Source organism: Bradyrhizobium sp. Ai1a-2 (genome assembly GCF_000426245.1).
In the GTDB taxonomy this organism is placed as follows: Bacteria; Pseudomonadota; Alphaproteobacteria; order Rhizobiales; family Xanthobacteraceae; genus Bradyrhizobium.
Genome location: NZ_AUEZ01000015.1, coordinates 1 through 57,671, shown reverse-complemented (window position 1 = coordinate 57,671; position 57,671 = coordinate 1). Strand labels below are relative to the sequence as shown.

Genomic DNA, 57,671 nt, shown 5'->3' with positions numbered 1-57,671 from the left:
TTGCGCGCCAGCACCGGCGACATATGCCGGCCGACGAACCCACTCGCTCCGGTCACCAACACCACGGGCTGGTCATTGCTCACGACCGCGACTCCGATACTGCTGTACCGATCAATCTCTGAATGAGGGCCGCATATCCTGTCAAGGCACGCTCAGGACTATAGCTCCTCGCCACCGCGACGGCGCGCTCCGGAAGCGTCGGATCGGGAGTTCGCGATGCAGCGCGGATCGCCTCAGCCAATTGCGCCGGCATGCCCGGCATCACAACCCGTCCGAGATCGTGCTCGGCGACCGTCAGCGCGGCTTCGGCATCCGGCTCGGATATGAGGATGACCGGCCGGCCGACCGCAAGCAGATTGTAGAACCGGCTCGGCACCGAGACGCCGGCGACATCCTTGCGATAAGGAATGAGCCAGATGTCGGCGGCCGACAGGAAATCCTGCAGTTCTCCGTCAGCAACGCGGTCCACCAGCGTGATATTGGCTAGCTTCGCTTCGGACTGCATCGACCTCAGTTCGTCGAAGCCCATCCCCCAGCCCGAAAGCAGGAAATGAATGCTGGGATCATCCTTCAGCTGGCGAGCCGCCTCGAACACGATCACGGGATCATGCGTAAATCCGAGGTTGCCGGAAAGGCCGACGATGAAGCGGCCGCCAAGCGCGCGGCGGAAGGGATTGTCGGCCGCAACTGGGCGAACCGCAGGGTTGATGGTGGTCCAGTTCGGAATGAATTCGATCTTGTCCCGCGTCATGCCGCGATAGCTCAGCAGCAACTTCTCGCTGTCGCGGCCAATGATGACGACGGTGGTCAACGCGCGGAACATCAGCCCGTTCATGGCGCGCATCGCTTTGGTGACGATCGAGCCCGACTTCAGCAGGCCGCTCAGGACGAGCACCTCCGGAAACAGATCGTGCATGATCAGGATCGACCGGGCGCGCTTCAATCTGGCCGCGGCGGCGACGGCGTAAGGCAACACAAAAGGGGCCGTCACGGTCAGAGCGACGTCGCCGGGCCCAAGTCGTTTGAGAAGGGCGAAGAAGATGCGCGCGGTGAACAGCAGCTCCGCGGCGGCGCGCTTGAGGAGCGCGGCCTTGCCCGGCATCCAGTTCTTGACCTCCTCGACCGCCGGCCGATCGGCTGCAGATTTCGACGCGGAGCCCGGCCACCCCGACACCACCAGCACGTCCGCCTCCTTCGCGAGGCGGTTTGCTATCGCAGCCATGATCGCAGCAGTCGTGCTTTGGTCCGGCGGATAGTGCTGACTGACGACGACGACTTTTCCGGGCTTTTGCATCGATGGTCTCGCGGATCAGGACCGGATCACGCGGCGTTCGATCCGAATTCAGGCACGGCATCCTTGAGCACGGCGCGGATGGTGGCGCGATCGTCCTTGGCGATCGCCTCTTCCAGCGCGGCGAGCCATTTGCGCAGGGTCACCATCGGCGGCTCGTTCGGCTTGGCCGCCATGATGCCTGCGATTCCGATCTCGACCGTCGGCTCCTCGCTCGCAAACAGGATCTCGTTCAGCCGCTCGCCCGGCCGCATCCCGCTGAAGACAATATCGACATCGATACCGGGCTGCAGGCCGGACAGGCGTATCATCCGCTCGGCAAGCTCGACGATCTTGACCGGCTGGCCCATTTCGAGGACGTAGACCGAGACGTCGGGCCGCGCCGGCGTCAACGCGTGCGTGGCCGCAGTCAGCACGAGATCGCAGGCTTCGCGGATGGTCATGAAATAACGCACCATGTCGGGGTGCGTGACGGTGACCGGACCGCCCGCCTCGATCTGGGCCTTGAATTTCGGCACCACCGACCCGTTCGACGCCAGCACATTGCCGAACCGGACCGAGATCAGGCGCATATGGGGCTTGTCGCCGAACTGCACGGCGAGATCGTGATCGAGCGCCTGACAATACATTTCGGCAAAGCGCTTGGTCAGGCCCAGCATCGAGACAGGCTCGATTGCCTTGTCGGTGGAGATCATCACCATCGCCTTGGCGCCGGCTTCGCGTGCGGCGTCCGCAACGTTCACCGATCCGAAGATGTTGGTCTTGACGCCCTCGCTCCAGTCGCGCTCGAGGATCGGCACGTGTTTCAGCGCCGCCGCATGGAACACGATATCAGGCTTGAATTCGCGCATCAGCCGCAGGACGCGCTCGCGATCGCGGATGTCGGCGATGCGGCCCTCCACCGCCGCCTGGACGCCGCGTGCCGCGAGCGCCTCGGTGACCGCATAGAGCGCCGGCTCGGAATGCTCGAGCACCAGCAGGCGGGCGGCGCCGAACGTCACGACGCGGTCGCAGATTTCGGCGCCGATCGAGCCGCCACCGCCGGTGACGATGACGCTCTTGCCCTTCACCAGCCCTTCCAGCCGCACATAGTCGATGGTCGCGCTCGGGCGCAGCAGGAGGTCTTCGACCGCAACATTGGTCAGCCGCGGCGCATCGCCGCCCTCGAGAGATGGCAGGCGGCTGACCATCACGCCCAGCCGCCTTGCCCGCATCAGCACCGATTCCGGATGCGCGTCGGGCTCGAACGCCGACGGCGTCATCACCACCCGCTTGATCGGCTTCTCGCGGTTCTGGAACTCGCGGATCACGGTTTCGACATCGTCGACGCCGCCGAGCACCGGGATGTTGCGGATCTGCTGGCCGAGGTCGGAATTCGACGGCGAAAGCACGCCGATCGGCCAGATCCGCTTGATTGCGCCGTTCTCGATCCCGCGCAGCACGATCTCGGCATCTGCCGCACGCCCGACCAGGAGCGTCGGCGCCGCGTCCTCGGTGCGGGCATGGTGGCGCGTGCGCGAGTAGCGGAAATAGCGGTAGCCGAAGCGAAGTGCGCCCAGCGAGAACACCTGCAGGAAGAAATAGAGGATGATCGTGATGCGGCCGAAAAACACGGTTCCATGAAAGCTCGGCGCGATGAAGATGAAGACGTAGTCGAGAACGACCAGCGCCAGCGTCAGGACCGCCGAGGCGCGCAGGATGTTGAGGGCGTCTGGCAGCGAGATGAAACGCCATTTCGAGGTGGTGAGATTGAAAACATAACAGACGATCACGCTGAAGGCGACGAACCAGGGCAGGATGCGCAGCAACAGCGGCAGGCGATCGGTGAGCAGATCGCCTTCGAAGCGGAGGTAGAACGCCGCCAGGAGCGCGAATGCGGTCGCAATCGCGTCATGCATCACAATCAGGAAGTTGCGTGCCGTGAGTTGAGAGAAGCGCGTCATGTGATGGACGGGCCAAGGACCAAGAAGTCTGCAACAGCGTTCGGGGCTGCTGATAGCCCATATGCAGCGTGCATGCCAGAGATCATGGCGTGGCCGGGCTCAAGGGTCTTGCGGCCGAGCCGTCCGATTTCGCCTTCAATACCATGCCGCCCGCGACGCCGACGCCGAGCACGTACATCCAGCCCTCGTGGAAATCGAAGATGTGCGAATTGAACAACGAGGTAAAGACATTTTGCACGACCACCAGGAGCCCGATCCAGTTGACCAGCCCCTCGCCCCGAAACAGTCGTAGATGCCAGAACCACATGGCATAGAGGATGACGACGCCAACTATGCCCCATTGCACTGCGACGTTCAATGTCTGGTTGTGTGGATTGCCGACTACGTCGCTGGTCGCCTTGTAAGCCTCATGGGTCGCGACCTGCGCGAACAGCCCGCGGGTGGCGCCGGTGCCGTGGCCGATCAGGGGCGCATCGGCGATGAAGCCCAGCGATTTGCGCCAGTATTCGAGCCGGAGCCCGATCGAGGTCGCTCGGTTCTGCTCCTTGTATTCCCGATAGTCACTGCTGAAGGTCTCCGCGGTCAAGCGCAGTTGCGGCGAGGCCTGCCAGGCGACCGCCGCCAATATTGCTACCGCTCCGACAATGATCAGGATGCTGCGCCATCTCAGATGCAGGAGCGCGAACACCGCAAACATCACTGGCACGGTGACCAGCGCTGTCCGCGAGACGACCACGAAGGCCATGTTGATGAAAAAGCTCAACGCAATCGCAACCAGCAGGCCGGCCAGCGCAAATTTCTTCGCGCGCAGCAGGGTGACGATGGGATAGGCCAGTGCCACCGCGCAGAGCGTGAACTCCTGGCTCTGGTCGATGTAGTTCTTCACGAAGATGCCGCGCTCGGCGTCAATAGGCGGCTTTAGCGACAGGCTGGGCTGCAGGAACACCAGCCATGACATCACCACCAGGAGCGTGCAGGAGACCAGGAAGGCGGTAAACACCCACATGCCGCGCGTCGAGCGCTCGAAATGATAAAGCAGGAACGGCAGCACGAGGAGCTTGGCCGTCGGGCTCACGGCATAGGTGCGCGCGCCCCAGGGCGCGTCCGACCACAGCATGCCGACGACCGCGAGCAGGAACAGCGCGATCGGCAGCGCCACGATCGGCCGCTGCAGCGATTGCAGGAAAGACTTCAGATCGAGCGTCGGCGCGACCACGACCACAAACACCGCGCCGAAGATGCCGACCAGCGAGGTCGACCATGGCAGGGACAGCGCGATCAGCACGGCGACGATGTCGGCCGCTTTGGTCCAGGCGGCAGGGTTGCGCCAGGCCGGCAGCGCCGCGCTTGCGGGGGAAAAGCCCGCCGTTGTGCTCACGCCTTTCCTCCGCGGGCGCGGGCGACCAGCGAGGTCGTGCTGAAGCCGGGCAGGATGTCGACCAGCAGCACCTCGCCGCCATGGGCTTCGACGATCTCATGGCCGACTACCTGCTCGCGGGTATAGTCGCCGCCCTTGACCAGCACGCTCGGCTTGATCGCCGTGATCAGCTTGATCGGCGTGTCCTCCTCGAAAATGGCGACGAGATCGACCGCCTCCAGCGCCGCCAACACTTCCGCCCGCGCGCGCTCGTCCTGCACCGGGCGGTCTGGCCCCTTCAGGCGCCTGACCGAAGCGTCACTGTTGAGGCCAACGATCAGCCGGTCGCAGGCGCCGCGCGCCGCCGTCAACACCTTGACGTGGCCGGGATGCAGGATGTCGAAGCAGCCATTGGTGAAGCCGACGCGCAGGCCCTGCCGACGCCATTCGCCGAGCTGGGCGCCGAGATCTCCGCCGGCCGCGACGATCTTCTCTTCCGCCGCAAGCGAGGCATGCGGCAGGATCTTTCGTCTGAGTTCGGCTGGCGTCACCGTCGCGGTGCCGGTTTTGCCCACGGCGACTGCGGCCGCCGCGCTTGCCACCCGCAACGCCGTCTCCCAATCGGCGTTGGCTGCGAGGGACAGCGCGAGCGCAGCTGCAACGGTGTCGCCGGCGCCGGAGACGTCGCGGACCTTCACCGGCAACGCCGGCACATGGACGGTTTCGCCGTCGCGCACCACCAGCGTCATGCCGTGCTCGCCCTGCGTCACCAGCATCGCCTCGCAATCGGCGAGCCGCATCGCATCCTCGGCAGCTTCCGCGATCGCATCGGGCGTCTCGGCGCGGCTGCGCGTCGCCTCGGCGAATTCCTTGCGGTTGGGGGTGAGCAGCGTCGCGCCGCGATAGATCGCGAGATTGAGGCTCTTGGGATCGACGATCACGCGCTTGCCAAGCTTGCGCGCGGCGTCGATGGTGTTGCGGATCACGCGCGCCGTAAGTACGCCCTTGGCATAGTCCGACAGAAGCACAATGTCGGTGCGGGCAAGCTCAGGGAGGATCGTGTCGATAAGCTGCTGCTCGACCTCGCCTGCCGCCGGTTGCGCCTGCTCCCAGTCCGCGCGCAGCATGTGAGTGGAAAAATGCTCGGAGACGAAGCGCACCTTCCGCGTCGTCGGGCGCGCGTTGTCGCACACCAGCCGGCTTTCGATGCCGCTCTCGGCCACCAGCGCCGCCTTCAGCGTCGCGCCCGCCTCGTCCGCGCCGACGAGGCCGACAAAAATGCAGCGGCCACCGAGCGAAGCGATGTTGCGCGCGACATTGCCGGCGCCGCCGACATTGGTCTCGCTGCGCTGGACCGCAATCACCGGCGCCGGCGCCTCCGGCGAAATCCGCGACACCTCGCCATAGACGAATTCGTCGAGCATCAGGTCGCCGATGCAGAGCACGGTTCGCCGGGAAAGCGCCTGCGACAGAGTTTCGAAATCGAACATCTCTTTCCTTGGCCCGGTCAGCGGTAGCGGTCGGGACGATCGAGGAAGCCGTTCACGTAAGCATCGACGGCGTCCTCAAGCCGCGTGAAACCGCCGTTATAACCCGCACGCTGCAGGCGATCGACATCGGCTTCCGTGAAATATTGATAGCTGCCCCGGATCTGCTCGGGCATGTCGATATATTCGATGTTCGGCGGCCGCCCGAGTGCGGCATAGGCCGACAGCATCAGGTCCCGGAAACTGCGTGCGGTGCCGGTTCCGACATTGAACAGCCCGCTGACCGATGGCGTGGCGAGCAGCCACATCATCACCCGCACGGTGTCGTCGACATAGATGAAGTCGCGCCGCTGGTCGCCGTCTGCAATGCCATCGCGATGCGACTTGAACAATTGCACCGGTCGGCCCGCCTTGATGTCACCGAAGCGCCGCGCCAGCACGCTCATCATCGTGCCCTTGTGATATTCGTTCGGGCCGAACACGTTGAAGAATTTCAAACCCGCCCATTGCGGCGGCAATTTTTCGCCGCGCACAGCGCGCTCAGCCACGGCGAGATCGAACAGATGCTTGCTCCAACCGTAGAGATTCATAGGCTGCAGCTTCTTCAGCGCCTCGACTGTCTGCTCGTCGCGAAAGCCGGCTTCGCCGTCGCCATAGGTCGCAGCCGAGGACGCATAGATCAGCGGCGTCGGATTGGCCGTGCACCAGTCGAGCAATCGCAGGGACAGGCGGAAATTGGTGTCGATCACGAGATCGCCGTCGGTCGCCGTCGTCTCGGAGATCGCGCCGAGATGGATCACCGCGTCGAGCCTCCGGCCCGACAGCCATGCCGAAAGCTCCGAAGGCGGCACGAAATCGGCAAGCTGGCGTTTCGCCAGATTGCGCCACTTGCCGTCATGGCCGAGCACGTCGCAAACAACAACGTCCGCGCGGCCGGCGTCATTCAACGCGGCCACGACATTCGACCCGATAAAACCGGCTCCGCCGGTCACCAGCAACATGCCGATCCCTGCCCTGATTTGTGCGGCGCCAGCTTTGCCCCAGTCCGGCGGCGCAGGCAACTTGCCTAGTGGAAGAATTCCATCCCGCTTTACCTCTGGAGGGAGAGCGGCTACCGACGAGGCCGAAACGGCGCCGGTTCCTGCATAAAAGATATGAATATTGATTCAATACAAGGCATTGAGGTCGAGGACGCTGGCGATACCCGCCCGATCCTGATCATCCCCTATATGTGGATCGGCGATTTCGTGCGTGGCCATACCGTCGTGCGTGTCCTGAAACAGCGCTGGCCAAATCGCCCAGTGGACATGCTCACGACCTCGCTCTGCGCGCCGCTGGTCGACTACATGCCTGATGTCCGCGGCAAGATCGTCTGGGATTTGCCGCGCGGCCGCCTAGCGGTGGCAAAACAGTTCGGCTTGGCAAGGGAACTTCGCGCCCGCGGCTACCGAACCGCCCTCGTCATGCTCCGCACATGGAAATCGGCGATCGCGCCCACGCTGGCTGGCATCCCGGAGCGGGTCGGCTTTTTCGGTGAGGCAAGGTTCGGCCTCATCAACCAGGTGCGCTGGGGCGAGAAGAAGCTCTCGCGCATGGTCGACCAGATGTCGGCGCTGGCGCTGCCCGTTGGCGCGCACTTCCCGTCAGAGTGGCCGGTCCCGCAACTGCGGGTTCCCGCCGAGGAAACCGAGCGCTGGCGACAAGCCAACAGTTTGGGCCGCGGCCCCGCGATCGCGCTGGCGCCCGGCTCGGTCGGTTCGGGAAAACGCTGGACCTATTACGGCGAGGCCGCACGGCTGCTCGCCGCGCGCGGCTTCGATGTCTGGGTGGTCGGTGGCCCCGGCGAGAAGGCGCTGGCCGCGGAGATCGTCGCCGTCGGCGGCGCTGGCGTCCGCGACCTGACCGGCACCGATTTGCGCAACGGCATCCTGGCGATGGCCGCAGCGAGCGTCGCGATCTCGAATGATTCCGGCCTGATGCATGTCGCAGCCGCGCTCGGTACACCGACCATGGGCATTTTCGGCCCCACCAGCCCCTACCACTGGGCGCCGCTCAACGGCCTGGCCGCCACCGTCGTGACCAAGACACAGGTGCCGTGTCAGCCCTGCCATCGCCCGGTCTGCACCATGAACGACCACCGCTGCATGCGCGACATTCCGGCCTCCGACGTGGCCGATATCGCCGAGCGCGTGCTGGCTCAGGCGAGCGCGCGATAGACCGCGGCGATCCCGCTCGCCTCGGCGTCGAGACTGAATTTCTCCACCATGCGTGCCCGCGCCCGCTCCCCCATCGAAGCCGCTGCCGCCGGATCGCGCATCAAGGGCTCGAGCGCCGCACAGAGCGCATCGACATCCCCAGGCGGCACCAGCACGCCGGTGACGCCGTCCTCGACCACGAATTCGGCCGCGCCTGCGCGCGCCGCCACCAGCGCCGCGCCGGACGACATCGCCTCGATCAGAGTCAATCCAAAGCCCTCGTTGCGCGAGGTGAAGGCGTAGATGGTCAGCCGCTGGTACCAGCGTTCGACCTCCTCGATCGGGACTTCACCTGATATCCTGATCCGCGATGTCAGCCCCGCCGCTTCGATCCGCCGCTTCAGCTCATTCGCAAACCCTTGCTGCTCCGGCACCACGGCGCCGACCAGCACAGCGGAAAAATCCGGATAGCGCGGCAACAGCCGGCACATCGCCTCGACAAAGACGTCGCTGCCCTTCTGCGCGCGCACGCGGCCGAAACAGCCGATCGCGTAGCGCCCGGGCAGGCCGCTCTCCGCGAACGCCGCAGCGCGGTCGCCCGGCGCCGCATAGCGCGCGATGTCGACACCGTGCATCACCACCGTCGCCTCGCACTTGAGGAAGGACGCGGACAATGCGCTCGTGGCGATCACCGCATCCATCTGCCTGATCAGCCAGCGCGTCAGCCACGTGTGATGCCGTTGCGCGGCCGACGTGAACACCAGCTTCAACGGCCAGCCGAGCGCGCGCAACAGCACGCCCGCGATCATCTCGTCATTGCGCCGCGCGTGCCAGATCAGCGGCGCAGGGCGGCGCCATAGTTTCAAGAGGTCAACGAAGCCCATGCGGGCGATGCCCTCGGGCGCATGCGAGCCTAGCCAGGCGGCTCGGAACATCTTCGCAAGCCTTGGCGCGACCATTCGGTTGGTCGCGGTCACGCCCGAATAGCGCCTGTGCAGATTCGGCACGATCAGTTGCAGATCAGCGGCCGGATTGTTCTCGATCGGCACAGTGGCTCCCTTTGGGCTCCCATTGGGCTCCCCTTTGCGGCAGTTCCTATACGCAACATTAAGCATAGGGGCCAGTTCTGAGGCCACGAAACCCCCTCTTCATCGCGACCCCGCTAACATCCCGGGAAAATAACCGGGGAGAGTGAATTCATGACCGTGCTCGTCACCGGCGGCGCCGGCTATATCGGAAGTCACATGGTGCGCACGCTGGTCGATGCCGGCGAAAGCGTCGTGGTGGTCGACAACCTCTCCACCGGTTTCTCCGCCCTCTTGCCCGAAGGCGTGCCGCTGTTCATCGGCGATGCCGGCGACGAAAATCTCGTCGAGGGCGTGATCGCCCAGCATGGCGTCGAAAGCATCATCCATTTCGCCGGCTCGGTGGTGGTTCCGGAATCGATGCGCGATCCGCTCGGCTACTACCGCAACAACACGATGACCACGCAGAGCCTGTTGAACGCAGCGGTCAGGTCCGGCGTCAGCCGCTTCATCTTCTCGTCCACCGCCGCCGTCTACGGCAATCCCGAAGAGGTGCCGGTGTCGGAGACCGCGCCGACCCGACCGCTGTCGCCCTACGGCATGTCGAAGCTGATGACCGAGATCATGCTGCACGATGTCGCGACCGCCCATGGCATGAGCTATGTCGTGCTGCGCTATTTCAACGTCGCCGGCGCCGACCCGCTGGGTCGCATCGGGCTTTCCACCATCGGCGCGACGCACCTGCTCAAGGTCGCGGTCGAGGCCGCCACCGGCCAGCGCGCCAAGGTCGACGTATTCGGCAGCGACTATCCGACGCCGGACGGTAGCTGCATCCGGGATTTCATCCATGTCACCGATCTCGCCGAGGCGCATCACGCCGCGCTGTCTTATTTGCGTGCCGGCGGGGGTTCGGTCACGCTGAATTGCGGCTATGGCCGCGGCTATTCGGTGCTGGAGACGATCGAGGCGGTGCGCCGCGTTTCCATGCGCAATTTCGCCGTTTCCCATGCGCCGCGCCGCCCCGGCGACATCATGACCATGGTTGCCGACACCACCCGCATCCGCGCGCTGCTGGACTGGACGCCAAGATACGACGATCTGGAAACCATCGCGGCGCATGCGCTGGCCTGGGAGCAGAAGCTGTTCCTGGAGCGTGGCGGGCCGCTCCAGCAGGCGGAATCGGCCTGAAAATCAAGCCGTTATTTGGCCTGAATATGGCTTGAAAAACATCTCTATCGCAGGCAAGGAGTCGTTCGCCTGACGCTGACGCGCGCCCGCTTCCGAACAACGCGGCGTCAAGGGAACGCGGATGACCGAGCCTCCAAGAAAGATAACCGACGACCCCTACGGGGCGGCGATCCTGATTCGCCGTCTGATCGCCGAGCAAGGGCTCGCCTATTGGCGGCACTATCTGCAAGCATTCGCCCTGATGGCGATAGCGGCCGGCGCCACCGCCGGCGCCGCCTATATCCTGGGCCAGGTGATCAACCAAGCCTACATCAACAAGGATATTGCCGCCATTGCTCGTCTCTCCGGCGTCACGGTCCTTCTGCTGTTCATCAAGGGCGTGGCGACCTACGGCCACACCGTGATCCTGTCGAAGATCAGCAATGCCATCCTCGCCAACAACCAGCGGCAGCTGTTCGCCAAGCTGATGAGCGAAAGCATCGGCTTCTTCTCCGAGCGGCATTCGTCGGAATTCCTGGCGCGCCTGACCGCCGGCGCCAAATCCATCACCGACGTCCTGAACATGCTGATCAACGCCATCGGGCGCGACCTCATGATGCTGATCGCCATGGTCTGCGTGATGGTGTTCCAGGATCCGGTCCTGTCGTTCATCGGCCTCGTGGTGGTGCCGCCGGCGATGCTGATCCTGCGCAAGCTGGTGAAGCGCATCAAGGGGCTGGCCTACAACCAGTTCACCGGCACCGCCGACATCCTGGAGACCATGCAGGAATCGCTGCAGGGCATCCGCACCGTGAAGGCGTTCACGCTGGAAGAGACGATGAAGCGGCGCATCGACGAGAACATCTCGGCCGTCGAGCGCAACGCCAACAAGATGGCGCGCGTCGCCAACCGCTCGAACCCCCTGATGGAGATGCTCGGCGGCTTCGCGGTGGCCGGCTGCCTGCTCTATGGCGGCTACAGCGTGGTCACGCTCAACGCGACTCCCGGCGCGTTCTTCTCCTTCATGACCGCCTTCCTGATGGCGACTGAGCCCGCAAAACGCCTGTCGCGGCTCAACATCGACCTCAACAGCCAGTTGGTCGGTGCGCGGATGCTACTCGAAGTCGTCGACAGCCCCGCGAGCGAACGTTCCGACGACGACAAGCCGGCCTTGAGGCTGACGGACGCGGAGATCGAACTGCGCGATGTTGGCTTTGCCTATCGCGCCGGCGAGCCGGTGCTGAGCCACATGAGCTTCGTCGCCGAGCCCGGCAAGGTCACCGCGCTGGTCGGCCCGTCCGGCGGCGGCAAGTCGACGGTGCTGGCGCTGCTGCTTCGCTTCTACGAGGCGACCGAGGGCGACATCCTGATCGACGGCCAATCGATCACCTCGGTATCGCGGCGCTCGCTGCGCCAGCAGACCGCCTATGTTGGCCAGGACGTCTATCTGTTCCGCGACACCATCCGCAACAATATCGCTTTCGGCAAACCGGGCGCCACCGAAGACGAAATCGTGGAGGCGGCCAAGGCAGCCTGTGCGCATGACTTCATCGCAAGCTTCCCGCTCGGCTACGACACGCCGGTCGGGGAACTCGGCACGCAGCTTTCCGGTGGGCAGCGCCAGCGCATCGCGGTGGCGCGCGCGCTGATCAAGAACGCGCCGATCATCCTGCTTGACGAAGCCACGGCCGCGCTCGATTCCGAATCCGAAAAGCAGGTGCAGGAGGCGATCGAGCATCTCTGCCGGAACCGCACCACTATCGTGATCGCGCACCGGCTGCACACCATCATGCATGCGGATGCGATCCTGGTGGTCGAGGGCGGCCAGATCGTCGAGCGCGGACGTCACGACGATCTGCTCCGCCGCGGCGGCCGCTACGCCTCCTTCTTCCGCCTGCAGCACCACGACACCCGCCCGCTCGCGCTGGTACCCATCAGTGTCACCGGCTAAGCCAATCCACATCGAGAACGAGAGCGCTTCATGACCGCCACAGACTACGTCATCCCGACACCACCGCAGGCTTCCCTTCCCGTCGTCGGCGAGACGAAATCCTTCCCCGTCCGCCGCATCTGGTGCGTCGGGCGCAACTATCTCGAACACATCCGGGAGATGGGCAACGACGAACGTGCACCGCCCTTCTTCTTCGCCAAGCATGCCGACATGCTGGTGCCTGACGGTGCCACCATCCCCTACCCGCCGCTGACCAAGGACCTGCACCACGAGGTCGAACTGGTGGTCGCGATGAAGAGCGGCGGCCTCAACATTCCCGCCGACAAGGCGCTCGATCATGTCTATGGCTACGCCGTCGGCATCGATCTCACCCGCCGCGACCTGCAGATCGCCTCGCGCAAGAAGGAGCGTCCCTGGGAGATCGGAAAGTCCTTCGACTATTCCGCGCCCTGCTCCGCGCTGCAGCCGGCCTCCAAGATCGGCCATCCGTCAAAGGGCAAGATCTGGCTCACCGTCAACGGCAACGAGACCCAGAAGGGCGATCTCACCGAACTGATCTGGAACGTGCCCGAGATCATCTGGCAGCTCTCCCAGCAGGTGAAGCTCGCCGCCGGCGATCTCATCATGACGGGAACGCCTGCCGGCGTCTCCCAGCTTCAGCCCGGCGACAAAATCGAATGCGGCGTTGACGGCGTCGGCACGCTGAAGGTCTCGATCGGCCAGCCGGAGTAGTACTCCGGCCCAACCACATGCCCTCCGCCGTCATTCCGGGCCGCGCGTAGCGCGAGCCCGGAATCCATCAGGCGGCGGATGACGGCGGAGAAATGGATTCCGGGCTCGACGCTTCGCATCGCCCCGGAATGACGGCCCCGATTCGTGGGGCGGATTAGCGTCAGCGTAATCCGCCGCTCTTCGCTGATCCGCCCTACGAATTCAGGTGCCGTTCGGAAACCTGCGATGCGGCCGGGCCGAGATGCGTCTTCTCGTATTCCAGCCACAACTCAAGCAGAGACATGAACATCACCACGGCGCCAGCGACGATGCTGAAATGCATCGCGCGGGTGTGCTCGAAGCCAAGCAGCCATGGTGACACGATCAGCCAGCCGCCGACGAGCAGGTTGACCCATTCTTCCCAAACCGAAAATGCAATGATCGCGGCCAGCGACAGGATCGCGATCGCCGCGCCGCTTATCAGCAGATCGATCGCCGCCGTGGGGTTGACGCGGACAAACATCCACGGCGCGGCCAGCAGGAAGATCGCTGCTGCCAGATTGTAGAGATCGAGCGCCGATTCATTCCGCCATTTCAGCATGCCGTTTCTCCCTTGTTTGCTTATGCCCGCCGGCCATGCGCGCCGGCCGCGTTGATGTCCTTGCCGGTGTAGTCGGTCATCAGCGCAGTCGCGACCAGCGTGATGACGGCGCAGAGCGCGATGTAGACCGCGATCGCGGTCGACGACTGGAACGTGCCGAACAGCCAGGTCGCGATCAGCGGCGCCGGACCGCCGGCGATCACGGATGCGAGCTGGTAGCCGAGCGATGAGCCGCTGTAGCGCAGGCGTCCCGTGAAGCTCTCAGCGATCAGCGCGGCCTGCGGTCCGTACAACATGTCATGCGGGATCAGCGACAGCACGATCGCGAGGAAGATGACCGTCGCCGATCCTGTATTGAGCATCGCGAAATAGATGAAGCCGAAGATGCCGGTCACGACGGCACCGATCATATACATTGTCTTGCGGCCGATCTGGTCGGAGAGATGCCCGAACAGCGGGATCGAGACGAATGACAGCACCGAAGCCGTGAGCACAGCGGTGAGCAGGAAGTCGCGCGAGACGTGCAGCGTGGCAATGCCGTAGGAAAAGACGAAGGCGGTGAAGATGTAGAATGGCGCCTGCTCGGCCATGCGCGCAAAGGCGGACAGGAGGATCTCCTTGGGATACTCCTTGATGACCGTCAGCATCGGCGTGCGGTCGATCTTTTGCTCCGTCTGCAGCTTGGAGAACACCGGCGTTTCCAGGATGCCGAGCCGGATATAGAGGCCAACGCCGACCAGGATGAGGCTGAGCGCGAACGGAATGCGCCAGCCCCAGGCGAGGAACTGGTCGCCGGCCATCTGGCTGAACGCCAGCACCGCAAGATTGGCGAGAAACAGGCCGCAAGGCACGCCGAATTGCGGCCATGACGCGATGAATCCACGAGAGTGGTTGTCGCGCGCCCATTCCATCGACATCAGAACCGAGCCACCCCATTCGCCGCCGACACCGACGCCCTGGATGAATCGCAGCACCGTGAGGATCACGGCGCCCCAGATGCCGATGCGCTCGTAGGTCGGCACCACGGCCACCGCCGCGGTCGCCAGTCCCATCACGAGCAGCGTCGCGATCAGGGTCGATTTGCGGCCGATGCGGTCGCCATAATGCCCGAAGATCGCAGCACCGATCGGCCGCGCGATGAAGCCGACAGCATAAATCGCAAAAGCCTCCAGCGTGCCGACCCAAGGGTCGGAGTGCGGGAAGAACAGCTTTGCGAAAACCAGACCGGTGACGGTGCTGTAAAGGAAGAAGTCATACCATTCGATCGCGGTCCCAATCGTGGAAGCGATGACGGCGCGACGAAGCTGGCGCTGATGCTCGGATGGAGTCAGTCGGGTGGCGTCGAGGCCGAGCGTTGCCATGGGAGCATCTCCCTCGGACAAGCCCCCCTGTGAATTCGAACCGGTTGGGTCGTTTTATCGTAAAACGATATAACGCGCCGAAGGTTCCAACCGATTGGGAACATCGAGGCTAGAACTTTAGTCGACGGGAGCGCGGATCGCAGGGCGGATTGGCGTAGCGTTATCCGCCACTCCGCATCGTCTACGCGCGATAAGTGCGCCGCTTCGTTCCTGCGCGGGGCGCAGCGACGCCAGCACTGGCAAGAAGTTCACGGAAATTTAATGTGGCCGCAGGACCTAGAGCCTTTTTCGTCACGCATACCCATATTAACAGGAAACTAACACCAAGAAAAAAACGACGGGATGGAAGCAATGAAGCGAGGAATTGTCGTTTTTGCCTGTCTCTGCGCCCTCTCCGGCGCTGCCTACTTTGGCGTGAGCAAGTGGGGAATTCGGCACGAGAGCTTGAGTCTCTATGATGAGACCCGACACCGGCTGGTGCCGGTCGATCTTGCCGTGCGTGCGGACTACGAGATGAAGGCCAATGCCGGCTTCTGGAAGCTCCCGGTCGCGATCATCAGCAACGGCAACACGGTCAAGAACACCGAGTATTCGTTCCTGGAAAATGTGCTGGCTGCGGATGGATATCTGGTCGCCAGCATCCAGCAGGATATTCCATCCGACCCTCCGCTGGTGACGAGGGTGGGACTACCCTATGTGGGCAGGCTCGGCGTCTACAAGAAGGGCGAAGCCAACATCGGCTTTGTGCTCGCGAAGCTAAAGGCGCTTGAGCCCAATGCCGTCTACGATCATCTGACCCTCGTCGGTCATTCGAACGGCGGCGATATCGCCATGTACTACGCCAAGCAACATCCCGAACTGGTGGCAAAGGTGATCACGCTGGACAATTTGCGTGTTCCCTTCGTGCTTGACCACAGACTCAAGATCCTGTCGTTCCGCTCGCAAGATCCCAACTTCACGACCGATCCCGGCGTGTTGCCGGCGCCCGAACAGGCCAACAAACAAGTGATCGACATCATCAATACGCAATTCCGGCATACTGACATGTGCGACCGTGGACCTTACTCCGTGAAGCACAGGATCCAGGCTACGCTCAACGAGTTTCTCACCAAGGGCAGCAGCAGCGAACTGGCGCCTGCACCGACCGATAGTCCGCTCGTTGCCAACGCCGGTGCGGCGCTTCCCTAGTGCATGATCCGGAAAAGGGCCGCAGAGCAGATCAGCTGAGCGTAATCCGCCGCACGCATTTCATCACCGCAGCGCCGACGCGACGATCAGGCCGAGGATCAGCACGGTCAGCGAATATTTCAGCGTATAGTACACGTTGCGGTTCCATTCCTTGACCTTGCGGCTGGCGAGATGGATCTCGTAGAGCTTGCCGAACACCTTGTTGAGCACGCCGACATGCTCGCCGTCGACGTTCTGCGTGGCGGAGGCCTTGACGATGTGATGGCTCACCCAGCGATTGATCGTGGTCATGAAGCCATACTTCATCGGGCGCTCGACGTCGCAGAACAGGATGATGCGGTTGACGTCGGTCGCGTTCTCGGCGTGGTGGATGAAGGTCTCGTCGAACATGAAGGCCTGGCCATCGCGCCAGACGCATTCCACGCCATCGACCATGATCCTGCACTTGTTCGAGTTGGGGGTCACCAGTCCGAGGTGATAGCGCAGCGAGCCGGCAAAGGGATCGCGGTGCGCGCCGAGCTTGCCGCCGGGCGGCAGCATCGCAAACATCGCGCCGTGTACGGATGGAATCGAATTCAGCAGATCAACGGTCTTCGGGCATAGTGTGCGCGCCGACGGCAGGAAGTCGTCGTACCACTTCAGGTAAAAGCGCTTCCAACCGCTCTTGAAGAAGGAATAGAAGCCCCAGTCGTTGTTCTTCGCGGCCGCGCGGATAAAGCCCTCGTCGAACAGCCGCACCGCCTCTTCGCGGATCGTCTCCCAGTTCTCGCTCAGCTTCGCGAGTTCGGGAAATTTCTCGACCGGGATCACCGGCGTATTCGGCACGGCCGAGCCGGCATACATCAGTACATTGTAGGGCGCGAGATAGGTCGAATGATCGCCGAGCTGCCGGGCAAAGCGCAACCGCTCGCGGCCACGGAAATGCACATAGATCGTTGATGCCGCCAGGATGTAGAGGATCACCAGCTGCGGTGCGAATAGCGCCTTCAACATATCGGTCCCTGCCGTGGCCCCCAACCACGCCCTGCTGTCATATAGCGCAAGCGGGTCCCGCAGCCAATCCTGGAGGAGGCCTCCGGATCACGCCGGCTGTACACGGAGATAAATTTTCCGTGCAATTTCAAAAGAAAATCGGGCCGTCGAGCTCCTGCTCCCCGGCTGTGAATCCTATACGGAGATCTCGGTCGGCCCAGCACCGGACAAGAAGGCGTCGAGCGCAAATTGAGCGAGAGGCGCGAGAGATTGCCTGATCTGACCAAGCTCGCCGAGCGTAAATCTCTTCAGCTCGCCCTCAGTAACGGTTAGTTGCTCAGCAGGGACTGACCGGACGATAAATATCTCAGCGCGAAAGTTGCCGCCCGTGATCGCGTGGTCCGAACCGGACCAGCGAGCGAGATACTCGAAGCGCTCTGGCGGCAGGTAGCAGCCGAGCTCCTCGTGGATCTCGCGCGCAACGCAATCCTTGAAACTCTCGTTGCCCTCGCGACGACCGCCGAAGAGGCTGATCTTGCCCGGGTCGACGATACCGGGCTTGTTGTCGCGCAATTGCATGAGAAAGCGACCATCCGTATCAATGACGATGGCCGCGGCGCCTTCTCGCAAGCTCATGTTTCTCCTCGATGGCGCATCATCCTTTTTGCACTGGCAATTATTGCGGCAGTCGGTACGCCGAAGAGCTAATTAATTGCCGCGCAGGGTTGGCCGAGCGAAGCGGCGGGACGAACCGTCCCTGCCTAGGAGCCCGGGGAATTGGGTGGGCGACCAATGAACTTGCGCACGGTGTCATTTGAAATCGCGGGCTACAGCATAGGTTCGCATCTTTCGACGCAGCAAGATTGTAGGATGGATAGAGCGAAGCGAAACCCATCCTTCACACCGCTTGCTTCATCGCGATGGGTTTCGCTTGGCTCTACCCATCCTGCGAGAAAGGACCGCGCCGTCAGGCGCGCATCGCCTGCAGGCCCTTGAAGGTCAGACGCTTGGGGTCCTTGATGCCGGCGAGGTAGAAGCGGCGGATGAAGGCAACGGCGGCGTCGCGGTCGCAATCGGTCAGCGCCACGAGGGCGTCGACGGCAATTCGCTGGGCGTCCATGGGCTTCCTCTTGCTATCAGCAGCCACAGGCCGTGCAACATAGGGCGTCTTGGTTAATCCGGCGTTAACCGTCACGGCAGAATGGCAGATTCGGCATCGGGCCCGAATACGCAAAACAACCCATGGTACGCGTCGCGAGAACAGCGAGGATCGTCACGAATACTGCATCACGCCGTCATCCACTTTGCCGTAGCGCAGGGAGACGATGTCGAGCGCGTAGTTCTGGTAGAGCCGCCACGGCCGCTTCGAGCCTTGCTTGGGCAATTTGGCGATCGAGCGCTGGACATAGCCGGACGAGAAATCCAGCGCCGGCAGCGCCTCGATCGAGGGATCGAGGTTATGCGGCACGCATTGCCTGAAACCGTGCCGGTCCATGTAATTGATCAGACGGCAGGCATATTCGCAGGTGAGATCGCATTTCAGCGTCCAGGACGCGTTAGTATAGCCGAGCGTCGCAGCGAGGTTCGGCACATCCGAATACATCATGCCCTTGTAGCTTAGCGTTTTCGCGAAATCGACCTTGCGGCCGTCGACGCTGACCTCGACGCCGCCGAGCACCTGCAGGATGAGGCCAGTCGCGGTGATGATGATGTCGGCTGGAAGCTCGCTGCCGTCCTTTAAGCGAATGCCGGTCCTGGTGAAAGTGTCGATCTGGCTGGTCACGACGGAGGCGCGCTTCTCGCGGATCGACTTGAAGAGGTCGCCGTCGGGCACGAGGCAGAGCCGCTGCTCCCATGGATTGTAGCGCGGCGTGAAATGCGTGCCGATGTCGTAATCCGGACCCAACGCCATCTTGACGCCGCCGAGGATGAGCTGCTTGGCGCGCTCCGGCTTGCGACGGCAGAGCTGGAAGAAATACATGCCGAGCAGCACATTGCGCCAGCGGATCAGATGATAGGCGAGCTTGGCCGAGAGATTGCGCCGGAGCTTGTTGGCGAGCGCATCCTCCGCCGGACGCGCCACCACGTATGTCGGCGAGCGCTGCAGCATCGTCACCTGCGCGGCTGTCTTGGCGAGCTCCGGCACCAGCGTCACCGCGGTCGCACCCGAGCCGATCACGACGACGCGCTTACCGGCATAGTCGAGATGCTCGGGCCATTTCTGCGGATGCACGATCTGGCCTTCGAAGTCGGCGGCACCAGCGAATTCCGGCGTGTAGCCTTCCTCGTATTTGTAATAGCCGGAACACATGAGAAGGAAATTGCAGGTAAAGCGCACGACCTCGGCCGCGCCTTCACCTATCTTGCGCTCCACCTCGACGGTCCAGCGCACCTCTTCGGACGACCACGAGACGCGCTTGACGCGATGATTGAAGCGGATCTTGCGGTCGATCCCGTTCTGCGCCGCGGTCTCGCGGACATAGTTCAGGATACGCGGCCCGTCCGCGATCGCTTTCGGCTCGGTCCATGGGCGGAACGAGTAGCCGAGCGTGTACATGTCACTGTCGGAGCGGATGCCTGGATAGCGGAAGAGATCCCAGGTGCCGCCGATGCAGTCGCGGCCCTCGAGGATGACGTAGTTTTTGGTCGGGCACTTCTGCTGCAGATGATAGCCCGCCCCGACGCCGGACAGCCCGGCACCGACAATCAGGACATCGAAATGCTCCATTGCCTCGGTCATGACGTTCTCCCTGCCAAAGTATTGAGCAGGCGGGAACCAATTTGCAACTCGCTTTGGTTGGCCGCGGCAAGAAAAAGGCCCCGGACTGTGCCGGGGCCTTGCAATATCTCGTTCAGGAGAACCGGGATCAGTAGCGGTAATGATCCGACTTGTACGGCCCTTCCGGCTTGACGCCGATATAGTCGGCCTGATCCTTGCGCAGTTCGGTCAGCTTCACGCCGATCTTGGCGAGGTGCAGGCGGGCGACCTTCTCGTCCAGCGTCTTCGGCAGCACGTAGACCTTCTTCTCGTACCTGCCGTCCTTGTTGTTGGCGAACAGCTCGATCTGCGCCAGCGTCTGGTTGGTGAAGGAGGCCGACATCACGAAGGATGGATGGCCCATGGCGTTGCCGAGGTTCACCAGGCGACCTTCCGACAACAGGATGATGCGGTGCTTGTCGGGGAATTCGATCTCGTCGACCTGCGGCTTGATGTTGGTCCATTTCAGATTGCGCAGCGTCGCGATCTGGATCTCGTTGTCGAAGTGGCCGATGTTGCAGACGATGGCACGATCCTTCATCGCGCGCATGTGCTCGATGGTGATGATGTCCTTGTTGCCGGTCGCAGTGACGAAGATGTCGGCGCGCGGCGCGGCATCTTCCATGGTCACGACCTCATAGCCTTCCATCGCCGCCTGCAGCGCGCAGATCGGATCGACCTCGGAGACCATCACGCGGCAGCCGGCCTGGCGCAGCGAAGCCGCCGAGCCCTTGCCGACGTCGCCGAAGCCCGCAACCATCGCGACCTTGCCCGACAGCATCACGTCAGTGCCGCGGCGGATGCCGTCGACCAAGGACTCACGGCAGCCATAGAGGTTGTCGAACTTCGACTTGGTCACGCTGTCATTGACGTTGATGGCGGGGAACAGCAGCGTACCCTTGTTCGCCATCTCGTAGAGACGGTGCACGCCCGTCGTCGTCTCCTCCGAGACGCCCTTGATGTTCTTCGCGATCTCGGCGAACCAGCCTTTCGGCTTCTCCTTCAGCAACCGCTTGATCAGCGCGTAGAAGATCTCTTCTTCCTCCGAGCCGGGCTTATCGAGGAAAGCCGTGTCGCCCTGCTCGGCGCGGTAGCCGGCATGCACCAGCATGGTGGCGTCGCCGCCGTCGTCGAGGATCATGTTGGGCGTGCCGCCGCCGTGCCAGTCGAACAGCTTGGCGGTGTAGTCCCAGTACTCGGTGAGCGTCTCGCCCTTGACCGCGAACACCGGAATGCCTGCTGCAGCGATCGCCGCCGCGGCGTGGTCCTGGGTCGAATAGATGTTGCAGGAGACCCAGCGGATGTCGGCACCGAGCGCGGCGAGCGTCTCGATCAGGACTGCGGTCTGGATCGTCATGTGCAGGGAGCCGGCGATACGGGCGCCCTTCAGGGGCTGCTTGGGGCCGAACTCCTCGCGCGTCGCCATCAACCCGGGCATCTCGGTTTCTGCGAGCGAGATTTCCTTGCGGCCGAAGTCGGCGAGCGAAATGTCCTTGACGATGTAGTCGGTGAAGGCAGGCTTCTTGGCGGCGGCGGTCATGCGATTGATTCCTCAAAAGCGTATTCCGAAAAGCGGTCTCAGCTTTCCGGAATACGCGACACGGTTACGGACAACTACGGAGAAAGTCAGACTGCGCGCTTCAGCGGCTCGACGAGATCGGTCTTCTCCCAGGAGAAGCCGCCTTCATTGTCGGGCGTGCGACCGAAATGGCCGTAAGCCGAGGTTCGCGCGTAGATCGGACGGTTGAGGTCGAGATGGCTGCGGATGCCGCGCGGGGTCAGGTCCATCGCCTGTGCCACCGCCTTCTCGAGCTTGTCCTCCGGCACCTTACCGGTGCCATGGGTATCGATGTAGATCGACAGTGGCCGCGCCACGCCGATCGCGTAAGCGAGCTGCAGCGTGCACCGGTCGGCAAGACCGGCAGCGACGATGTTCTTGGCCACATAGCGCGCGGCATAGGCGGCGGAGCGGTCGACCTTGGTCGGATCCTTGCCAGAGAAGGCGCCGCCGCCATGCGGGGCCGCGCCGCCATAGGTATCGACGATGATCTTGCGTCCGGTGAGACCGGAGTCTCCGTCGGGGCCGCCAATGAAGAATTTGCCGGTCGGGTTGATGTGCCAGATGGTCTTGCCGTTGATCCAGTCCTTCGGCAACGCCTCGCGCACATAGGGCTCGACGATGTCGCGTATCTGATTGGAGGAGAGGTCCTCGACCAGATGCTGGTGCGAGACCACGATCTCGCGGACGCCAACCGGCTTGCCGTTCTCGTACTGCACGGTGACCTGGCTCTTGGAGTCCGGCCCCAGGACCTTCTCGCGGCCGGAGTGACGCGCTTCGGAAATCAGCCGCAGGATCTTGTGGGCATAGAAGATCGGCGCCGGCATCAGGTCCGGCGTCTCATTGGTGGCGTAACCGAACATGATGCCCTGGTCGCCCGCGCCCTCTTCCTGCTTCTCGCCCGGCTGCAGCGCGTCGACGCCCTGCGCGATGTCGGCCGACTGCGGATGCAGCAGGATCTCGATGTCGCAGGTCTTCCAGTGGAAGCCTTCCTGCTCGTAGCCAATGTCCTTGATCGCCTCGCGGACGGTGCTTTCGATCTGCTCGTTGGTCACCGACTGGGGCCCGCGGGTCTCGCCGGCAATCACCACCTTGTTGGTGGTCGCGAGCGTTTCGCAAGCGGCGCGGATTTGCCACGGGTCAATCCCGGCTTTCGGGCCCTCCCGGTAGAACAGGTCAACGATCTCATCGGAAATGCGGTCGCAGACCTTGTCGGGATGTCCCTCCGAGACTGACTCGCTGGTGAACAGGTAAGACGCGCGCATCAAGCAAACCCCTTTTTTCGTCGAGCTCCGACGTTCGTTCCTGAATGTGTCCCTGGAATGTCAGTCTCTACGACGTGAGATGACGTAGGATTCGTCGTAGAACCACAGCCCATTGTGCTTACGTAGAACTTCGCGGGTAGCCTCCAGAGTTCGGCCGCTTTCCGTCATCTCTGTCAACCGATCATCCTCGATCTGGGCGACATACACCGCCGCGTTCCACGCTGCAAAAGCCGTCGAGGTTCCGATCGACCCGGTGACTTCGTTCGGCAAGGCTTCCATATCATATCGGAAGATCGAACGGTTATCGGCGTATGCGTTGAAGTTGAGGTCCCGACCAGCCGCCCCCAGTTCGTACTTGACGGCGCGCAATATCTCATGGCGGCTGGCGGCGAAAGGATTTTCTCCGGGCCACACCGCCTGGATAATCTCCAGGCCCGGATCGTGGCCGTGGGAGTGGATACCGATCAAGCGTCCACCGGCACGCAAGGCGCGCGCCAAGGGCGCAATGATGCGCTTGGCGCGGAAATTCACAGAGGATTTTGCCCGGTATGGCTGGGATGCGATGACGAGGTCGAAATTGGCCTCGGACTTGCCGGCCCGCGGAATGATCGAATCGAGCAAAAATCTTTGGTCATCCCGGTAGAGCACTAAAACCACCGGGCGCTCATAGATGGGCATCCCGGATCGTGGGCTGACGCTAGCCCGCCAATTCTGCTCAAGAAATGGGCCGAGTTCCGCGATCTGGGCCTCGAATTCGCCGGACGACGCCCCCCGCAGCGCCACCTCGTGCCAGAGCGTGCCGGCGGCCGCCGCAGGCGATTTCGGGGTCAGCCAGGGCGCCTCGGCGTAATACATGTTGGTCAGGACGAAGACGGTAGCGGGGTGCTCGAATAGCCGGTCCGGCACCTTTTCCAGGGTCAGCCGGACGTCCTCGAGGCTCAGTTCCTTGCCGGCGACGTAGAACGGCATATGCGGGAAGCGGCTATGCATGGCACGCAGAACTCGCGCCAGCACGGTTCCATCGCCGATGCCTGCGTCGAATACCCGCAGCGCCGGGGGCCGGGGATGAATGGCGGAAAGCTCCAGCGCGACGCGCTGCGCGATCACCCGCTTCTCGCCGCAGGTGTGGACAAACAGAAGGTATCTCTGCCGGTTCTCGAAAAAGCGGAAGTTCTGCCGCGGGTCGCGCTTCTCGGGCGGCACCACCAGGCCGCGCGGCGGCGCCACCCCGCCCGGCGTGGACGTGGCGATGAAGGCCTGGATGCGGTCAAGCGTGTCGATGGTGATTCGCTTGCCCTCCCGTAGCCGGTGCACCAGCTTGCCGTCGTTCACGGCGCGGCGGCCGAACGTCGTCTCGGCCATATCCACCCGGCGGCAGAAGTCGGTGATCTGGCTGAGGATCTCGTCGTTCTTCATTGGGCCAGGACGGTGGGACCGGGGTGGGCAGGGGTGGGCGAAGCAGCACCCCTATCACCATCTGCCCACGCCTTGAAGCCCCTCTCCATTGCTCAACCAAAGAGCGCAAAGATGAGAGATGCTACCCGTTATCGCAAGCGCAGCGAGTTGTCCGCCGCAACGCGACGAGCGAATGTGGACGTAATCCATCTCTCCGCTTGCGGAGAGATGGATGCGTCGTCCGCTTCGCTCCTCGCAATGACGAGGTGGAGCTACCTGCCCCACACCTCTTCGGCGACTTCCACTGCGAGCCTGAGCTTCGCCCACTGCTCTTCTTCGGAAAGGATGTTGCCTTCCTCGGTCGAGGCGAAGCCGCATTGCGGCGAGAGCGCGAGCTGTTCGAGTGGCGCGAATTTGGAAGCTTCGTCCAGGCGCCGCTTAATGGCGTCCTTGCTCTCGAGCTCGCCGAACTTCGAGGTGATGACGCCGACCACCACAACCTTGTCGCCCTTCGGCAGATAGCGCAGCGGCTCGAAACCGCCGGCACGGTCGGAATCATATTCGAGGAAATAGCCGTCGTAATTGGTGCCAGCGAGCAGGGTCTGCGCCACCGGCTCGTAGCCGCCGGAGGAAATCCAGGTGGAGCGGAAATTGCCGCGGCAGACATGGGTCGATATCACCATGTCGGACGGACGCTCCGCGATCGCGTAATTGATAACGCGGGCGTAGATCTCCTGCAGGCCATCGGGATTGTCGCCGCGCTCGCGCGCCTTCTGCAATTCGTCCTGCGAGCAGAGATAGGCCCACACCGTGTCGTCGAACTGCAGATAGCGGCAGCCGGCGTCGTAGAATGCCTTCACAGCCTTGCGGTAGGTCTTGCCGAGGTCCTCGAAGAACGGCTCGAGCTCGGGATAGACCTCCTTCGAGATCAGGTTGCGGCCGCCGCGGAAGTGCAGCACCGACGGCGCAGGGATCGTCATCTTGGCGGTGACATGAGCCTGATCGGCAAATTTCTTCAGGAAGCGGAAGTGGTCGAGCATCGGATGGTCGTCGGGGAAATCCAGCTTGCCGATCACGCGGATCGCGTCGTGACGCGTCTGCACGCCCGCGAACTGAATACCGATGTCCGGGTGGAACAGTTCGCAGCCGGTCAGCTTGGCGAGAAAATCGAAGTGCCACCAGGAGCGGCGGAATTCACCGTCGGTCGCAAGCTTGAGGCCGGTCGAAGCCTGCCGGTGCACCACCTTCTCGATCTCGATGTCCTCGATCTTGCGCAGCTCCTCGGGCGTGATCTCGCCCTTTTCGAGCTTGGCGCGCGCCTCCTTGATCTTCGCTGGGCGCAGCAGACTGCCGACCTCGTCGGCGCGGAAAGGAGGTTTTGTTCGTTGCATGGTTTCGACTCCCTAGGAACAGAACTAGCGCGCTTTGGCGCCTGAGACCCCGAGATGCCGCTCGAGCACCGTGGGATCGGCCTTCAAGGCATCACTCGCCGCATCGTGAACGATTGTGCCGCGTTCCAATATCACAACGCGGTCCGCGAGCCCCAGCACCTTTTGCGCGTGCTGTTCCACGATGATCGAGCAGATACCACCAGAGCGGGTGATCGTGCCGAGCGCTTTTAGCAATTCCTCAACGATAATCGGCGCCAGTCCTTCGGTCGGCTCGTCCAGGAGCAGCACCTTTGGGTTCAAGATCAGCGCGCGGCCGATCGCCAGCATCTGCTGCTCGCCACCGGAGAGCTGGTTGCCGAAATTGCTGCGCCGCTCCTTCAGCCGGGGAAACATCTGGTAGATCCCTCCCACCGTCCACGGCCCCGGCTGGGCTACCGCCGTCATGTTCTCCTCGACCGTGAGCGAGCGGAAGATATTGCGCTCCTGCGGCACCCAGCCGACGCCGGCGCGCGCCCGCTGGTCCGGGCGCAACGTCGTGATATCCTGCCCGGCCAACGACACCGTGCCGCCAAAACGGCGGGTGACGCCGACGATGGAATTGATCAGCGTGGTCTTGCCGGTGCCGTTGCGCCCGAGCAGCGCCAGCACTTGGCCTTCGGGGAGCGACAGCGTCATGCCCGGCAGCACCACCGCCTCGCCATAGCCGGCACGCAGGCCCTCGATCGCAAGCAGGTCAGGCATCGGCCGCCTCGCCGAGATAGACGGCCTTCACCTGCGGGTCGCGCGCCACGGCATCCGGCGGGCCTTCGGTCAGTAGCGCACCGTTGACCAGCACCGAGATGCGGTCGGCGAAGGAGAATACGAGATCCATGTCATGCTCGATCAGGAGCACCGTGACTTCGCGCGGCAGCGCCGCGACGGCGGCCAGGATGTCGTGGCGCTCGCTTTCGGGCACGCCGGCGGCGGGCTCGTCGAGCAACAGCACGCGGGGTCTGGCGGCGATCGCGACCGCGATCTCGAGCAGGCGCTGCTTGCCATAGGGCAAAGTCACGGTGAGGTCGTTCATGACGTCAAGCAAATGAAACCGCGTCAGGATATCTGCGATCTCGGTGTTGACGTCCGTCCGCGTCCCCATCCGCCGCCACCAGTCGCCGCCGCGTCCCATTCGTTCGGAGACGGCGAGCCCGATGGTCTCGAGCGGGGTGAGGTCAGGATAGAGCTGGTTGATCTGGAACGTGCGCGACAAGCCTCGCAGCACGCGCTTGTGCACCGGCAGGCTGGTGATGTCGTTGCCTTCAAGCAGGATGCGGCCGGCGTTGGGTCTCAGCACCCCGGTGAGCAGGTTGATCACCGTGGTCTTGCCCGCCCCGTTCGGCCCGATCAAAGCGTGGCGGGCGCCCTGCTCTATCTGGAGCGTAAGGTCGCGCGTGACGCGCAAGCCGCCGAAGGATTTCTCGAGTCCCCTGGTTTCCAGCGCGTTCGTCATGACGCATCGCTCTCGGGAACGGCGACGACGGCCCTGCGGCCGGCAACTTGCCGAATGATGAGGTTCGGCAGCCAAAGCGCCCAGCGATGGATGCGCGCGCGGCCGACCAGAACGATCACGACCAGCACCAGCCCGATCCAGAACAGCCAATATTGCGGCGTGATGGTCGAAAACAGCTCCTGCAATATCTTGAACACGACGGCGCCGATCAGCCCGCCATAGAGATAGCCGGTGCCGCCGATTACCAGCATCAGCATCAGATCGGCCGAGCGCTCGAACGAGAACACATCGAGCGAGGCGAGCGCCGTGGTCTGCGTGAACAGCGCGCCGGCGACGCCGGCATAGAACGCCGAGACGGTATAGATCGCGATCAATCGGCGATTGACCGGAATACCGATCGCGGCGGCGCGCAGCGGGTTGTTCCTGATCGCGCGCAGCGACAGGCCGAACGGCGAATGCACGATCCGCCGCGCCAGCAGGAACAGGAGGAACAGCACGATCAGCGAGTAGAAAAAGCCGGTCTTCCCGAAGATGTCGAAGGCAAAGCTGCCGAGGATCGGCTGCATCTCGATGCCCTGCAAGCCGTCGGTGCCGCCGGTAATGTTGGAGAAGCGTTCGGCGAGCGCCTCCAGGAGCAGTGCGATGCCGAGCGTCACCATCAGCCGCGTCAGATCGACGCCGCGGATGACCAGGAAGCTCGTGAAGAAGCCGAGCACCATCGCAGCAAAGCCTGCGACCACGAGCGCGACCACCGGCTCGCCAATGATGCCATGCAGCGCCAGCAGCCCTGCGGAATAGGCGCCGACGCCGAAGAACGCCGCATGCCCGAGCGAGACGATGCCGGCATAGCCAAGGATCAGGTCGAGCGACAGCGCGAACAAAGCGAGCCGCACGATGTCGGTCATGATCAGATAGCGGGATGGAAACAGGAAGCCACACGCGACGACCACGATCCAGAAAACGATCTCGCCCGGTCGCCAGCGGGCGCTCGCAACCGCATTCGTGGAGACGTCGGGAAGCGTGGTCATCGCAGCCCTCAACGCGCGGCCGTGCGGCCGAACAGGCCGTTCGGACGCCAGATCAGGATCACGATCATGATGGTGTAGATCACGAAGGGCCCCATCTTCGGGACATAGTACTTGCCGGCGACATCTCCGATGCCGAGCAAGAGCGAGGCCAAAAACGGCCCGGTGATCGAGGAGGAGCCGCCCACCGTCACCACGATCAGAAAGTAGATCATGAATTTGAGCGGGAAATAGGGATCGAGGCCGAGGATCTCGGCGCTCAGCGCGCCGCCGAGGCCGGCGAGTCCGCAGCCCAAGGCGAACGTGAAAGCGAAGACCTGGGGCACATTGATGCCGAGCCCGATCGCGGCGCGGGGATCATCGACGGCTGCGCGCAGGCGGCTGCCGAAACGCGTGCGCGCCAGGATCAACTGCAGCGCGACCGTGAGCAAACCACAGATCACTATGATCATCAGCCGGTACCGGCCGATACCCACCCCGAAGAAATCGAACTGCCCCTCCAGCGCCGCCGGCAATTTGATGAAGACCCGCGATGAGCCCATGATGTAGTCGACCGCCGCGACCGACATGAAGACGAGGCCGATGGAGAACAGCACCTGGTCGAGATGGCTACGCGCATAGAGATGACGGTACAGCGTTCGCTCCAGGACCACGCCAATCGCGGCACTCGCGATGAAGGCGAGCGGCAGCGCCACAAAGAACGGCCAGCCGGAATTGTTGACCAGCACCGCGCAGATATAGCCGCCGGCCATCGCGAAGGCGCCGTGCGCAAGGTTGACGAAGTTCATCAGCCCGAGCGTCACCGCGAGCCCGCAAGCGAGCACGAACAGCAGCATGCCGTAGGCGACGCCGTCGAACAGGATGGTGAACAGCGTGGTCATGGGAGGTCGGAGAACTCTAACAGGAACTCGTGATTCCGGGTTCACCGGCTTCGCCAGCGTCCCGGAATGACATCGAAAATGTCGTCACTTCTTGGTCTTGCCGGGGTCCTTGACGGCTTCGAAGGTGGCGAATTCGACATTGTAGAGTTCGCCGTCGACCTTCTCGACCTTGCGGATATAGATGTTCTGAACGATGTCGCGCGTTTCGGGGTCGATCGAGATCGGCCCCCGCGGGCTCTCCCACTTCATCCCCTTCATCGCCGCGATCAGCTTGTCGCCTGTGGCGTCGCCGCCGGTCTTCTTCAGGGCTTCATAGATCAGATGGATGCCATCATAGCCGCCCACCGCCATGAAGCCGGGTCGGTTGTTGAACGCCTTCTTGTAGGCGGCCACGAACTCCTTGTTGATCTGCGAGGGATGCGCGGCGGAATAGAGATGCGCGGTGACCGCGCCGAGCGCGGCATCGCCCATGTTGTTGAGGAGATCGTCATCCATGACGTCGCCCGGGCCGATCACCCTGATGCCGCTCTTGTCCAGCCCGCGCTCGGCATATTGCTTCATGAAGTTGCCGCCCTGCCCGGCCGGCACGAATACGAACACGGCATCCGGCTTGGAATCCTTCATGCGCTGCAGGAACGGCGCGAAGTCCGGATTGGCGAGCGGCACCTTCACCTCTTCGACGATCTCGCCGCCGCCGGCCACGAAATGCTCCTTGAAGGAGGTGAGCGCGTCGTTGCCGGGCGCGTAATCCGAGGTCAGGGTTGCGACCTTCTTGATGCCGTTCTTGACCGCCCAGTCGCCGATGATGGTGGAGGACTGCGGCAGCGTGAAGCTGGTGCGGACGATGTAGGGCGAGCGCTCGGTAATGATCGAGGTGCCGGCCGCCATGACGATTTCCGGAACTTTCGCCTGCGTCGCCAGGGGCGCCGCGGCGAGCGCGGCCGGGGTGACGCCGAAACCGGCAATGATGTTGACCTTCTCGTTGACAATCAGCTCCTGGGCGATCCGCTTGGTGTTGTCGGGAACCGCGGCATCGTCCCTCAGGATGATCTCGATCTTCTTGCCGGCGACCGTGTCCCCCTTCTGCTGCATGTAGAGCTTGATCGCATTGTCGATCTGCTTGCCGGTCGAGGCCTGCCCACCGGTCATCGGCACGATCAGGCCGATCTTGACCGTTTCCTCGGCCCGAACGGGCAGGACGGACGCTGCGGCGGCGATGGCGCCTGCAGCCAACAACAATTGACGGCGAATGAACATGAACGCTTCTCCCCCTCATCGTTCTTGCGGATCGAACCGAGTCCCCGGCCCTTGCCTCACCATAGCCCAGATTGTTCGGCGGTGTAGCGCGGCGAATGGCGTCGTCCGGCGCCCGTTTGTCAAGCCGACGTAAGGATGGTACCGGCGCGCCGAACGTCAGGAGCCGCAGGCAGTTGAGGTTCTATAGTACCTCCAACACAGCCTAATAAGGCTCTCTTACCATTTCGAAACTAGGGTCCGCTGACCCGCGCCAAGCGTTGGCGCAATTCGGTCCCAACCTTCAAACCCACGACACACCAGCATCACGATGCCGACCAGTGCCCGCCTTCTCGCAACCCTCTTCGCCCTCGCCTTGACGGGCTGTGCCTTAGGCGGATGTGGTAGCATCAACCAAACGCTGTCGGCAGGCGCCGCGGACCTCATTCCCGCCTGGGCGGGCGGGCTGCCCGCCGACGCCCCACCCCGGCCGGGGACCGCCAAATATGACGAATTCGTACGCGAGCGGGAACGCAAGCGGCTGATGCCCGCCGCCGAGCGCGGCGACGACAACAAGCCGGCGCCGACGTCGCAGGATGCCGTGCATTGAGGAAGGGCGGGCGCCACGCCGTTCAGTCGACGAACACCACCGTCTTGCGGCCGTTGGGGATCACGCGGTCCTCGAGATGGTAGCGGATCGCACGGGCCAGCACCCGGCGCTCGATATCCCGACCCTTGCGGACGAGATCGTCGGGCGTATCGCGGTGGCTGATGCGCTCGACGTCCTGGTCGATGATCGGCCCTTCGTCGAGGTCACCGGTGACGTAATGCGCGGTGGCGCCGATCAGTTTGACGCCACGCTCATGGGCCTGGTGGTAGGGGCGCGCGCCCTTGAAGCCGGGCAGGAACGAATGGTGGATATTTATGCAGCGCCCCGCGAGCTTGGCCGACAGTTCGTCTGACAATATCTGCATGTAGCGTGCGAGCACGACCAGGTCGGTATTCGTGTCCTCGGCGAGCTTCGAGATCGCGGCTTCCTGCGCGCGTTTGGTCTCTTTGGTCACGGGAAGGTAGTGGAACGGGATCTCATCGAAATCGAGATGGCTGTAGGTCTCGCGCGGATGGTTGGAGACGATGGCGGTCGGGATCATCTGCAATTCGCCAATGCGCCAGCGATAGAGGATATCGACCAGGCAGTGATCGGATTTGGAGACCAGTAGCATCACACGGCGGCGGCTTGCGCGGTCCCGCATCTGCCAAACCATGCCGAAACGCTCGGCGATTGCGGCAAAGCCGGTCTGCAGCGCCGACAATTCGACCGCGAGGTCGGCGGCGGTGAACACCACCCGCATGAAGAACTTCTTGGTTTCGATATCGTCGAACTGCTGGGCGTCCAGGATGTTCTGACCATTATGCGCGAGAAAGGTCGAGACCGCCGAGACGATACCGGGGCGGTCGGGGCAGGACAGGGTCAGGACAAATTGGGGGTCGGACATGGCGATGGGTCGAGACTTGGCCGATCAGGGCTTGATTGATTAAGGCTTGAGCAACCGCGGGGAACGCGGACTTGCCGCCCTGCTCTACCACCGCCGTCGCCCTTGCGCCAATCCCACGGCAGGGGCCAAATTAAACTCTACGAGAGGCACATCATGGCTGACCGGCTGAACGGCTACCGCATCCTGATCCTGGAGACGCGCGAGGAGGCGCAATTCTCCCGCCTGCTCGCCGAACAGGGCGCCGACGTCCTGCAATGTCCGATGTTCGCGATCCACGACGCGCCGGACCCGGCGCCGATGGAGGCCTGGATCAAGCGCTGCATCGAACGGCCCTTCGACGATCTGGTGCTCATGACCGGCGAGGGCCTGCGGCGGCTGATGAAGGTCGTCCGCCGCATCGGCGTCGAGCAGGAGTTCGTTGCGGCGCTGACCAAAGCCCGCAAATTCGCTCGTGGCCCAAAACCTGGCCGGGCACTGCGCGAAATCGGGCTGGAGCCGCAGATGACGACCGAGAAACCGACCTCGGAAGGCGTCATCGAGATGCTGTCCCGGATCGATCTGAAGGGCCATCGCCTCGGCCTGCAGCTCTATCCGGACAAGGATCACAGCGGATTGATCGGCGCGATCGAAGCCCAGGCCGCCGAGGTCGATACCGTGCTGCCCTATGTCTATGACCCCAAGGCCGCCGACGCCAACATCGTCGCTGCCATCGGCGAGTTGGGAGACGGCCACATCGATGCGATCGCGCTGACCAATCTGGGCCAGGTGCGCCGGCTGCTTGAAGCCGCGCGCGCGTATGGCCTTGAGGAGCGGCTGCGCCAGGGCCTCGAGCGCACGTCGATCGCCTCGGTCGGGCCGGCGGTCTCGGGCGAACTCGCCGCGCACGGCCTGCGCACCGACATCGCGCCGGCGAACGATGCCTATTTCATGAAGCCGCTGATCTCGGCGATGGCTGTGGCGCTGGCGAAGCACCCGCCGCGGATGGGGACACGGTAGTCGCCTCTCCCGTTATTGCGAGGCGCGAAGCGACGAAGCAATCCATGTCTCAGCAAGCGGCGACATGGATTGCTTCGCTCCGCTCGCAATGACGGCAAAGGTGCGGGCAGCCTCCTACTCAGCCGCCTGCCGGGTCTCGCTGAGGTATGCCTGATAGGCAAGCCCGATGCCGTCTTCCAATGATGTCTTAGCTCGCCAGCCAAGCGCAGTCAGCCGGCTGACGTCGAGCAATTTGCGCGGCGTGCCATCAGGCCGCGAGGTATCATAGCTGATCTCGCCGTCGTAGCCGATCGTCGCCGCGACGACGCGGGCGAATTCCGCGATCGTGATGTCCTTCCCGGTGCCGATATTGACCAGGCCGCTGTCGGAATAGACCTTCATCAAGTGGATGCAGGCGTCGGCGAGATCGTCGACATAAAGGAATTCGCGCCGCGGCGTGCCGGTGCCCCAGACCACAACATTCTTCGCCCCGGACGCTTTCGCCTCATGGAAACGGCGGATCAAAGCCGCGACGACGTGGCTGTATTCGGGATGATAATTATCGCCGCGACCATAAAGATTGGTCGGCATCACGCTGATGAAATCCGCGCCGTACTGGCTGCGATAGGTTTCCACCATCTTGATGCCCGCGATCTTGGCGATCGCGTAAGGCTCATTGGTCTCCTCCAGCGGCCCGGTCAGCATCGAGTCCTCGCGCAGCGGCTGTGCTGCCAAGCGCGGATAGATGCAGGAAGAGCCGAAGAACATCAGCTTTTCGGTTCCGTTGACGTGAGCCGCATGGATCACGTTGGTCGCGATCGCCAGATTGTCGTAGAGGAACTCGGCGCGCAGCAGGTCGTTGGCGGCGATGCCGCCGACTTTCGCCGCCGCCAGGAACACCACCTGCGGCCGCCTGGCTGCAAACCACCGGTTGACCGCCGTCTGGTCGCGCAGATCGACCTCGCCGCGCGGCACCGTCAGAACGTCGACATCCTCCTGCGCGAGCCGCCGCACCAGCGCCGAGCCGACCATGCCGCGGTGGCCGGCGACAAAGACCGTTTTGCCTTTCAGCTCAAACGGCGTTCTTGCCATGGGCGGCCTCCTGCCTCGCCTCGGCAAGGTCGCTCGCGACCATTTCCTTCACGAGCTGGGCAAAGCTGGTCTTCGGCTGCCAGCCGAGCTTCTCGCGCGCCTTGCTGGCGTCGCCGATCAGAAGATCGACCTCGGTCGGGCGGAAATAGGTCGGATCGATACGGACCACGGTCTTGCCGGACTTTGTGTCGACCCCGATCTCGTCAACGCCCTTCCCGCGCCACTCGATTGCGCGGCCGACTTCGGCAAACGCAAGTTCCACGAATTCGCGCACCGAGCGCGTCTCGCCGGTCGCCAGCACGAAATCGCCCGGCGCATCCGCCTGCAGGATCCTGTGCATACCTTCGATATAGTCCCGCGCATGCCCCCAGTCGCGCTTGGCCTCGAGATTGCCGAGATAAAGCGTGTCCTCTAATCCGACCTCGATGCGGGCGACGCCGCGGGTGATCTTGCGGGTGACGAAGGTCTCGCCGCGAATCGGGCTTTCATGGTTGAACAGGATCCCGTTCGAAGCATACATGCCGTAGGCCTCGCGGTAGTTCACCGTGATCCAGTAGCCGTAAAGCTTTGCCACGCCGTAGGGCGAACGCGGATAGAACGGCGTGGTTTCTTTCTGCGGCACTTCCTGGACCAGGCCATAGAGCTCCGATGTGGAGGCCTGATAGAACCGCGTCTCCTTCTCCATGCCGAGGATGCGGATCGCCTCCAAGAGGCGCAGCACACCGACGGCATCGGCATTCGCCGTATATTCCGGGCTCTCGAAGCTGACGCCGACATGGCTTTGAGCGGCGAGATTATAAATCTCGGTCGGCCTGATCTGCTGCATCAGCCGGATCAGGTTGGTCGAGTCCGTCATGTCGCCATAATGCAGCAGGAACGGCACGTTGCCGGCATGGCGATCCTGATAGAGGTGATCGACGCGCGCCGTATTGAACGACGACGACCGGCGCTTGATGCCGTGGACGGTGTAGCCGAGGCCGAGCAGATATTCAGCGAGGTAAGCGCCGTCCTGGCCGGTGACGCCCGTGATCAGCGCGACGCGTCGCTTGGAGTCCTGAACCGCCATATCCTCTCCGAGAGCGCGGAACTGCGCCGGTTGCGAACGGCTCGGTCTGTAGCATCCGTCCTCCGCGGAGTCTAATGCCATAACCGTTTGGAATCAGGCCGTTAGGCTCAAGCTTTCGGGGTGGACACGACGTCGAACCGGTCGGCAGCACTATTCGCCGTAGTGGCGGAGACGTTCGAGGTCGACGATGGTCACACCGCCATATTCCAGCCGCAGGAGCCCCTCCTTCTCCAGCCGCTTCAGGCACTGGTTCGCATTCTGCCGCGAGATGCCGGAAAGCGCGCCGATTTCCTCCTGCGTGATCTCCAGGTGGCGCGACAGCTCGGGGTAGAGAATTGGGTTGAACAGGGAGGCGATGGAACGCGCCAGCCGCGCGGTCGCATCCAGGGTACGGCCATATTCCAGGAGCGCAATGAACTGGCCAAGCCGCTCGTTGAGCTGCGCCACCAGGAAACGGTTGAACGCCACGCTGTTTTCGAACAGCCAGACGAAGGTCTTGCGATCCATCATGGCCAGCCGCGTGTCGCGCAATGCCACGACGTCGTAACGCCGCGCTTCATTCTTCAGCACCGACCCCTCGCCAAACCAAGCGCCGGCAGTCAATCCGGCGAAGCTTGCAGCCTTGCCGCCGCGGGAGACGATGCCCATCCGCGCCAGACCCGTGACCACGCCGGTCCAGTAATCGAAACGGTCGCCGCGCATGAAGATGAATTCATCGGCGCCATAGGATTTCTCGGTGATGCCGCTGCGCGCGACCTCGATCTCGCGGTCATCCAGTTCGCGCGACCATGCCGCGATGCGCTTCAGATAGTCGGCAGCAATCATGATCCCGTTGACTGTAGTCCGTCTCGTTATGTTGCACCGCAACAACACACAGGCTGAACGAAATTTGGCAGCCAATTGTCGGGCACAAGACATTTCACCGTATCGCTTTGCCCTATGCAGGGCCACCGGCGCAATGTCAGCTGCACGACACCTGTGGAAGTGCGAGCCGACAACGTGCCGGGTGCGGCGTTAGCGCGCATGAAGAGGTCGCGTTCGCGAGCGGAACGAGGCACCATTAGTCGGATGGCTTAGCCGGAACGGCCGATGTAAGATTATCGCTGTCTTTGCAACAAGAGACAAAGAGCGCGTGAAGCGCCGCTTCTGGAGGGAATAGGTGGATTACACGTTGGAGGTGCGCGGGGTGTCGCTGCGCTTTGGTGGCGTCCGTGCGCTGACCGAAGTGAGCTTTGGCGTCAAGCCCGGCGAATTGTTCTCCATCATCGGCCCCAACGGGGCCGGCAAGACCTCGATCGTCAACTGCATTTCCGGCCGCTACAAGCCGACCGAAGGCCAGCTGTTCTATCGCGGCAAGGATATCACCGGCCTCAATCCGAACGCCCGGCCCTCGCTCGGCATCGGCCGCACCTTTCAGAATCTCGCGCTGTTCCACCACATGAGCGTGCTCGACAACATCATGGTCGGCCGCCATCACCTGCTGAAGAACAATTTCATCACGGGATCGCTGTACTGGCTGACCGGCGCGCGGCGCGAGGAACTCGACCATCGCCGCAAGGTCGAGGAGATCATCGATTTCCTCGACCTGCAGTCGGTGCGCAAGGCGACCGCCGGCACGCTTCCCTATGGCCTGCGCAAGCGCGTGGAACTCGCCCGCGCGATGGCGCTCGAACCGCAGCTGATCCTGCTGGACGAGCCGATGGCCGGCATGAACTTCGAAGAGAAGGAGGACATGACGCGCTACATCGTCGATCTCAACGAAGAGTTCGGCATGACCGTCGTGATGATCGAGCACGACATGGGCGTGGTGATGGACATCTCCCACCGCGTGATGGTGCTCGATTTCGGCCGCAAGATCGCCGAGGGCGACCCCGCGGCCGTGCTCGCCGATCCCCACGTCAAGCGCGCCTATCTCGGCGAAGAGGATGAGGCGCTGGTCGATCCCGATGACGTGCCGCTGCCGCGGGAGAGCGCGGCATGATGGATTACGCCGGGCGCGCCGCACAGGCCGACACCTTTCCCAAGATGCTGCGGCTGAACGCCAGGGAACATGGCCGCGAGATTGCGCTGCGCGAGAAAGACCTTGGTCTGTGGCGTGAATTCACCTGGGACGACTATCAGGCCCGCGTGCGGGAATTCGCGCTCGGCATGATCGAACTGGGTCTTGGCCGCGGTGACGTCATCGGCATCATCGGCGACAATCGCCCGGACTGGGTCGCCGCCGAGATCGCCAGCCACGCGATCGGCGGCATGAGTCTTGGGCTTTACCGCGACGTGCTGGATGAGGAAGCGGCCTACCTCCTGAATTATGGCGAGGCGAAGCTCGTGTTCGCCGAGGATGAGGAGCAGGTCGACAAGCTCCTGGGGCTAGCCGACCGTGCGCCGCACCTGAAGCACATCGTCTATTCCGATCCGCGCGGCATGCGGAAGTATGACGATCCGCGCCTGATGGAGGCAAGCAAGCTTGCTGGCCTCGGCCGCGAGCGCGCCGCGCGAGAGCCTGGCCTCTACGACACGCTGGTCGATGCCACTGATGGCGAAAACGTCGCGATCCTCTGCACGACGTCAGGCACGACGGCCAATCCGAAGCTGGCGATGCTCGCCGCGGGCCGCGTGCTCAAGCACTGCGCGACCTATCTCTCCTTCGATCCGAAGGGACCGGACGACGAGTATGTGTCGGTGCTGCCGCTGCCCTGGATCATGGAGCAGGTCTACGCGCTCGGCAAAGGCCTGCTTTGCCGGATGAAGGTCAACTTCGTCGAAGAGCCCGACACCATGATGCACGATTTCCGCGAGATCGCGCCGACCTTCGTGCTGTTCGCGCCGCGGGTATGGGAGGCGATCGCGGCCGACGTGCGCGCCGGCGTGATGGATTCGTCGCCGTTGAAGCAAAGGCTCTATGACCTCGGCATGAAAACTGGGCTTGCGGCCCTCGAGCAGGGCAAGCGTTCGTTAGTCGCGGACCAGCTTCTATTCCGTGCGCTCCGCGACCGGCTGGGTTTCACGCGGCTGCGCTCGGCGGCAACCGGTGGCGCGGCGCTCGGCCCCGATACGTTCAAATTCTTCCGGGCAATGGGCGTGCCACTGCGCACGCTGTATGGCCAGACCGAGCTGCTCGGCGCCTACACGCTGCATCCGCCTGGCGAAGTCGACCCCGACACTACGGGTGTCGCGATGGACAAAACGATCGAGATCCGCGTCGACCATCCCGATGTCAACGGCGTTGGCGAGATCGTGGTGCGCCACCCCAACATGTTCCTGGGGTACTACAAGAACCCGGAGGCGTCCGTAGCCGACATCCAGGATGGCTGGATGCGCTCGGGCGATGCCGGCTATTTCAACGACAACCAGCAGCTCGTGGTGATCGACCGCATCAAGGATCTTGCCGAGACCTCGCGCGGCGACCGCTTCTCGCCGCAATATATCGAGAACAAGCTGAAGTTCTCGCCCTATATTGCGGAAGCGGTGGTGCTCGGCGCCGGTCGCGATGCGCTCGCCTCCATGATCTGTATCCGCTACTCCATCATCTCGAAATGGGCGGAGAAGAGCCGGATCTCGTTCACGACTTACAGCGACCTCTCCTCGCGTCCCGAGGTCTATGCGCTGTTGCGGAAGGAAGTCGAGACCGTCAACGCCTCGCTGCCGCCCGCCCAACGGATCTCCCGATTCCTGCTGCTCTACAAGGAACTCGACGCCGACGACGGCGAGCTGACCCGCACCCGAAAAGTGCGCCGCGGCGTCATCAACGAGAAATACGCCGACATCATCGACGCGATCTATCGTGGCGAGGCGAGCATTCCGGTCGATACCGTGATCCGCTTCCAGGATGGCACCACCCAGCGCGTGCGGACCACGCTGAAGGTCGTGGACCTGGCGCCTGCGATGACCACCGAGGCCGCGGAATGATGCAACAGAGCCAAAGCGCGATGCGCATTGTAGTGCCCTCTCCCCTTGTGGGAGAGGGCTGCTCCGCCAGTAGACAAGGCCTCGTTAGGATGAGGGGTTCCCTCCCCGCACTCCCGACGCAGAGGCAACCCCTCACCCGGCGTCGCTTCGCGACGCCACCCTCCCCCACAAGGGGAGAGGGCATGGCGGCGTTCCCCTCTTTCGTCAGTCGCAAATCAACATGAACACCCAATTCCTGCTCCAGCTCCTGATCAACGGCCTCGTGGTCGGCACGCTCTACGGCGTGGTCGCGATGTCGTTCGTGCTGATCTACAAGGCGACACAGGTCGTGAACTTCGCGCAAGGCGAGCTGCTGTTGATCGGCGCCTGGGTGTGCTGGGCACTCCTCGCCAAATACCAGGTGCCGTTCTGGCTGGGCATGCCGATCACGCTGGTGTTCATGTTCATCTTCGGCATCGCGATCCAGATCGTGATCCTGCGGCCAATGATTGGCGAACCGATCATCTCCGTCATCATGGTGACCATTGGGCTCTCCACGGTGTTCCAGGCCGCGCTGAAATGGATGTTCGGTGTCAACCCGCAGCCGTTCCCACGCGTGTTCCAGAGCCAATCGGTCCACCTGTTCGGCCTGCAGATCCAAACCGTCTATGTGATGAGTCTCGTGGTTTCGATCGCGATGATGATCGGCATGGCCTGGTTCTTCCGCGCCTCAAAATACGGCCTGGCGATGCGCGCTACCGCCTTCAACCAGCAGGTTGCGCAGTCGCTCGGCATTTCCGTGAAAAGCGTGTTTGCGATGGCCTGGGCGATCTCGGCGACCGTATCGGCGGTCGCGGGCGTCGTCGTGGCCGTCGTCAACGGCGTCTCGTCCGGCCTCTCCGCCTACGGCATCAAGGTATTTCCGGCGGCAATCCTCGGCGGGCTCGATTCGGTGGGTGGAGCCGTGCTCGGCGGCATCATCATCGGGCTGCTCGAGAATGTCGCGCAATATGTCGACAGCCAGTACCTGCACTGGGGCAATCTCTACGAGATCGCGCCGTTCTACGTCTTGATCATCATCCTGATGATCAAGCCCTACGGCCTGTTCGGCACCAAGGATATTGAGCGGGTCTGACCATGGCGACGCCTTCCCTGATTCCCTCCGGCGACTTCCGCACCACCTACGCGGCAGACACCACGATCTTTCCGACCATCACCAGCCGCAATTTCGCGATGGCCGGCATCGTGCTGGCCTGCCTCGCGCCTTACGTCTTTTCGAATTACTGGCTCAGCGTCTCGATCCAGATCGGCATCTTCGCGATCGCGGCACTCGGCCTCAACGTGCTGGTCGGCTTCACCGGGCAGATCTCGATCGGCCACGCGGCATTCTTCCTGCTTGGCGCCTTCACCTCGGCCTATATCTCGAACAATGCGCCGATCCCGGTGTTCTTCGCCATCCCACTTGCGGGTTTCGTCACAGCGCTGGTCGGCCTGGTCTTCGGCGTGCCAGCCGCGCGGCTGAAGGGGCTTTATCTCGCCATCGCGACGCTCGCCGCACAATACATCCTGCTCGACTTCTTTTCGCGCGCCGAATGGTTCTCCGGCGGCTCGGTGCCGGCGAGCGCCGAGCCATTTTCGATCTTCGGCTACACGCTGCGCGGTGACCGCCAATATTTCTATGTCGTGCTGAGTTACCTCGTCGTCAGCTATCTCCTGGTCACCAATCTGATGCGCACGCGCGATGGACGCGCGCTGATTGCGATCCGCGACCATTATCTCTCCGCCGAGATCATGGGCATCAACCTGACCAAATACCGCACGCTGTCGTTCGGCATTGCCGCGTTCTTCGCCGGCATCGCCGGTGCACTCTATGCGCACTATCAGCTTGTCGTCTCGCAGGAAGGTTTCGGCATCGAGCGCTCCGTGCTGTTCCTCGCCATGGTCATCATCGGCGGTACCGGCTCAGTGATGGGCACGCTGATGGGGACAGCCTTCGTGGTGCTGCTGCCGGAGGCGATGGAGTGGATCAGCCTGCAATTGAAGGGCAGTGCGATCGACAGGGCGCTGGAGCTTAACAACAACATCACGTTCCTGCGCGAGATTGCGATTGGACTGATCATCATCGCGTTCCTGATGTTCGAGCCGGACGGGCTCGCGCATCGCTGGCGGCAGATCAAGGCATATTGGAAACTCTACCCGTTCTCGCATTAGGGTCGGGGCAAAGACTTACAAACGCAACAACGAATAACAGGAGGAAAGACCATGACGATTAGATCCCTTTTGAGCACGGCTTCGCTGGCGCTGCTGATCGGCAGCATATCCGTGGCGGCGCAGGCCCAGATCGCGATCGGCCACCTCGCCGACTATTCCGGCGGCACCTCGGACGTCGGCACGCCCTACGGGCAGGCCGTCGCCGACACGTTTGCCTGGGTCAACAAGAACGGCGGCATCGGCGGCAAGAAGCTCAATGTCGATACCAACGACTACGGCTATCAGGTGCCGCGCGCGATCGCGCTCTACAAGAAATGGTCGGCGCCCGACAGCAAAGTCGCTGCGATCATGGGTTGGGGCACCGCCGATACGGAAGCGCTGACCGGCTTCCTCGCCCAGGACAAGATCCCGGATATCTCCGGCTCCTATGCGGCAGCGTTGACCGATCCGGAAGGCACCAGCGGCAAGGCAAAGCCCGCGCCGTACAACTTCTTCTACGGCCCGAGCTACTCGGACTCGCTGCGCGCCATGCTGATGTGGGCGGCGGAGGATTGGAAAGCCAAGGGCAAGCCGGGCAAGCCCAAATTCGTCCACATGGGCGCCAACCATCCCTACCCGAACGCGCCGAAGGCGGCCGGCGAAGCGATGGCCACCGAGCTCGGCTTTGAGGTGCTGCCGCCGCTGGTGTTCGCGCTCACCCCCGGCGACTACTCCGCGCAATGCCTCAGCCTGAAGAGCTCCGGCGCCAACTACGCCTATCTCGGCAATACGGCGGCTTCCAACATCTCCGTGCTGAAGGCCTGCAAGGCGGCGGGCGCCGACGTGCAGTTCCTGGGCAACGTCTGGGGCATGGATGAGAACGCAGCCAAGACCGCCGGCGATGCCGCCGACGGCGTGATCTTCCCGCTGCGCACCGCGGTCGGCTGGGGCGGCGATGCGCCCGGCATGAAGACGGTGATGGAAATCTCCAAAATGTCGGACCCGTCGGGCAAGATCTATCGTCCCGTGCACTACATCGCCGCCGTCTGCTCCGCCCTCTACATGAAGGAGGCGATCGAATGGGCCAACAAGAACGGCGGTGCCACCGGTGAGAACGTCGCGAAGGGCTTCTATCAGAAGAAGGACTGGGTGCCGGCCGGCATGGAGGGCGTCTGCAACGCGTCGACCTGGACCGAAAAGGACCATCGCCCAACCACGAAGGTCGATCTCTACCGCTCCAAGGTCACAGGCTCGACCGATGGCGATCTCAACGACCTCATGGCCAAGGGCACGATCAAGCTCGAGAAGGTCAAGACCGTGGAGCTGCCGCGCAAGCCGGAATGGCTGGGGTGGTAAACTTCATTCCCCATACGCGAGCGTCATCCCCCGCGCAGGCGGGGGATCCAGTACGCCGTGGCATCGGATCTGCTCGCAGGCGTCTCTGGAATACTGGGTCACCCGCCTTCGCGGGTGACAGTCTGAGGTGATCCCGATATGACCCAAACCGCCGAAGCAACTCACCCGGCACCGACTGCGGTCCCCGCGCCGCCCCTCCTCAGTGTCAACAACATCGAGGTGGTCTACGATGACGTCATCCTCGTGCTGCGAGGCCTGAGCCTCGAAGTGCCCAGGGGTTCGATCGTGGCGCTGCTGGGGGCCAACGGAGCGGGCAAGTCGACGACGCTGAAGGCGATCTCGGGGCTGCTCAAGACCGAAGACGGCGAGGTGACGCGCGGCGAGATCATCTTCGACGGCGAGCGCATCAATGGCATTGATCCCGACAAGATCGTCCGCCACGGCATCTTTCAGGTGATGGAGGGACGCCGCATCATCGCCGACATGACGTCGCTGGAGAATTTGCGGCTCGGCGCCTTCACCCGCAGCGACGGCGAGGTCAATGCCGACATTGACATGGTCTTCAACTATTTCCCGCGCCTGAAGGAGCGTACGGGACTGGCCGGCTATCTCTCCGGCGGCGAACAGCAGATGCTCGCGATTGGCCGCGCGCTGATGGCGCGCCCGAAGATGATCCTGATGGACGAGCCTTCCATGGGTCTGTCGCCGCTGCTGGTCAAGGAGGTGTTCGCCATCATCAAGGAGATCAACCGCGACCTCGGCGTTACCATTCTCCTGGTCGAGCAGAATGCGCGGGCGGCGCTTTCGGTGGCGAGCCACGGCTACATCATGGAACAGGGCAAGGTGGTGCTCGACGGCAGTGCCGACGAATTGCGCGACAACGAGGACGTCAAGGAATTCTACCTCGGCGGCGCCGGCGACCAGCGCAAGAGCTTCAAGAACCTCAAGAGCTTCAAGCGGCGGAAGCGGTGGCTGTGAGCGCAACCGGGTGCCTATTGCAGCACCTGCTCCGCTTCCGTAACCGCGCAAAGAACATGATAGAACGAAGACGCAGGGATGGTGTCGACAAGCGACTTGCCGTCGCGGTCGAACTGATCGTACCAGCCGCCCGCAACAGGGTGGCTCAGATAATGCCGCTCAAGGCGCGCCAATGCGGCACGCGCCTCGTCGGCGGCGCCCGCCTCGCCGGCTTCGGCTTGTGCAATCCAGGCCTTCGCGATCTCGCTCTGCGGCCACAGACGCCGAGAGTGACGCCGGATGCGGCCCTCGACACTACCCTCGTCAGTGAGGCAGCCGGTCGCCTCGTCGCGATAGCGCAGCGCCGAGGTCAGCAATTCGCCGCGATAGCGTCCCGTCGGGCAGCCCGTGATGCGCTCAAATCCCTTCAAGAGCCAGACCCATTCGGCCAGGTGCCCGGGCTCGACGCTGACCGGCGGAATTTTGGACCAGTCCTCTTCGAAATATTCGCCGAGCACGTGAGTCTGCTTGTCATAGAGATTGGCAAGGAACAGTGCAAAGAAATCGCCGGCACGTTGCTGGAACGACAGATCGTGCGTCGCGTCGAACGTCGCAATCATCGCCTCGAACAGATGCATCTGCGGGTTTTGCCGGCGCGGCAGCGACGGCGGCGTCCCCTCGAGAAAGCCGCCATTCGGCGAGCGCAGATGCGCGTCGAGATAGGCGAGCAGCGCGTCGAGCTCGGCGCGCACCTGGGCGTCGCGATCGAGCCCGTAGACGGTGGCGAGCGCAAGCAGCACGAAGGCGTGATCGTAGGTGTCGCGCCGCGGGTCGAGCACGCCGCCGTCTGGCGTCAGCCTGTGGACAAAGCCTGGCCGGCCGTCCGGCGCCTTCGCCTTGGTCAAGAGATGATCGAGCCCCTTCAGAGCGATCTCGCGGCCTTCGTCGTACCAGCCCATCTGCGCGGCTTTGGCGTAGCAATAGATCTGCCGGGCTTGAACGAACACGCGTCGCGGCGCGAGCCGGTCGGCGCGGCCTTCGGGATCGAGCCGGTCGACAAAGCCCCCTGCCGTATCGTCCCAGCCTTCCGTGCGCCACAACGGCAGACAGTGCTCGATGACGCGACGCTTCAGCCTGCCGACGACATCGGCATCGGAAGGGTCGCTCAATGCGGCGGTCTGCATCTCTGCCATTGCATTTCCCGGAGCATCGCCAGTTTGGCGGGAAGCCGTCTGATAGCACGTCGAAGGCGGAGCGCAATTGGCGCAAACCCGTGAGGATGACCCATGACGGATCACTATGACGCCCGCGAAACCCGCGATCCCGCCCAGCGCGAGGCGGAACTCTTCGCCCGCCTGCCGGAGGTCCTGCGGCGGGCCATGGCGGCTCCGGCCTATGCCGAGCGCCTCAAAGGTCTCGATCCTGCCACCATCACCAGCCGGGCCGCGCTGGCGCGCCTGCCGGTGCTGCGCAAGTCGGAACTCCCGGCCCTGCACAAGGCCGCCCCACCCTTCGGCGGCTTCGTTGCCGGGGCGCCAGGATCGTTTGCGCGCCTGTTCACGTCACCGGGACCGATATTCGAGCCCGAGGGCGCCCAGGCCGACGCCTGGCGCGGGGCGCGGGCACTGTTCGCGGCAGGCTTTCGTCCGGGCGATGTGGTGCTCAACACCTTCAGCTACCACCTCACCCCGGGCGGCTTCATCTTCGATACCTCTGCCCGCGCGCTCGGCTGCGCCGTGATCCCGGCAGGGCCCGGGAATACCGAGCAGCAATTCGAGCTGATCGAGGCCTACCGGCCGATCGGCTACAGTGGCACGCCGGATTTCCTGAAGATCCTGCTCGATGCAGCCGCGAGCGCCAAGTGCGATGTTTCCTCGATCAAGCGCGCGCTGGTGTCGGGGGCGGCCTTTCCGAAATCGCTGCAGGAAGAGATCAAGTCGCGCGGCATCGAAGCCTATCAGGCGTTCGGCACCGCCGATCTGGGCATGATCGCGTTCGAGACCGAGGCGCGCGACGGCATGGTGGTCAACGAGGACCTGATCCTCGAGATCGTCAGGCCCGGCACCGGGGACTCCGTCGCGGAGGGTGACGTCGGCGAGATCGTGGTCACCTCCCTCGACCCGCACCACCCCTGGATCCGCCTCGCGCTTGGCGACCTCACCGCAGCGCTGCCGGGGGCAAGCCCGTGCGGGCGCACCAATATGCGCATCAAGGGCTGGATGGGGCGCGCCGACCAGACGACCAAGGTCAAAGGCATGTTCGTGCGCCCTGAACAGATCGCCGAGATCGGCAAACGTCATCCGGAGCTCGGACGGCTGCGCCTGGTCGTGACGCGTTCCGGCGAGAGCGACGTGATGACGCTGAAGGCAGAATCAGCCGCGGCGAGCGCAGCCTTTCAGAGCGAGCTCGCAGCGACCCTGCGGACCGTGACCAAGCTCGGCGGCAATGTCGAACTGGTCGGCGCCGGCGCGCTGCCCAACGACGGCAAAGTGATATCGGACGAAAGGAGTTGATAGAGACTTCGAGGGAATATGGACTTGCGACAAGTTATCGGCAAGAAAGCTCTAACCAGCGCCAGGCACTGAGCATCGATGGGCAGAATCGGATGGCCGCAAGAAGACCCGCAGTCTTTTTCGATCGTGACGGAGTGCTGAACGAAGATACCGGCTATGTATTTGAGATCGGCAAGTTGAAATGGATAGAAGGCGCCCGTGAGGCCGTAAAGGCCGTCAATGATGCGGGATACTTCGCCTTTGTGATCACCAACCAGTCGGGCGTCGCCAGAGGGCTATACGACGAAACGCAAGTGCACGCGTTACATGAGTGGATGGCAGCCGAGTTGGCGAAGATCGGAGCCCATATAGATGCGTTCGAATATTGCCCATATCATCCTGAGGCCACGATAGAACGCTATCGTCAGATCAGCGACCGACGCAAGCCCGCACCGGGCATGATAACCGATCTACTGAAGCGCTTCCCGATTGACATCGACCGGAGCATTCTTGTTGGAGACAAGCCTACCGATCTGGAGGCGGCGCGCGCTGCCGGGCTGAAAGGATACCTGTTTTCAGGTCAGAACTTGGAGCGGTTCATGAAGCCACTCCTGCAAATCGAAAAAGATTAAAGCTGATCGAGGTAGCGGACGAAACGCCTAGCGGACCTCCATGCGGATCAAGCGTTGGCCCGGCTCATATTTAAGGATGTCCTTGGGGCCGGGGTGTCGTGCCAGTTCCGAACCGTTCAGAACATAGAGATCATCGGTATGCTTGCAGCGCCATTCGCCGTGACCGCTTAGCGGCAAGTCGATTTTCTCGCCAAATGCACTCACCCAGCCAACCTGCCGCGCAGGCGTTCCCACCATCATTGACCAGTCCTTCGAGCTCTTGGTCAGAGTGGCGCCGGCCGCAAGAAAGGTGCCAACTCCGCAAGTAACGTCGGGGACCACCGTGGAATTCGCACCCAATGTTGTCCCGGTTTTCACCAGCGTCTTCCTGAACACCGCGTGGCGATTGATCGCGGCACGGGGAAAGGAGATGTGGGTGAACACCATATAAGGCGCGCAGAATACGAAGTCCTCGAGCTCGACATGGGAGAAGATCGAGACCGAATTGCCAAGCCGGCACGCGTTACCGACAATGGCGTTGCGCTCGACATAGGTGTTCTGCCCAAGGCTGCAGTTCTCGCCGATCACCGCGCCCGGCGCAACATGCGAGAAGTACCAGATTTTGGTGAAGTCGCCGACCCTCGCCCCATCCTCGACCACCGCGGTCGGGTGAACAAATGGTGCCGACCCCTCTTCCTGCGCCGTCTTCATCGAAGATGCTTGCCCTTCTTGCGCCCTACGCCCCGCCCGCTACCGGTTGGGTCGTATATTAGGAAAAAGCTCGACTGATCAAGGTGAAAAGCTGCAGTTCCCCCGCGCAGAGGCTCCGAGTCCATGCGGGACAGATGCCATGCTCATGGCTCAATACTCCGCTTTGGTTGTCGACTTATTATTATTCAACCATCGGACGATATCGAACATGTTCGTCAAACGCACAGTGCGCACAATTAAAAATATACCCCTGCACCACCAAGCCAGGGATGCCGCATATTTGTATGAACCTCACTTGGAAAGAGTTGTCCACCGGATGCCCGCGATGCTAGTCAGCCGCAATGATCGGCTGGGGAACCGAATCCATGCGCCAGGCCAAGCGCCTGTTTTTGGAGAGGCCACGCGACTTTGCCTGGCAGCAGTGCGCATTGCTTCTATTCGTCGCCCTCTTTGCCGCCAGTCCAGTCGCAGTTCTAGCCCACGGATTGTTCGCGACCGGTTCGTGGTTCACTGGCTTTCTAATGGTCGGATCGACGGCAGCTCTGCTGACATTCGGGCGATGGCGTGAGTTCGAGATCGATGCGCGCGACGCGATCTTTTGCTGCTTGCTGCTGGCCATAGGCATTTCTCTGGCTTTGAATGGAATCGGCCCCGATCCGAAGGAATTCTATCTCCTGATGCTCACGCTCGCTGCGTATCCGGCTGCGCGGCTGTGTCCAGCGAACGTGTCGTCAGGCGGTTTCATCCTCCTCACCGCAGCCGTAGTTGCGGCAGGGACGCTGGTAACAATTCCTTCGCTGATCGAGCAGTGGAGTGATCCAAACCACCCAAAGGTGGTGGTATTCGGTCTTTATGATGCAGCCCCAGCACAGTTCACGATGCTGTTAGGCTTTCTGCTGCTCTCTGTGACTGCCCGGCGGCTGACCTGGCGCCGGACGCTCCTTGTCGGTGGACTGTCGGCGATCCCCACGTTCGTCTTTGCAGCATGTCAGGTGAGGTTTACGTTCGTCGCGATTGCCGTAACAATGTTGGTCGCGATCGGCATCGCAAACCGGGCGCGACAGCGCGTCTATATCCTCGTGATTCTGGGTGCCATCGTGGTGGCTGGCTTGGGGGGCGGCGCGGCGCGCTGGGGAACAACCAAGCTTTTCGTAAACTATGCCATCGAAAGCGCCACAACTTCCTTGCGCCCAGGATGCGCGTCGGTCGACACCCGAAACTCGATCGATATCCGTAAGCAGCTCTATATCGATGCGCTCCGGCTTCTGGGGAGGGGCGACTTCTTCGGTATTGGTTTTGAGCGCTTCCCGACGATGTCGTGCATTCCAGGAACGCAGGTCCATAGCGCGCCGCTGCAGGTGGCCGTCGAGTTCGGTCCGCTCGCCAGCGCGCTGTTTGTGATCCTAATTGCGAAATCTATCGGCGTCCGGATGTATTGGCTCGGACGGATCAACCCGGAGGCCCGGTTCGTGCTAGCCGGCGTCGTCTTCGCCACCATTCTCAGCCTGGCGCATGGACGGATCAGCCGCGAGATGCCGTTATTCCTGCTATTGGGCTGCGCTGCTGCGGTGAGTAGCCGCGGCAACCGTTTTGCTATGGAATGGATGCGAGACGATTTCAAAGACTATTCGATGCCTTCAGATCCGGAGAGCTTTCAAGTGTCCGAACAGGCGACCCCCGCAGGTCCAACTGAGCGTGACGCGTCCTCTCCGCCCGCCAAGGCTCACGCTGCTCGCACGCATTGACCCGAGCGAGTTGCGTTGGAGATCGACCACACGCTAGCCTGCCCTGGAGTATTCAAGGTACCAATTCGTGAAGCGGGCGACGCCCTCTTCAATAGATGTGGTTGGGCGAAAGCCGATCTCGCGTTCAAGATCAGACACATCCGCATATGTAGCCTCAACGTCCCCTGGTTGCATCGGTAGCAAGTCTTTCTTCGCTGTCCTTCCTAGTCCTCTTTCAAGCAGGGAGATGACATAACTTAACTCGACCGGACGACTGTTACCGATGTTAAAGACTCGCCACGGAGCACTGCTAGTGGAGGGATCTAGTATCGTGTGCCGGTCGCCCTCAGCCCGGGGCAGGTGGTCGACAAGACCGACCACTGCATGACTAATATCGTCAATATAGGTGAAATCGCGCCGCATTCGGCCGTAGTTGAACAATTTAATCGGCTTTCCTTCAAGAATCGCTTTGCTAAAAATATACATAGCCATATCGGGACGACCCCAGGGGCCGTAGACGGTAAAAAAGCGCAACCCAGTCGCTGGAATACCGAACAAATGGCTATATGCATGCGCCATCAACTCGTTCGCTTTCTTGGACGCAGCATAAAGGCTAATGGGATGATCCACGTTGTCCTGTACGGAAAATGGCAATTTGGTATTCGCGCCATATACCGAGGATGACGACGCGAAGAGAAGGTGTTTGCAACCGCCATGGCGGCACCCCTCGAGCACATTCAAAAAACCCTGAATGTTGGAGTCGATATATGCGTGAGGATTTTCCAGCGAATAGCGAACACCGGCTTGCGCAGCCAGGTGAATGACAGTCGAAAAGGGCGTCTTGGAGAACAGCAATTCTGTGCCAACACGATCCGCCACATCGAGTTTCACAAAGCTGAAATTCGCCTGCGCCTCCAGCATTTTCAGGCGCGCACTTTTCAAAGCTGGATCGTAGTAGGTGTTCATGTTGTCAACGCCTACTACCTTGCGGCCGAACCGCAACAGGCGTTCAGCAACGTGAAATCCTATGAAACCGGCAACTCCCGTCACCAGGATGCTTTCGACCGTCATCTTTTCTCCTGATCAAAGCCGCCAGAGCTCTACGTGCGGCGGCAACGTCTCGCGATCAAGCTTTAACTTAACATCGATAACCAGACCACGACGCTCGTTAAGCAGTTGCAGGACGAGTGGCCATCCCCCGTCTATGAAGCTGTCGTGCGCCACCGCCAAAATGATTGCGTCCGCCGGCTTGAGCGCGCTTAGGTCGGTTAATGTCAGACCATATTCGTCCGTGACTGCAGCGGCATCGGCCAATGGATCAGCAATTTGAACGGACACGCCAAAGGATTGAAGCTCGCGGACGATATCAATCACTCGCGAGTTGCGGATATCGGGGACATTTTCTTTGAACGTGATCCCCAGGATCGTAACGAGGCCACTGCAGCCTTTTCGACGCAGAAGGCCTCGAATGCATTCGCGCGCTATTCGACGACCCATTTCATCGTTGATGCGGCGACCGGCTAGAATGACCTCGGGATGATAGCCGGCCTTCTCGGCACGATACGTCAAATAGTAAGGATCAACACCAATGCAATGGCCTCCAACGAGGCCCGGCTCAAACGGCAAGAAATTCCATTTCGTGCGCGCTGCTTGCAGTACGTCACCCGTATCGATATCGAGCGCCCGAAATATGAGCGACAATTCGTTCATAAATGCGATGTTGAGGTCACGTTGAGTGTTTTCGATAACCTTAGCTGCCTCCGCAACCTTGATAGAAGGCGCGCGGTGAATGCCAGCCGTTACAACCGCTCCGTAGACCTCCGCGACCACGTCGAGCGTGGGGCCGTTTCGAGCGGAGACTATCTTGGTAATGGTCTCAAAGCGATGTTTTCGGTCGCCGGGGTTGATTCGCTCGGGGGAGTAGCCGACGTCGAAACCCGATCCTGCCTTCAATCCTGAGGCTCGCTCCAGGACAGGGAGGCATTCGTCTTCTACAGCCCCCGGGTAGACCGTCGATTCGTAGACTACAATGTCCCCGTTCTTCAGCGCTGAGCCGACCAGCTGCGATGCGTCGAGCATGGCGCGCAAATCGGGCCTTCGGGTGTCATCGATCGGCGTCGGAACGGTTACGATAAAGAAATCGGCCGCCCGAAGCGCCGCAACATCGCTCGTAAAGGTCAGTGAAGCAATCGTTAGATCGGTGGGGTCGACCTCGCGGGTCCAGTCTCGTCCAGCCCGCAACTGTTCGATGCGACGGGCATCGATATCAAAGCCGATGACCGGACTACCGGCGCGTGCAAATGCCGCCGCGACCGGCAGTCCAACGTAGCCAAGTCCGACAACAGCGATTTTCCGGCCGTGCGACATACAACCAAATTCCGGGTGCTAGAGCGACCACTGACGCATTTTGCCAGTGTTTAGCCACGGCGCACCAAGTCTCGCAAGGGGTGGAGACGCCGGTCAATAGAATAGGCTCGCCGGGTTTCTCTTGATCCATGCCAGGCCGAGGATGAGGAAAGTGCGCTCGCCTTGGGACCGTTTACCCCGACCAAGACTGAAACGGCCACCCTTCATCGGAGCGCGGCAGGAGAAACCTTGGAGTGCCATTGGGCGTACCATGCCTGGAACATCAGCACGTTCCATAGCCAGTAGCCATGATTGCGGGTGCCATTCAGGTGCTCGTAGAGCCTTCTCTCAACCAGAGCGACATTGAACAGACCCTCCAGCTGCAACCGCGACGGCGACAATAGGTCTAAGGTCCACGACTTCAGCGGCCCACGCAACCAGGCGTCGAGCGGAACGCTGAATCCACTCTTCGGCCGGTCCACCAGGCGTTGCGGTACATGCCGATAGAGCACCTGCCTGACCAGCCATTTCCCTCGGCCGGCGCGCACCTTCATTGCCGGCGTGATCCTCGCAGCGAATTCGACGACGTCCTTGTCCAGAAACGGCACCCGCGTCTCCAGGCCGACAGCCATCGCCGCGCGGTCGACCTTCTGCAGAATGTCGTCGGTCAGATAGCTTAAGGAATCCGCTAGAGTCATGCGGTCGAGCGCATCGATGGGGGCGGCAAGTTCAGCCATCTCATTGCCGAGCCACCCCTCCCGCTCCTCGCCTTGCAGGATGGTCCGCGCGGGATCGTCGTCGATCGAGCAGAGCAGCCGGTAGAGCTCATCGCGTGAGCCCGCTTCCAGGATGCGCGCGAGCTTTGCCGCCTGGTCGCCCACGCGGCGGACCTGCAAGCGCGCGGGCAAAAGCGGCTGCGCCAAGCGCGCAATTGTATCTACTGGCTCCGGCGAGATGGCGCTCAAGAACAGGCTCAGCATCCGCCGTAGCGGAGCGGGAATCCTGGAGAGTCGCGCCGCCAGATCCACCCCCCAGACGTGGCGGTTATAGCCGCCGAATAACTCATCGCCGCCGTCACCCGACAACGCCACCTTGACATGCTGGCGCGCCAGGGCCGCTACCAGATGGGTAGGAATTTGCGAAGAATCGGCAAACGGCTCGTCATACATCCGCGGCAGCAGCGGGATGACGTCCATCGCGGTGTCGGGGTTCACATAGAGCTCGGTATGCGCGGTGCCGAGATGGGCCGCGATTTGGCCTGCATCCTCGGCCTCGTCAAAGGCTCCGTCCCGAAAGCCGATGGAGAAGGTTCGTACCGGCTGGCTCGCCTGCGCCTGCATCAGTGCGACGACAGTCGAGGAATCGACCCCACCTGAGAGGAATGCTCCAAGCGGCACGTCCGAGAGGCACTGACGCTTGATCGCGATCGACAGCAGCCGTTGCAGTTCGCCGACTGCCTCGGTCTCATCGCTGATGCGCATGCCTTGCGCGGCGACCACATGGTCGCGCAACGACCAATAGGCGTTTGGCTCCGGCATCGTGCCAGCCGCGGCGTCAACGGCAAACGTCACAAACGAGGCCGGCGGCAGTTTCTTGATCCCTGTCCAGATGGTGGACGGCGCCGGCACGTACGCATAGCGCATGAACGACGTCAGCGCGGCACGATCGAGCGACGGCGCCCATTCGGGGTGCATCGCCAATGCCTTCAGTTCGGAGCCAAAGACGAGATCGCGGCCGCTCCATCCATAGTATAGCGGCTTCTCGCCAAAACGATCGCGGGCGAGTGTCAGCGTTTGCTCGCGCTCGTCCCACAGCGCGAACACGAACATTCCGGACAAGCGCTGCAGCGCCAAAGCGACACCCCAGTGACGAATGGCATAAAGCAGCGTTTCCGTATCCGAATGTCCGCGCCAGTTCGGCGCAGCATTTTGGGCGTCGAGGGCCAGGCGTATGTCGAGGTGGTTGTAGATCTCGCCGTTGAAGGTGATCGTCAACCGCCCGCAATCGCTGCGCATCGGCTGGGCACCGGCCTCCGACAGGTCTAAAATCGAAAGCCGCCGATGGCCGAGTGCAACGCCGCAGGAGGGTCGGATCCAAATGCCGCTGGCATCCGGTCCGCGATGCGCAAGTGTTTCGGTCATGCGCCTGGCGGTGCCGGAAAGCAGGCCTTCCTCACCGCCGCCGGGCCGGAACAGACCTGCTATGCCGCACATGTTTCCACCATAGGGATTGATGGATCGCAGGGACGATAATCGTCACCCTGACCGACTTCATTCCGTGCTTTTCACACACGAATGGCCATTTAGAGCTAGTCCCCTGGACGGACTGGCCGTATCTGTTCGTTTAGCGTGATCGGTACGGGCAAGCAAGGTATCGGCAATACCGATCGCATGGGCCCAATTGATACACTTGCCGAGCCGATCCCGGGCTCCACTTTGCTCTGGACTATGGTAGAAGCACTCCGGTAAACGGCCAAAAAGACCGTCGCCGCCACTCTCACTCGATCTAAAGATTGCGATGCACGATCTTGGGGTAGCATACTTATATCGGCACTCTGAGGGCGAGTCTCCGGTGCGCCTTTTCCTTGAAGGGCTCCGTCGTTTTCCTGCTGGCGCGCAGTATCAACTGCACGTGCTGTTCAAGGGATTTCCCGATCGCCAGTCGTTGGATCGCGCGCAAAGCCTCTTTAAGGACGTCGCTTTCAATTCGGTCGAAGTCGACGATTTCGGCTATGACATCGGCTCGTATCTGAAAGCCGCGCGGCAAACACCTAACCGACGGTTGGTCTTTCTCAATACGTTCAGCGTTGTTCGAAGCGCCAACTGGCTGGCGCACTTGAGCAGGGCGCTGGATCGACCGAACGTTGGAATTGCGGGCGCTACCGGTTCATGGCTGGCACGCCCGACCAGCTACGAGGTCCAAGTGCTGCTGATCCTGAACAGCTTCGGGAGAACGGCAACTCGCTTGTTCAATCACGACAAAACCGCTCAAAGCGACGATGTTGCCTCACAAGCCGCGCCGCGTCCCGTCACTACCATGCGCCAGGCTCTTCGTTACGCCTGCGCGCCTGTGACGTATCTGAACATATTGCGGAACTATAGCAGATATCCCAATCCTCACATCCGAACGAACGCTTTCATGATTGAGCGCGAGCTGTTTTTGTCGCTCAAATTTCCACGTCTGACCACCAAGGAGCAGGCCTACCAATTCGAAAGCGGGCGTCGGTCGATGACCAATCAGATCATCGCCCGCGGGCTTAGGCCAGTCGTAGTCGGTCGAGATGGCAAGATCTTCGATATCGAAGAATGGCAACGATCTTCGACGTTTTGGGAGAACGAGCAAGAGAATCTGCTCGTCTCTGATAATCGCACGTGCGATTACGCAGAGGCGACTCCTGAGTTCAAGAGACTCCTTGAGAACCTAGCCTGGCGTCATCCGCGTTCCTGGCAATATCCTATTTCGTGGCAAAATGCTTAGTTCACCTAGTCTCGATCTGACGTCCCCGGGGCTCACAAGCGGGCCATCACAGCTTCGCGTCGGCTATGTCCCCTACAGCTTGGATCTCAGCCATCCTGCCGACCGCCGTCGCTTTCCAGCCTATGCCAGATCCCGCGGTATTCCGTTTGAGATCGCGCGGCCGGATCGATCGTACGACCTCGTCGTGCTGAGCGAAATCGCGGACCTGAAGACATGGAGCAGTTACCGCGCAGGAAAGGTTGTCTACGACTTGATCGATTCGTATCTCGCGGTCCCGCGAAGCGATCCGAAGCAGTTGCTGCGCGGGATTGCGTGGTATTCGAAAGGTTTCCAGCGACAGCCGGTGCTCGACTTTCGCGGAGCACTCGAGCGGATGTGCCGCCGCGCCGACGCCGTCGTCTGCACCACCATCGAGCAGCAGCAAACAATATCGAGCTTCTGTCCCAACGTGCACATCGCTCTCGATCTGCATGACGAGCTGATAAGATCGGTAAAGACCGATTACCGCGCCGGGCGTCCGTTCAAGCTTATCTGGGAAGGCTTGCCCTGCAACGTTTATCAGCTCGCGACCATTCGCGACGCACTGCGCGAGGTTTCAGGCAAACATCCGATCCAGCTGGTCCTCCTCACCGATCTCGAGCAGAAGCGTGCAATTCCCTGGCTTGGTCGGGTGAGAACGCTCGATATGGCGCGCCGCATCTTCGACCATGTCAGGGTTGTTCCATGGGAGCAGGCGAGTTGGTCGGACACCATTACTCAGGCGGATCTAGCGGTGATTCCGATTGATATGGACAACCGCATCACTGCCGGAAAGCCGGGCAACAAGCTGGCTCTTCTTTGGCGCGCCGGAATCCCCGTCGTTACCTCCGCAACCCCTTCTTATGCACGCATGCTCGAGGCGGTTGGCCTCAGCCAACTCGCATGTCGCGACACAGCGCAGTGGATAGCGGCGTTGGATCAATTGATTGGCAGCGAGGAAGCTCGTGCCCGAGCCGGCACGCTAGGCCGCCAGTATGTCGAGCGCGTGCTAACGAAAGCCGCTCAGTTGCAGGCTTGGGATGAGGTCCTCACTTCGATCGGGATCGAAGTTCCAAAAGAAGTTGCCCGATTCTAGGCAATTCCGCTAAGCGCTCCTGCGCGTGACATCTGTTTGCGCTCGCCAGACAGCCGATGATTGCATCTCGACCCAGCACTCCCGGGGTGAGACCTTCCGCGTTGCCGGAGAGCCCGTCGCTTATAAACTGAAGTTGCGGTGCCGATGTCAGGCCGAATTGTCTACTGCGGCGTGAAAACCAGCTGAAGCTTCGCCAAAGTTCCCAGGCTTGAACATTCGGCGATCACAGCCGCCGCAAAAGCGAAAAAGCACAGCGGTTCCAAGTATCGCCGCCAAGTTGTAAAGAGAGAGAGAAGGAATACCGCAAAGCTGATCCAAGTCGCCTTCCAATATGAACCGGTGAAGATGACGACGGTAATCGCCGTCATGTACGACATAATCGGTGCCTTGAGCAGAGTTCGATGGTGGAGAACTAAAAGGTCAAAAAACTCGTCAAAAACTCCCACAAGCCACTCTTCGAGCTCATTGTTCTTGTTTTCAGCCATTGTTTGTTCCCCAACAGCACTTGAGCGCGAAGGTGGCGCGAACGTCCATTTGTTCCGGTTGCAGCAAGGACCCCGCCGCGCCTCTGTTCCAAGTCAGCCATTAGCGCGCAAGTAAGCCCTGATTCTTCGATCAGGGATAGAGGCCGCTTCAACTGGCAGCCTAGACGCTTCGGCCGGAAGAGCGTTTCGTTGCCCCTGTCATCCTTGCGACCATTCGGATCAGGATGTGGCTTGCCCACGCAACCTAGTCATGCCCTCGACGAGTAGCGCGCAACCCCTGCCCGCAGCCTTCTGTGTAAGCTTGCAAACTTAGACCTCATGGAAGACGCTGTTGGTGCACTTTCCGTCGGCATCATGTATTCAATTTGGACGCGCAGTTCACGCTGGATCTCCTTTAGAAGGATCATGCGCTCCTCGTTGGTCCCTTCAGTTCTTTGCGATGGGATGGATGCAGTACGCCAGCTACTGTAAAATTCGAAGTCTGTCGGCGGAGGCTCTGCCGCGATCTTGAAAGGAAGCAATTCGAGCGCACGCAGCTCTAGCATGATCAGGCGAAATGAAGCCGGCGTGAAACACCAAGCGTGCGCATCGATGTACTCTGCTTCGTACGCCTTGTTGCTATACATCAGCGCAGCAACGAAATCCGAATAAAAGGTGATTTCTCCGAAATACCTCTGGCCCCAAAATGGCTGACCATCGTTCGTTACCGTGTATGCTCCACAATCATACAAGGTGCCCTGCGTGTGCCTTGTGCGGCCTCGCGCATCGAGCCAACTGCCAGTGGTCGATATAGGTCTGAAGCAATCTAATTCGAACCGCTTGTCCGGCAGAATGAGAGATAGAACTCCCTCCGGTTTGATGAGGCGGCTGAGGTCGGCTAGCCAGCTGATTGGATCGGGAATGTGCTCCAGAACGTGACTGGCAATACACGCATCAAAACTGCCATGCAGCTCCATTGGAACGGCAGACGATAGAGCTCCTCCGGACCAGACGAAATCAACAGGTTCTATATCTTCGACGTCAATATCCGGTTGGCCACTGTACTTCTCGCGCAACTCTCTTTGTGGAGCGTGATCGAGCGAATATGCCTGCCAACCATCGGACTTCGGAGCTATTGGCGCATACGAGGGGCCGATCTCAAGAATCGTAAGCGCGAATTTCTCCGCACCTTTTGCTTTTGAGTGCTCTGATGCATGAGGTGTCCACCAAAATAGGTGGACACCTTGTGATGAGCGACGATGATCAGAAACTGCGGGTCAGGCTTATTGGCCGGAACGGTCGCCGGCGCTACGAGGCGGCATCGAAAGAGCGTCTTGTCACGGCCTGCCTTGAGCCTGGGGTTTCGGTATCGAGGCTTGCACTCGAACATGGGGTCAACGCGAACCTCCTTCGGAAGTGGATCAAGAGGCACACCGCGACCAGGTCGCTGCCGCCGTCCTCACGCCCGGCGTTC

Annotated in this window: 52 protein-coding genes (1 of these 52 running past the window's edge); 19 read left to right on the top strand and 33 right to left on the bottom strand. The window is 62.1% G+C overall.

Annotation, left to right across the window (positions count from 1 at the left end; translation table 11 throughout):
* The 6 genes from K288_RS0112885 to rfaD all read right to left on the bottom strand — a co-directional run.
* Positions 1-83, bottom strand: the 5' end (the start) of a protein-coding gene (locus tag K288_RS0112885) for an NAD-dependent epimerase/dehydratase family protein (protein ID WP_027579920.1). 859 nt of this gene lie to the left of the window's left edge; the window shows 83 of its 942 coding nt (coding positions 1-83); the start codon lies at positions 81-83; its stop codon lies off the left edge, out of view.
* On the bottom strand, positions 80-1,294 hold the full coding sequence (locus K288_RS0112880; RefSeq protein ID WP_027579919.1) for a glycosyltransferase family 4 protein: 1,215 nt from the start codon (positions 1,292-1,294) through the stop codon (positions 80-82). The genes K288_RS0112885 and K288_RS0112880 overlap by 4 nt, the downstream gene beginning before the upstream one ends.
* A 26-nt stretch (positions 1,295-1,320) precedes the next feature.
* Positions 1,321-3,234 (bottom strand): nucleoside-diphosphate sugar epimerase/dehydratase, encoded by a 1,914-nt coding sequence (locus tag K288_RS0112875; protein ID WP_027579918.1) that lies wholly within the window; start codon positions 3,232-3,234, stop codon positions 1,321-1,323.
* 82 nt (positions 3,235-3,316) lie between these two features.
* A complete protein-coding gene (locus K288_RS45415) occupies positions 3,317-4,612 on the bottom strand; it encodes an O-antigen ligase family protein (protein ID WP_051334516.1) in 1,296 nt (431 codons plus the stop codon).
* Complete coding sequence (gene rfaE1 / locus K288_RS0112865) at positions 4,609-6,081, bottom strand: D-glycero-beta-D-manno-heptose-7-phosphate kinase (protein ID WP_027579917.1); 1,473 nt, start codon at positions 6,079-6,081, stop codon at positions 4,609-4,611. The genes K288_RS45415 and rfaE1 overlap by 4 nt, the downstream gene beginning before the upstream one ends.
* Positions 6,082-6,098: 17 nt before the next feature.
* Positions 6,099-7,079 (bottom strand): ADP-glyceromanno-heptose 6-epimerase, encoded by a 981-nt coding sequence (rfaD, locus tag K288_RS0112860; protein ID WP_027579916.1) that lies wholly within the window; start codon positions 7,077-7,079, stop codon positions 6,099-6,101.
* Positions 7,080-7,232: 153 nt separating this feature from the next.
* On the opposite strand from rfaD, the gene waaF reads away from it, so the two are divergent.
* The gene (gene waaF, locus K288_RS0112855) at positions 7,233-8,294 is read left to right on the top strand and encodes a lipopolysaccharide heptosyltransferase II (RefSeq protein ID WP_027579915.1); all 1,062 of its coding nucleotides are present in this window, start codon (positions 7,233-7,235) and stop codon (positions 8,292-8,294) included.
* Here the strand turns inward: waaF and K288_RS0112850 are convergent.
* Complete coding sequence (locus K288_RS0112850; protein WP_027579914.1) at positions 8,276-9,316, bottom strand: glycosyltransferase family 4 protein; 1,041 nt, start codon at positions 9,314-9,316, stop codon at positions 8,276-8,278. The two genes, waaF and K288_RS0112850, sit on opposite strands and share 19 nt — an antisense overlap.
* Before the next feature lie 156 nt (positions 9,317-9,472).
* Between K288_RS0112850 and galE the strand changes: the two genes are divergently transcribed.
* The 3 genes from galE (at position 9,473) to K288_RS0112835 (ending at position 13,148) form a co-directional block, all read left to right on the top strand.
* Entirely contained in the window at positions 9,473-10,486 is a 1,014-nt protein-coding gene (galE, locus tag K288_RS0112845; protein WP_027579913.1) for a UDP-glucose 4-epimerase GalE, read from the top strand.
* 121 nt (positions 10,487-10,607) lie between these two features.
* Positions 10,608-12,416, top strand: a complete 1,809-nt coding sequence (locus K288_RS0112840) for an ABC transporter ATP-binding protein (RefSeq protein ID WP_027579912.1) — start codon at positions 10,608-10,610, stop codon at positions 12,414-12,416.
* Positions 12,417-12,446: 30 nt separating this feature from the next.
* Positions 12,447-13,148 (top strand): fumarylacetoacetate hydrolase family protein, encoded by a 702-nt coding sequence (locus tag K288_RS0112835; protein WP_027579911.1) that lies wholly within the window; start codon positions 12,447-12,449, stop codon positions 13,146-13,148.
* A gap of 193 nt (positions 13,149-13,341) precedes the next feature.
* On the opposite strand, the gene K288_RS45410 is transcribed toward K288_RS0112835, so the two are convergent.
* Positions 13,342-13,728 carry an SPW repeat protein gene (locus tag K288_RS45410; RefSeq protein WP_051334515.1) on the bottom strand — a complete coding sequence of 129 codons (387 nt, stop codon included), beginning with the start codon at positions 13,726-13,728 and terminating at the stop codon, positions 13,342-13,344.
* A gap of 20 nt (positions 13,729-13,748) precedes the next feature.
* Positions 13,749-15,089 (bottom strand): MFS transporter, encoded by a 1,341-nt coding sequence (locus tag K288_RS0112825; RefSeq protein WP_027579910.1) that lies wholly within the window; start codon positions 15,087-15,089, stop codon positions 13,749-13,751.
* Positions 15,090-15,440: 351 nt separating this feature from the next.
* Here K288_RS0112825 and K288_RS0112820 point away from each other — a divergent pair, with 351 nt between their 5' ends.
* Positions 15,441-16,277, top strand: a complete 837-nt coding sequence (locus tag K288_RS0112820; RefSeq protein ID WP_027579909.1) for an alpha/beta fold hydrolase — start codon at positions 15,441-15,443, stop codon at positions 16,275-16,277.
* 63 nt (positions 16,278-16,340) lie between these two features.
* Here the strand turns inward: K288_RS0112820 and K288_RS0112815 are convergent, their stop codons facing one another.
* The 13 genes from K288_RS0112815 to K288_RS0112755 all read right to left on the bottom strand — a co-directional run bounded on the left by K288_RS0112815 (position 16,341) and on the right by K288_RS0112755 (position 30,265).
* Entirely contained in the window at positions 16,341-17,270 is a 930-nt protein-coding gene (locus K288_RS0112815) for an aspartyl/asparaginyl beta-hydroxylase domain-containing protein (protein WP_027579908.1), read from the bottom strand.
* A gap of 174 nt (positions 17,271-17,444) precedes the next feature.
* Positions 17,445-17,879: an NUDIX domain-containing protein gene (locus K288_RS45405; RefSeq protein ID WP_201449677.1), complete on the bottom strand. Its 435-nt coding sequence runs from the start codon at positions 17,877-17,879 to the stop codon at positions 17,445-17,447.
* Positions 17,880-18,216: 337 nt separating this feature from the next.
* Entirely contained in the window at positions 18,217-18,369 is a 153-nt protein-coding gene (locus tag K288_RS54095) for a hypothetical protein (protein WP_165435298.1), read from the bottom strand.
* Between the two features lie 153 nt (positions 18,370-18,522).
* On the bottom strand, positions 18,523-19,989 hold the full coding sequence (locus K288_RS0112800) for an NAD(P)/FAD-dependent oxidoreductase (RefSeq protein WP_027579907.1): 1,467 nt from the start codon (positions 19,987-19,989) through the stop codon (positions 18,523-18,525).
* A gap of 127 nt (positions 19,990-20,116) precedes the next feature.
* Entirely contained in the window at positions 20,117-21,547 is a 1,431-nt protein-coding gene (ahcY, locus tag K288_RS0112795) for an adenosylhomocysteinase (protein ID WP_027579906.1), read from the bottom strand.
* Between the two features lie 86 nt (positions 21,548-21,633).
* Entirely contained in the window at positions 21,634-22,830 is a 1,197-nt protein-coding gene (metK, locus tag K288_RS0112790; RefSeq protein WP_027579905.1) for a methionine adenosyltransferase, read from the bottom strand.
* A gap of 60 nt (positions 22,831-22,890) precedes the next feature.
* The gene (locus tag K288_RS0112785) at positions 22,891-24,246 is read right to left on the bottom strand and encodes a hypothetical protein (protein ID WP_027579904.1); all 1,356 of its coding nucleotides are present in this window, start codon (positions 24,244-24,246) and stop codon (positions 22,891-22,893) included.
* A 251-nt stretch (positions 24,247-24,497) separates the two neighbouring features.
* Complete coding sequence (locus K288_RS0112780; RefSeq protein WP_027579903.1) at positions 24,498-25,616, bottom strand: cobalamin-independent methionine synthase II family protein; 1,119 nt, start codon at positions 25,614-25,616, stop codon at positions 24,498-24,500.
* A gap of 24 nt (positions 25,617-25,640) precedes the next feature.
* Positions 25,641-26,357 (bottom strand): ABC transporter ATP-binding protein, encoded by a 717-nt coding sequence (locus tag K288_RS0112775; RefSeq protein WP_027579902.1) that lies wholly within the window; start codon positions 26,355-26,357, stop codon positions 25,641-25,643.
* The gene (locus K288_RS0112770; protein ID WP_027579901.1) at positions 26,350-27,102 is read right to left on the bottom strand and encodes an ABC transporter ATP-binding protein; all 753 of its coding nucleotides are present in this window, start codon (positions 27,100-27,102) and stop codon (positions 26,350-26,352) included. Before K288_RS0112770 ends, K288_RS0112775 begins: the two co-directional genes overlap by 8 nt.
* Positions 27,099-28,130 carry a branched-chain amino acid ABC transporter permease gene (locus tag K288_RS0112765; RefSeq protein ID WP_027579900.1) on the bottom strand — a complete coding sequence of 344 codons (1,032 nt, stop codon included), beginning with the start codon at positions 28,128-28,130 and terminating at the stop codon, positions 27,099-27,101. Before K288_RS0112765 ends, K288_RS0112770 begins: the two co-directional genes overlap by 4 nt.
* Before the next feature lie 8 nt (positions 28,131-28,138).
* Positions 28,139-29,008: a branched-chain amino acid ABC transporter permease gene (locus tag K288_RS0112760; protein ID WP_027579899.1), complete on the bottom strand. Its 870-nt coding sequence runs from the start codon at positions 29,006-29,008 to the stop codon at positions 28,139-28,141.
* An 84-nt stretch (positions 29,009-29,092) separates the two neighbouring features.
* The gene (locus K288_RS0112755) at positions 29,093-30,265 is read right to left on the bottom strand and encodes an ABC transporter substrate-binding protein (RefSeq protein WP_027579898.1); all 1,173 of its coding nucleotides are present in this window, start codon (positions 30,263-30,265) and stop codon (positions 29,093-29,095) included.
* 307 nt (positions 30,266-30,572) lie between these two features.
* Between K288_RS0112755 and K288_RS0112750 the strand changes: the two genes are divergently transcribed.
* Positions 30,573-30,851 carry a hypothetical protein gene (locus tag K288_RS0112750; RefSeq protein WP_027579897.1) on the top strand — a complete coding sequence of 93 codons (279 nt, stop codon included), beginning with the start codon at positions 30,573-30,575 and terminating at the stop codon, positions 30,849-30,851.
* Positions 30,852-30,873: 22 nt separating this feature from the next.
* Here K288_RS0112750 and purU read toward each other — a convergent pair whose 3' ends face one another.
* Positions 30,874-31,737 carry a formyltetrahydrofolate deformylase gene (gene purU, locus K288_RS0112745; RefSeq protein WP_027579896.1) on the bottom strand — a complete coding sequence of 288 codons (864 nt, stop codon included), beginning with the start codon at positions 31,735-31,737 and terminating at the stop codon, positions 30,874-30,876.
* Between the two features lie 153 nt (positions 31,738-31,890).
* Between purU and K288_RS0112740 the strand changes: the two genes are divergently transcribed.
* The gene (locus tag K288_RS0112740) at positions 31,891-32,733 is read left to right on the top strand and encodes a uroporphyrinogen-III synthase (protein ID WP_027579895.1); all 843 of its coding nucleotides are present in this window, start codon (positions 31,891-31,893) and stop codon (positions 32,731-32,733) included.
* Positions 32,734-32,847: 114 nt separating this feature from the next.
* Here K288_RS0112740 and K288_RS0112735 read toward each other — a convergent pair whose 3' ends face one another.
* The 3 genes from K288_RS0112735 to K288_RS0112725 all read right to left on the bottom strand — a co-directional run bounded on the left by K288_RS0112735 (position 32,848) and on the right by K288_RS0112725 (position 35,695).
* Positions 32,848-33,804: a GDP-L-fucose synthase gene (locus K288_RS0112735; protein ID WP_027579894.1), complete on the bottom strand. Its 957-nt coding sequence runs from the start codon at positions 33,802-33,804 to the stop codon at positions 32,848-32,850.
* Positions 33,785-34,870 (bottom strand): GDP-mannose 4,6-dehydratase, encoded by a 1,086-nt coding sequence (gmd, locus tag K288_RS0112730; RefSeq protein WP_027579893.1) that lies wholly within the window; start codon positions 34,868-34,870, stop codon positions 33,785-33,787. The genes K288_RS0112735 and gmd overlap by 20 nt, the downstream gene beginning before the upstream one ends.
* Before the next feature lie 150 nt (positions 34,871-35,020).
* Entirely contained in the window at positions 35,021-35,695 is a 675-nt protein-coding gene (locus K288_RS0112725) for a Crp/Fnr family transcriptional regulator (protein ID WP_027579892.1), read from the bottom strand.
* 334 nt (positions 35,696-36,029) lie between these two features.
* On the opposite strand from K288_RS0112725, the gene K288_RS0112720 reads away from it, so the two are divergent.
* From K288_RS0112720 to K288_RS0112695, 6 genes are all read left to right on the top strand, one after another.
* Positions 36,030-36,851, top strand: coding sequence for an ABC transporter ATP-binding protein (locus tag K288_RS0112720; protein ID WP_043159756.1), 822 nt, complete (start codon positions 36,030-36,032; stop codon positions 36,849-36,851).
* A complete protein-coding gene (locus tag K288_RS0112715; RefSeq protein WP_027579890.1) occupies positions 36,848-38,776 on the top strand; it encodes a long-chain fatty acid--CoA ligase in 1,929 nt (642 codons plus the stop codon). The genes K288_RS0112720 and K288_RS0112715 overlap by 4 nt, the downstream gene beginning before the upstream one ends.
* A 220-nt stretch (positions 38,777-38,996) precedes the next feature.
* Complete coding sequence (locus tag K288_RS0112710) at positions 38,997-39,890, top strand: branched-chain amino acid ABC transporter permease (RefSeq protein WP_027579889.1); 894 nt, start codon at positions 38,997-38,999, stop codon at positions 39,888-39,890.
* Positions 39,891-39,892: 2 nt separating this feature from the next.
* On the top strand, positions 39,893-40,966 hold the full coding sequence (locus K288_RS0112705) for a branched-chain amino acid ABC transporter permease (protein ID WP_027579888.1): 1,074 nt from the start codon (positions 39,893-39,895) through the stop codon (positions 40,964-40,966).
* A 51-nt stretch (positions 40,967-41,017) separates the two neighbouring features.
* Positions 41,018-42,301, top strand: coding sequence for an ABC transporter substrate-binding protein (locus K288_RS0112700; protein ID WP_027579887.1), 1,284 nt, complete (start codon positions 41,018-41,020; stop codon positions 42,299-42,301).
* Positions 42,302-42,439: 138 nt separating this feature from the next.
* Positions 42,440-43,279, top strand: a complete 840-nt coding sequence (locus tag K288_RS0112695) for an ABC transporter ATP-binding protein (protein ID WP_027579886.1) — start codon at positions 42,440-42,442, stop codon at positions 43,277-43,279.
* A 14-nt stretch (positions 43,280-43,293) separates the two neighbouring features.
* Here the strand turns inward: K288_RS0112695 and K288_RS0112690 are convergent, their stop codons facing one another.
* The gene (locus tag K288_RS0112690) at positions 43,294-44,451 is read right to left on the bottom strand and encodes an AGE family epimerase/isomerase (RefSeq protein WP_027579885.1); all 1,158 of its coding nucleotides are present in this window, start codon (positions 44,449-44,451) and stop codon (positions 43,294-43,296) included.
* Between the two features lie 93 nt (positions 44,452-44,544).
* Here K288_RS0112690 and K288_RS0112685 point away from each other — a divergent pair, with 93 nt between their 5' ends.
* Entirely contained in the window at positions 44,545-45,771 is a 1,227-nt protein-coding gene (locus K288_RS0112685) for an AMP-binding protein (protein WP_027579884.1), read from the top strand.
* 92 nt (positions 45,772-45,863) lie between these two features.
* Positions 45,864-46,382 carry an HAD family hydrolase gene (locus tag K288_RS54090; RefSeq protein ID WP_043159754.1) on the top strand — a complete coding sequence of 173 codons (519 nt, stop codon included), beginning with the start codon at positions 45,864-45,866 and terminating at the stop codon, positions 46,380-46,382.
* Between the two features lie 27 nt (positions 46,383-46,409).
* On the opposite strand, the gene K288_RS45395 is transcribed toward K288_RS54090, so the two are convergent.
* Positions 46,410-47,072 carry an acyltransferase gene (locus K288_RS45395; protein ID WP_064737321.1) on the bottom strand — a complete coding sequence of 221 codons (663 nt, stop codon included), beginning with the start codon at positions 47,070-47,072 and terminating at the stop codon, positions 46,410-46,412.
* A gap of 365 nt (positions 47,073-47,437) precedes the next feature.
* Between K288_RS45395 and K288_RS0112670 the strand changes: the two genes are divergently transcribed.
* Positions 47,438-48,817, top strand: coding sequence for an O-antigen ligase family protein (locus K288_RS0112670; RefSeq protein ID WP_027579883.1), 1,380 nt, complete (start codon positions 47,438-47,440; stop codon positions 48,815-48,817).
* A 33-nt stretch (positions 48,818-48,850) separates the two neighbouring features.
* Here K288_RS0112670 and K288_RS0112665 read toward each other — a convergent pair whose 3' ends face one another.
* The 3 genes from K288_RS0112665 to asnB all read right to left on the bottom strand — a co-directional run bounded on the left by K288_RS0112665 (position 48,851) and on the right by asnB (position 53,355).
* A complete protein-coding gene (locus tag K288_RS0112665) occupies positions 48,851-49,867 on the bottom strand; it encodes an NAD-dependent epimerase (protein ID WP_027579882.1) in 1,017 nt (338 codons plus the stop codon).
* 12 nt (positions 49,868-49,879) lie between these two features.
* A complete protein-coding gene (locus K288_RS0112660; protein ID WP_027579881.1) occupies positions 49,880-51,163 on the bottom strand; it encodes a nucleotide sugar dehydrogenase in 1,284 nt (427 codons plus the stop codon).
* A 203-nt stretch (positions 51,164-51,366) separates the two neighbouring features.
* The gene (gene asnB, locus K288_RS0112655) at positions 51,367-53,355 is read right to left on the bottom strand and encodes an asparagine synthase (glutamine-hydrolyzing) (RefSeq protein WP_027579880.1); all 1,989 of its coding nucleotides are present in this window, start codon (positions 53,353-53,355) and stop codon (positions 51,367-51,369) included.
* 358 nt (positions 53,356-53,713) lie between these two features.
* On the opposite strand from asnB, the gene K288_RS45390 reads away from it, so the two are divergent.
* Both K288_RS45390 and K288_RS0112645 read left to right on the top strand, forming a co-directional pair.
* Positions 53,714-54,619 (top strand): hypothetical protein, encoded by a 906-nt coding sequence (locus K288_RS45390; RefSeq protein ID WP_152535496.1) that lies wholly within the window; start codon positions 53,714-53,716, stop codon positions 54,617-54,619.
* Between the two features lie 79 nt (positions 54,620-54,698).
* Entirely contained in the window at positions 54,699-55,733 is a 1,035-nt protein-coding gene (locus tag K288_RS0112645; protein ID WP_027579879.1) for a hypothetical protein, read from the top strand.
* 161 nt (positions 55,734-55,894) lie between these two features.
* Here K288_RS0112645 and K288_RS0112640 read toward each other — a convergent pair whose 3' ends face one another.
* Together K288_RS0112640 and K288_RS49550 are read right to left on the bottom strand one after the other, a co-directional pair.
* Positions 55,895-56,218 carry a hypothetical protein gene (locus K288_RS0112640; protein ID WP_027579878.1) on the bottom strand — a complete coding sequence of 108 codons (324 nt, stop codon included), beginning with the start codon at positions 56,216-56,218 and terminating at the stop codon, positions 55,895-55,897.
* A 248-nt stretch (positions 56,219-56,466) separates the two neighbouring features.
* Entirely contained in the window at positions 56,467-57,333 is an 867-nt protein-coding gene (locus K288_RS49550; protein ID WP_343207798.1) for a methyltransferase domain-containing protein, read from the bottom strand.
* Positions 57,334-57,446: 113 nt separating this feature from the next.
* On the opposite strand from K288_RS49550, the gene K288_RS0112630 reads away from it, so the two are divergent.
* A partial coding sequence (locus tag K288_RS0112630; protein ID WP_201449676.1) for a transposase occupies positions 57,447-57,671 on the top strand: 225 nt, incomplete at its 3' end.

Excerpts from the sequence above, each read along its gene's own strand:
- K288_RS0112880 (WP_027579919.1), bottom strand. The coding sequence starts at position 1,294 with ATGCAAAAGCCCGGAAAAGTCGTCGTCGTCAGTCAGCACTATCCGCCG.
- K288_RS0112875 (WP_027579918.1), bottom strand. The coding sequence starts at position 3,234 with ATGACGCGCTTCTCTCAACTCACGGCACGCAACTTCCTGATTGTGATG.
- rfaE1 (WP_027579917.1), bottom strand. The coding sequence starts at position 6,081 with ATGTTCGATTTCGAAACTCTGTCGCAGGCGCTTTCCCGGCGAACCGTG.
- rfaD (WP_027579916.1), bottom strand. The coding sequence starts at position 7,079 with ATGTTGCTGGTGACCGGCGGAGCCGGTTTTATCGGGTCGAATGTCGTG.
- waaF (WP_027579915.1), top strand. The coding sequence starts at position 7,233 with ATGAATATTGATTCAATACAAGGCATTGAGGTCGAGGACGCTGGCGAT.
- galE (WP_027579913.1), top strand. The coding sequence starts at position 9,473 with ATGACCGTGCTCGTCACCGGCGGCGCCGGCTATATCGGAAGTCACATG.
- K288_RS0112840 (WP_027579912.1), top strand. The coding sequence starts at position 10,608 with ATGACCGAGCCTCCAAGAAAGATAACCGACGACCCCTACGGGGCGGCG.
- K288_RS0112835 (WP_027579911.1), top strand. The coding sequence starts at position 12,447 with ATGACCGCCACAGACTACGTCATCCCGACACCACCGCAGGCTTCCCTT.
- K288_RS45410 (WP_051334515.1), bottom strand. The coding sequence starts at position 13,728 with ATGCTGAAATGGCGGAATGAATCGGCGCTCGATCTCTACAATCTGGCA.
- K288_RS0112825 (WP_027579910.1), bottom strand. The coding sequence starts at position 15,089 with ATGGCAACGCTCGGCCTCGACGCCACCCGACTGACTCCATCCGAGCAT.
- K288_RS0112820 (WP_027579909.1), top strand. The coding sequence starts at position 15,441 with ATGAAGCGAGGAATTGTCGTTTTTGCCTGTCTCTGCGCCCTCTCCGGC.
- K288_RS0112815 (WP_027579908.1), bottom strand. The coding sequence starts at position 17,270 with ATGTTGAAGGCGCTATTCGCACCGCAGCTGGTGATCCTCTACATCCTG.
- K288_RS54095 (WP_165435298.1), bottom strand. The coding sequence starts at position 18,369 with ATGGACGCCCAGCGAATTGCCGTCGACGCCCTCGTGGCGCTGACCGAT.
- K288_RS0112800 (WP_027579907.1), bottom strand. The coding sequence starts at position 19,989 with ATGACCGAGGCAATGGAGCATTTCGATGTCCTGATTGTCGGTGCCGGG.
- ahcY (WP_027579906.1), bottom strand. The coding sequence starts at position 21,547 with ATGACCGCCGCCGCCAAGAAGCCTGCCTTCACCGACTACATCGTCAAG.
- metK (WP_027579905.1), bottom strand. The coding sequence starts at position 22,830 with ATGCGCGCGTCTTACCTGTTCACCAGCGAGTCAGTCTCGGAGGGACAT.
- K288_RS0112785 (WP_027579904.1), bottom strand. The coding sequence starts at position 24,246 with ATGAAGAACGACGAGATCCTCAGCCAGATCACCGACTTCTGCCGCCGG.
- K288_RS0112780 (WP_027579903.1), bottom strand. The coding sequence starts at position 25,616 with ATGCAACGAACAAAACCTCCTTTCCGCGCCGACGAGGTCGGCAGTCTG.
- K288_RS0112775 (WP_027579902.1), bottom strand. The coding sequence starts at position 26,357 with ATGCCTGACCTGCTTGCGATCGAGGGCCTGCGTGCCGGCTATGGCGAG.
- K288_RS0112770 (WP_027579901.1), bottom strand. The coding sequence starts at position 27,102 with ATGACGAACGCGCTGGAAACCAGGGGACTCGAGAAATCCTTCGGCGGC.
- K288_RS0112765 (WP_027579900.1), bottom strand. The coding sequence starts at position 28,130 with ATGACCACGCTTCCCGACGTCTCCACGAATGCGGTTGCGAGCGCCCGC.
- K288_RS0112760 (WP_027579899.1), bottom strand. The coding sequence starts at position 29,008 with ATGACCACGCTGTTCACCATCCTGTTCGACGGCGTCGCCTACGGCATG.
- K288_RS0112755 (WP_027579898.1), bottom strand. The coding sequence starts at position 30,265 with ATGTTCATTCGCCGTCAATTGTTGTTGGCTGCAGGCGCCATCGCCGCC.
- K288_RS0112750 (WP_027579897.1), top strand. The coding sequence starts at position 30,573 with ATGCCGACCAGTGCCCGCCTTCTCGCAACCCTCTTCGCCCTCGCCTTG.
- purU (WP_027579896.1), bottom strand. The coding sequence starts at position 31,737 with ATGTCCGACCCCCAATTTGTCCTGACCCTGTCCTGCCCCGACCGCCCC.
- K288_RS0112740 (WP_027579895.1), top strand. The coding sequence starts at position 31,891 with ATGGCTGACCGGCTGAACGGCTACCGCATCCTGATCCTGGAGACGCGC.
- K288_RS0112735 (WP_027579894.1), bottom strand. The coding sequence starts at position 33,804 with ATGGCAAGAACGCCGTTTGAGCTGAAAGGCAAAACGGTCTTTGTCGCC.
- gmd (WP_027579893.1), bottom strand. The coding sequence starts at position 34,870 with ATGGCGGTTCAGGACTCCAAGCGACGCGTCGCGCTGATCACGGGCGTC.
- K288_RS0112725 (WP_027579892.1), bottom strand. The coding sequence starts at position 35,695 with ATGATTGCTGCCGACTATCTGAAGCGCATCGCGGCATGGTCGCGCGAA.
- K288_RS0112715 (WP_027579890.1), top strand. The coding sequence starts at position 36,848 with ATGATGGATTACGCCGGGCGCGCCGCACAGGCCGACACCTTTCCCAAG.
- K288_RS0112710 (WP_027579889.1), top strand. The coding sequence starts at position 38,997 with ATGAACACCCAATTCCTGCTCCAGCTCCTGATCAACGGCCTCGTGGTC.
- K288_RS0112705 (WP_027579888.1), top strand. The coding sequence starts at position 39,893 with ATGGCGACGCCTTCCCTGATTCCCTCCGGCGACTTCCGCACCACCTAC.
- K288_RS0112700 (WP_027579887.1), top strand. The coding sequence starts at position 41,018 with ATGACGATTAGATCCCTTTTGAGCACGGCTTCGCTGGCGCTGCTGATC.
- K288_RS0112695 (WP_027579886.1), top strand. The coding sequence starts at position 42,440 with ATGACCCAAACCGCCGAAGCAACTCACCCGGCACCGACTGCGGTCCCC.
- K288_RS0112690 (WP_027579885.1), bottom strand. The coding sequence starts at position 44,451 with ATGGCAGAGATGCAGACCGCCGCATTGAGCGACCCTTCCGATGCCGAT.
- K288_RS0112685 (WP_027579884.1), top strand. The coding sequence starts at position 44,545 with ATGACGGATCACTATGACGCCCGCGAAACCCGCGATCCCGCCCAGCGC.
- K288_RS54090 (WP_043159754.1), top strand. The coding sequence starts at position 45,864 with ATGGCCGCAAGAAGACCCGCAGTCTTTTTCGATCGTGACGGAGTGCTG.
- K288_RS45395 (WP_064737321.1), bottom strand. The coding sequence starts at position 47,072 with ATGAAGACGGCGCAGGAAGAGGGGTCGGCACCATTTGTTCACCCGACC.
- K288_RS0112670 (WP_027579883.1), top strand. The coding sequence starts at position 47,438 with ATGCGCCAGGCCAAGCGCCTGTTTTTGGAGAGGCCACGCGACTTTGCC.
- K288_RS0112665 (WP_027579882.1), bottom strand. The coding sequence starts at position 49,867 with ATGACGGTCGAAAGCATCCTGGTGACGGGAGTTGCCGGTTTCATAGGA.
- K288_RS0112660 (WP_027579881.1), bottom strand. The coding sequence starts at position 51,163 with ATGTCGCACGGCCGGAAAATCGCTGTTGTCGGACTTGGCTACGTTGGA.
- asnB (WP_027579880.1), bottom strand. The coding sequence starts at position 53,355 with ATGTGCGGCATAGCAGGTCTGTTCCGGCCCGGCGGCGGTGAGGAAGGC.
- K288_RS0112640 (WP_027579878.1), bottom strand. The coding sequence starts at position 56,218 with ATGGCTGAAAACAAGAACAATGAGCTCGAAGAGTGGCTTGTGGGAGTT.